The sequence below is a fragment of the Variovorax sp. 160MFSha2.1 genome (genome assembly GCF_048305075.1).
In the GTDB taxonomy this organism is placed as follows: domain Bacteria; phylum Pseudomonadota; class Gammaproteobacteria; order Burkholderiales; family Burkholderiaceae_C; genus Variovorax; species Variovorax guangxiensis.
In genome coordinates, this window is sequence record NZ_CP157624.1 from 5,310,690 (window position 1) to 5,362,345 (window position 51,656).

Genomic DNA, 51,656 nt, shown 5'->3' on the forward strand with positions numbered 1-51,656 from the left:
GCTGGCGGCATACGCCGCGTCGTCGCGTGCGATCTGCTCCTGCTGGCTGGCGATGGCATCGGCCTGCTTAGCCTGTTGCTGCTGGCCGTAGACGCTGACTGCGGTGCCCGCGGCGGCCAGGCCCACCAAGAGTGCTGTTTCGATGCCCATCTCAGACCTCCAGGGAAAAAAGAGTGCCTGCCGGCTCGAAGCCCAGCATGCGGTAGAACTTGCCGGTGCTCTCTTCGTGAATGCCGGTCGTGATGCCGAGCCGCACCTTCTTGGCGCCCTGCCTCGCGCACCAGATGCGGAAGCTGTTCACCAGCTTCACCGAGGTGTATGCGTTGCGCGCGTCCTCGCGCACGAAGAACGAAAACTCGTAGCCATGGCGCTCGTCGCTGAACCACCACTCGGCCACGCCACCGGCAATTCCGCCGACGATGGCGCCGTCCTTGCGCACGACGAAGACCACACCAGCGCCGGCGGCGAGGCTCCGCATCAAGGACTCGACCTTCGCGACGTTGTACGGGATGCCCGCATAGCTCGACGTGTCGTGCAGGATCTGGCCCAGTGCAGCAATCTCGGCCGCATCGTCGGGGGTTGCCACTTCGACTTTCATGGGCACCTCAGTTGTTGATGGTGACGCGCCGGATTACATCCAGCAGGTGGAACGGCAGCGGGTAGGGCTGGGTGATGATCTGGCTGGTTTTGAAGATCTCGTCCGAGAGCGTGGTCGCGCGCACGTCTCCAGAAAACAGGGGTGGCGGCAAGTCGAGCAGGTCGGGACCGAAGCGGCGGAACTCGATCGGCTGACCGTTGATGACGGCAGCACTCGTGTCGAGCACCCGCAGGATCACCTCGTTGACATGCACCTGCGAGCCCTGTGCGGTCGTCCCATTGCCTCCGGATTCAGGCTGCAGCATTTCGATCAGTGGCGTGAAGCCCAGCCCGATCTGCACGGACTTGGCCGGGCGCGTCAGCGTGACCGCACCGCCGTCGACCTCGTACTCTCCCAGGTAGGCGCCATCGGCCCATGCCTGAACCGTCTCACCTTCCAGGTGGTCGAGGCCGGTCCACGTGGCCTGTCCGGTTGGATGCGTGCCGCTGATACCGCAATCCACGAGCATGTCGGGATCGAACACCTCGACGTAGCGCTTCGTGACGCCTCCGACCGTGCGCCGCACGATGGCATAGGCGTCCTCGCTGGTGGCGGTCGGCACCGTCGCGATGGATTCATAGGCGCCGTTCGTGATCCACCGCGACCAGCCGGTCACCTCCTGGTCGATGTCGTAGGCGCACACGGCGATCTGCCCGTCGGAGCGGACCGCGTAGAGCTGGGAGTCGGGCTCCTTCTGGTGCGCCGTCTGGATCACCCCATCGCCGGTGATGTGCGCTGCGAACACCGTGCGGTCAGGCGACGAGAAGCCGTCGATCTCGTAGCGGTAGCCGATGGCGGACACCTTCTTGCCGGCCGCCTGCACGAACACCATCTCGTTGCCGATCTTGACCGGGCGCACCGAGCTGGCGCCCACCGTGGACTCGTCGGTCTTCTGGATGTTCGTCGCGGTGATGGGCTTCTCCTGGCCGCCCTTGAGGCTCATCTCATCGGCCTCGGTCAGGACAAGCATCTGGCGCGCCGGAACCAGGTGGCGGATCGGGCTGTTGCGCGGGCCGTCGAGTTCGAAGCGGAAGGCGTCGTCGTCGTTGGTGCCGAACTGGAAGTTCAGGTACTCCTGGATCCGGCTGGCCCAGATGTTCTGCGGGTAGCCCGGCGACCCCCCGTAGATCAGCCGCTGCTTGTTGATGGTCACGGCGCGCGGGTAGCCCTTGCGCTCGTTCCAGGCAGGGCTCTCGATGGACCATGCGTTCGCGCCCACCGGGACGATGGAGGTCAGCGGGCGCAGCACCTTGGCGTTCACGATGGAATTGCTGGCCACATCGGTAATTTCGACCATGCCGCCATTGAGGATCACCACGCTGCCGTGGTCCTGAGCGTGAAAGACCAGGCCGTCGGGCGACTGGATGAGCCGCCGCGCCGTGCCCCCGAACGCGCCACCGGTTCCGACCGTCTGGTAGGTGTAGGTGTTGGCATCGGCGACGGTGATGACGTGCGTGCCGTTCAGCGCCTCACCGCCGGTCGTGAAATGGGAGATCGTGTCGCCGGTCGAGTAGCCGTGCCCCGTGACCGTGGCAATCACGCCGTTGATGCCGTTGGCGAGAATGGCGTCGATGGTCTTGGCCGCTTCGTAGTACGCGAAGATCGAAGAGAGGGAAATCGTCTGGCCGACTGCACCCAGCGCTGACGGCGCGATGGAGGCCTGCGGGCTGCCGTCAAGGTTCCACTGCCCGGAGGCGAGCACCGTCGAGGGGAATGGCGTGCGGATGGTCACTGCCACGTGCGTCGGGTCCGTGTAGCCCGTGATCACCGCATCCCCACCGCCGAAGATGATGTGCCGGCCAACGTCGGAGTTCAGGAACGTGTTTGCGCTGGCCACCACCGTCGCGGCGCCCGGCGTGGCCTGGCTGAGCGTGAGGTTCGTTTCCAGGTAGAGGCCCTGTTCCTCGGTCGGCGCGGTGATGAACGGGACGTTCGCCATGCCCCACTGCGCATCGGCGTAGCGCTGCAGCCGCTGCGGATACACGGCCTCGTGCACGAGAAATGCCGTGTCGGCCTTCTGCACGTAGTTGACGCTGGGGAGCTGGGCCTCCGTGTAGGGCGAAACGACCTCGTAGGGTGAACCGGATGCCAGGACGTAGGCGCGCTCCTTGATGAACCGCACGTAGCCCTCGCCCAGCTCGAGCACATAGGCCTGGCCGCGGTTGTAGACGAACTCGATCAGCCGGGCCACTTTCGTCTGGTCCTTGGTGGGCCGGATGAAGCGCGAACCGGGCCGGCGCTTGGCACCGCCCTGCACCGTCAGCACGCAGTTCTCGATGCGCTTCGCCCCGTTGTTGTACTTGGCGATGTCGACGCGGCCGAGGGCGATGGACGGCGACAGCTCGCCGCCGGTGAAGTTGGTCTGGATGAGATCTGCGCGGGCCATTACATGCGCCCCGTGATCAGCGTGTAGTCATCGCTCAGCGGTTCGCTCGGGTTCTCTTGCGAGTCGATGGCGCGCGCGGCCTTGGCCATCGCCATGTACTCGTCCTTGAGCTCGTCGCGCAGCGTGGTGGATTGGGTGACCGGATAGGCCAGCTTCCACAGCATGCGCGCCGTCATGAGCTCCACGAGCTTCGAGTCCCAGGTCGACTCCTGATCGTTCCGGAACACATAGACGATCGGGAGGGCCGTGCCACTGGCCAGGATGCGCCGACCCTCGACCTTGAAGCGGCTGCATGTCGGCATGCCCACCTTCCAGTCGCCGATGCTGATCATGCGCAGGTAGTCGCTCGGCAGTGCGAACTGAGCGGAGAAACCGAATGCAGGAGTCGTCGACATGGGCGCCAGGACTTCCCGCTTGATGGCGCAGTTCCAGTCGTTCTCGCGCAGGATCGAATCGCGCTCGGGGCCGTAGAGGTTGGAGCACAGGCGCGCCAGGTCTCCGGGCTCGTTGAAGGAAGCGATGGGGGCCTTGCCCAGCTGCAGCAGCGCGTTGGAACAGATCGAGATCGAGGTGGACATCGGCTTCTCCAGAAACGAAAAAAGGGGAAGGCGTGGCCTCCCCCTCGGTTGCAGGGGCGGACCCCTTGGTTACGGCGCGACGAATGGGACTTCGACGCGGATCGCCTGGTTGGCAGCACCAGCGGCGCCGCCGAACGTCAGGTACAGCTCGCAGTCCTGCGGCAGCAGATAGGTCTGGCCGGTGATGGTCTTGGTGCCAGTGTTGACCTGCGAAGTCGAGGCAGCGCTGATTGCTGCAGCGTTGACCACGGCCGTCGCGTCGATGGCCACCTTGGTCTTCGGATCGCGCAGGCCCACCGACAGCGTGCTCGACGCAGTGCCGGCGGCGCACGACACGGTGACGGGCAGCAGCAGACGCGAACCCTGCGGCAGCACGATGGACGTGCCGGCCGTGTCGTTCTGCGCGGGCGCCGCGTAAGCCGCGGGCGTCTCGATGACGGCGACGCGCATGCGGTTGAAGGAAGCCGCGGGCGCCTTGGTGCCAGCGGTCTGTGCCACCTGCGTGCGGGTGACGGTGAGAAGTTCAGCCATTTCGTTTTCTCCTGGGAGTTGGTCCGGGGTTCGCGCCAGCGATTACTGGAACGAGACTTGGACGACCTTCTTCTCGTCCTGGCGGCCTGCGCCGTAGCTGCCGGCCATCGACACCTGCAGCGAGTTCTTCTTGTCGGGGCGCTTGTCCACGCTGCCTTCCTCGAAGCCCATGCCGAAGTGGATGGCGCTCTTGGCATAGGCGGCCGTGGTGTGCACGCCGCCGACCACCGTGGTGCGCTCGTACGGGATCCAGGTGAAGCCGAGCCACTTGTTGGCGATGTTCCCTTCCTGGATCATCTTGCCGGCCATGAAGTCCGCGCTCGTGAGCGTGGTGTCGCTCAGGATCTGGGTCATGGCGAGCGAGTCCCACAGGAAGAAAAGCTCCTCGTCGTCAGTCTCGTTGGCGCGGAAGATCGCGCGGGCCTGGATGATCTTGGCCTTGGTCAGGCCCGTACCACCGGCGGCGATGATCTGGCCGGCGGGCAGCGTGTAGGGGCCGGTCGTGCCGTCGACGCTGTTGATCGTGCCCAGGGCAGCCGCGAAGATGATGTCGTCGATCTTGCGGTTGCGCGCGGCGACAAGCTGCTGCATGTACTGGCCGCCCGTCACCGGGTTGACCTTCATCTTCGGGATGTCCGCCTTGTCCAGCGGCAGCGCCTTGAAGAAGTCGCGCATCGGCACGGTGCGCGCGGTGTGGTCGATGTCGGACCAGATGGTGTCACCGTGGCGGGTGACGTTCTCGTCCATCTCGACGGCGCCGAGGTTGTTGATCGTGAAGCTCGCGCCCTCGATGGTGCCGCGGTCGAAGACGGTGGCGCGGAGGCGGGAATCCTTCTGTTGGGCCAGCAGGCGCAGCGAGGAATCGAACTGCGTTACGAACTGGCGGGTCACGGTGTCGGTCATTGAGAACTCCTGAAGTTTTGAACTGGTGTTCGCCGTTCAGGTGATCCGTTGCCGGGCCTGCGTCGCTGGCTGCTGCGGGCTTCTCGGTGATCCCGCATGCCAAGCAGGGCCGTGGCCTGCAATGTCAGATTTCGACGTGCCGGAATCCCGGCAAAAGAAAAGCCCGCTCAGCTTTCGCTGGCGGGCTGAAGGTCGATCGCTCGACCGCGGAGACAACTGCGTTCAGATCGGTTCGTTCTTGCCCTTCGTCTCGCGTGCGAGCAGCGCGCTGTAGCGCTCGGTCACGGACTTGTGCTTCGGGTCTTTCGGATCGCTGTAGGCCGCGAAGTTCTCGGTCAGGAAGTCGGCAGCGGTCTGCGCGCCGCCACCAGTGCCGCCGTTGGCTGCGGCCGGCGTCGCGTCCTCGCCCATCTCCTTCGACAGTGCAGCGAACATGCGGATCGCGACCGGGTTGTTGCCGATGGCCTTGTCCACCTCGTCGAAGGTGAATCCGGCCGCGGCGCCGACCTTCACAGCAGCCGAGAACGACGCCTTGATGTTGGCGTCGTAGTCGTTGCCCCAGGTCTTCTTCAGGTCGGCCACGGCCGTCTCGACCGTCTCGGCCTGGCCCGCGCTCACCAGGTTTGGTGCCAGCGTGGCCCACTCGTTCAGCACGTTCTCGTACTGGCTCTGGCTCAGACCCCAGCCGTGGGCCTTTTCCTTGAACGCCTTGGCCATCGCGTCATCGAGCTGCAGCGCCTTGAAGGTGTCGTTGTCCGGCAGCTTGTACTCGTCGGCCGTCTTGGGGCGGATGTCGCCGCTGCCCAGGCGCTTCTCCAGCGCGCTGCGGTGCTCGTCGACCTTGCGCAGCGACGCAGCGAGGTCGAGTTCACCATCGACTCCGTTGACGCGGAACTTCTCGGGAATGGACTGCGGGGTCCACTCATTGCCGCCGCTCAGCGCCGAGCCTGCTGGATTGCCTTCGCCGCCTGCTGCCGCGCCTGCGCCCGCCGCTGCGCCCGGTTGACCGCCGGCGGCTCCACCACCACTGCCGGCGGCACCGGCTGCGGCACCCGCTCCACCATCGCCACCGCCAGCCGCGCCAGCTTCTCCTTCCATGTAGACATGTCGTGCTCCGAAGTTCATGGTTCGTTCTCCTGGGTGTCGGGCACGGAATTGGCCCGGTTGATCATGCGGATGATGTGCTGCACGACTTCGTGCTCGCCCATGCGGTGGTAGGTCTTGATCACGGCGTCGATGCCGCCCTCGACGACTGCCGGCTTGCTGTAGCGGCGCACGAGGTCTTCAAGGATCTGCGCGCCGCGCTTGTCGACTTCGAATATCTGGCGGTACAGCTCGGGAAGCTGCTCGGGCGAAACGTCGCGGCTCATACGGCTACGGCGGCGTCGATGGCTGTCTCGCCGGCCTTCATCTGCAGCGCCTGAGCCTGCTGGTCCTGCTGGGCCTGCTGCCGGTTCCGGTTGTCCATCTCGCGCTTCTCGGCCAGCTCTTCAGGGCCGCGCAGCAGCTTGGCCGGCACACCTAGGGCCTTGCCCTTTTCGTAGTTGGCGTCGTCGAGTTTGATGTTGTCGAGGACGGTCATGTCCTGCGTCGAGCCAGCGAGCGCGAGGAGTCCGGCCACGAAGGTGTCGATGGCCGTGACCTCCTCCATGAGCTGACTGCGCGCGAGCGGGCTGATGTACTTCACGGTGTAGTCGCCTTCGAGCAGGCCTTCGGGCACCGGGCCCAACTTGGCAACGAGTGCGCCAGCGCGGTAGGCCAGGTTGAAGCAGCGTTCCACCGTGACCTGCAGGAACTCGGACTGGAAGCGACCGACCAGCGGCGCCATGAGCTGGCGGATCTGGTTCATGTCGCGGGAGATCTCGGTCGCGCTGCGCACTGGGCCGCCCTGGGGCGTGAGCATGTCGGCCAGCAGCGCCCGGCGGATGCCCTGCTGCAGGTCTTGGCACTTGGAGAACGACACGTTGAAGTTCGCGCCCGTCTCCAGCGGCGCCATGCTCTCCAGCGATGCCATCGCTACGATCTTGCGCGGGCCGATGCGGATCGTCTTCGGGTTCAGCACGCCATCATCCACGGCCTTCCACATGCCGCCCACGGCAATGTCGAGGCTCATCAGCTCGAGCTTCTTGATCTGGTTGAGCGTCTTCACGTCGGGCAGGACGTTGGAGCCGAGGCCCGTGGCATACGGCGTGCCAGGGATCAGGCGCCAGCGGGGCACGGCGCACGGGAACTCGTGGTAGCCCGACTCGCGCACGATGTGCTTCTTGCGCTTCTCCATGTGGCAGGAGCGGAACGGCAGGTTCTTCGACAGCGCGGCACCATACTCGCCTTTGCGCCGCGGCTCGATGGCCCACAGCATCGGGACCTTGTCGGTCAGCTTGCCGTCGTTGAACAGCTTGGCCGTCTCGTCGCTCACCTTGTCGAGGCCGTATTCGGCGACAGCCTGCTCGACCGTCATGTCGAAGCACCGGTAGATCGTGTCCACGCGGCCGGCTGGCTTGCTGCTCGCCACGAAGCACTGCGACAGCGGCCACTGCTCGAAGTTGAAACCGCCGATGGGCCGGCCCTGCTCGTCCTTGCCCTCGTCGATGTAGAGCACGAACCAGCCCGCCGGCACGATGTCGCTGTAGCACTCGCCGGCCACCGCGCCGAAGCCCGCAGAGTTGATGTGTTCGAAGAGGAACTGGGCCGCGCCGTCCATCCAGGTGGTCGTCTGCTCATCGTCCTGCCCGGCGTCGAGCCCGAACCAGCGCGAGTTGTCGGGTGTCATCCAGCTGGCGATGTTGGACTTCAGCACCTCGCCGGCGTCGATGGCGGTCGAGTCGTAGAGCACCGCGCGCTGGTTGGCGGCCGTGGTGCCAGCCGATTCGGTGGGCGAGGAGTACCAGCCGACAGCACGCTCGGGCGCAAGGTACTCGAAGACCTCCTGCCAGATCGTCTCGTGGGGGAGTCGCTGCGCCGCCAACTGGGTGTAGCGGCGGTCCAGTTGGTCGGCTGCTTCGGTCATCTATTCCCCGAGGGTGGTTTTTCCGTAGCTGAGCGCCGATGTGGTGCCGGCGCCCGTGGAGAGTGCAGAGGCGCGGCGCGCGGTCTTGCGCACGGCAGCCTCGGCATTGGCCTTGCTCGCTGCCTCGGCTGCAGCACGATCTGCCGCGACCTGCGGGTCTTCGCGCGGCTGAACCGGCGCGGGAGCTTTGCCGCCACCTCCGCACATGGCTTACGACACCTTGCGGTCGGTGGGGTGGACCGGCGGCACGTACCAGCCGTCCTCGGTCAGCACGGGGATGGTCGGCTTCGATTCGAGGACCGAGGCCATGGTGGGCAGCACGACCTTCTCGGGCACGGCGACGGCAACCTGGTTGCGCGCGATCGTGCGCATCATGGCCTTGAGCTCGGCGATCTCGGCGGCTTGGGCCTTCACGGTTTCCGAAAGGTCGGTGCCGGCCGCTGCGGTGTTTGTCTCACCCGCGCCCGGAGTGACGGGGGAGGCTTCAGCCTCGGGTGCGTCGGGGGTGGGATTGGTGCCCGGAGTGACGGGGGAGGCTTCAGCCTCGGGTGCGTCGGGGGTGGGATTGGTGCCCGGAGTGACGGGGAGGCTTCAGCCTCGGGTGCGGGGGTGGGATTGGTGCCCGGAGTGACGGGGGAGGCTTCAGCCTCGGGTGCGTCGGGGGTGGGATTGGTGCCCGGAGTGACGGGGGAGGCTTCAGCCTCGGGTGCGTCGGGGGTGGGATTGGTGCCCGGAGTGACGGGGGAGGCTTCAGCCTCGGGTGCGTCGGGGGTGGGATTGGTGCCCGGAGTGACGGGGAGGCTTCAGCCTCGGGTGCGTCGGGGGTGGGATTGGTGCCCGGAGTGACGGGGGAGGCTTCAGCCTCGGGTGCGTCGGGGGTGGGATTGGTGCCCGGAGTGACGGGGGAGGCAGTGCGGCCCATGGTGCGTCTCCTGAAGGGGTTGGTAGGGACGCCGCAATGTCCCCCACCACCCAGCCGGAATCCCGGCTACCGAAAAGCTGCAGCCGAAAGTACCTGATCGACCTTGAGCGGCAGATCTTCGCGCGGCAGGCCCGTCACCACGCGCCACAGCGCAATGAGCCGCTCGCCGTCGCTGTGGCCGGGCTGGGCGTCGCGGTTCTTCCAGCCTTCGACGGTGGTGCGCGCGCAGCCGATTGCCGCGCCCATCGCCGCGTGGGTGTAGCCGCGCTGCTCCAGCGAGACGATGACGTGCCACCAGGACACGCCGGGCAGCTTGTCAATGGCCTGCTGGTGCTCGGCGTAGTGGGCAAGGTCGGTCATGGTTTACTCGATCTTCGTGTTGCCTTGCGCGAGGGATAGGAAGTCGTTTGACGGCACATGTCCCAGCCCCTTCATGAGCCGGTGCATTTCTGCGAGCATGCATTCCACGGCCTGCAATTGCGTCACTGTTGGTGCCGTCAGGGTAAGGCCGACGATTGCCAGCCCTTCACGAACTTGCGCCTCCGACATTGAGAAGCCCAGCGCCGTCTGAGCCTTCACAATGACCTCCACGATGGTGTAAGGCTGCTTGTCGAGGCCCGCGGTCTTCAGCCACTCGCATAGGCGATAGAACTCGAGGTGCGACATTTGCCTCTCGACGGTTTCGATCTGTTTGGGTGCTGGCACTTCGGTCTCCACTTTTTCGGGTCTGATGAGGGGCAAAACGTTGGACATCGCCTCGGCCACAGCTGTTGTGAGCTGCTGGTTGTCGCGGGCGAATCGCTTGAACTCGGCTTCCTGATTCTTCTCGCCGCGCCAATCGCTGGGCGTGGAAGCCACAGCGAATGCGCGTGTCTTGCCATTCGGCGCACGCACTGTGAGCTTCAGGTGCCCCTGACCGGTCATGCTGGTTTGCAGAAGCTCAAGGCCGCATCGCTCGACCAACGTGTCGAGGTCGCGTTTGCGTTTCTGGATGCTCACGGCCTCACCTCCACGATGCGCAGCACGCGGCTGCCGATGGTCACGGTCATGCCGCGGCGAAAGGCGAAGAAGTCGGCATGGGTGTTGGGCAGAACCATGGGAATCATGGTCCAGTTGCCTCGGCCTTTGGGGCGGCAGAGCAATGTCAAGGCTGCGCTCCTTCCATGCGGACACAGTGCATGCGCAAGGCGCCACTGGTGCCGCTGTCGGCTGCCGCCTTGCACTGCCGCTCGACGGTGAACTCGCGCACCACGACAGGCGAGCCGCCGTTCGTGTTCAGCATGACCAGGAGCCAGACGACCGCGCTCACTGCAGCGCCCCCTTCGGCACGATCGCCACGAACTTCCCCAGCCTGCAGACGTTCTGGGCGCTGGTGGTGATGGCGGCGCGCAGCTGCTCCGGCCGCGCTTGGCACTGGCCGTAGCCGTGCTGGGCGAGCGGGCCTTCGAGGTTCCAGGACTGGCACGAGCCGCAAAGTTGCGAAATTTCGAAATTTGGCAATTTCAGGCCCCCAACAGCTCGCCCTGCACCACCGGCTGCGCGATCTGCTCGATGGTCAGCACCACGCGCGCGCCGTGCTCGTCGGGCTCCATGCGGTCGCAGTGCAGGCTGCGCACGGGCCAGCCGTCATCCACGATGGCGATGCCTTTCAGGCTATCGAGCAGCACCTTGTTCGCGTTGTCCAGGTCGATGCAGCGCACGCTGTCGTCCCAGGTCGCGCCCAGCTTCTTCACGCGCTTGGCCCAGTCGAGCGGGCGGGCCGGGTACAGCGCGACATTGATGCGCACGCGGCCGGCGAGCGGCGCACGGATGCCAGCGGCCTTGCAGATCCAGCCGACCTTCTCCTTGTAGTCCTTGGCTTCCTTCGACACGTAGGTGCTGGCGAAGCTGCCGCGGACGGTTGTGCGCCAGTAGACGTTTGCGCTCGGGGGCATGGGGAGGGTGAGTTCGATCATGCGCGTGCCCCCAGCCCAGTGAACGGCGTTACCGGCTCTTTCCAGGCCTCGCCGCGCCGCACGAACGAGATCAGCGTCGGATGCACGCCATAGCGCGCGCCGAGCTCCTTGATCGTCTCGTTGCTCGCCCGGATCTCGCGCGCCGCTTCAAGGCTCAGCTTCGCCTTCTTGCGTGCCTCACGCGTCGACGTGATCGAGCGCCGCAAAGCCAGATCGGTGGTTTCGTAGGTCCGTTTCAGCACCGCGCTCTTCGTCGTTGCCTTCAGGTGCTCGGGGTTGATGCACAGCGAGTTGCCGCACGTGTAGGTGACCATGAATCGGTCTTGGATTGGGCCCTTGGCGTCGATGTAGACCAGCCGGCGCAGGCTTGCATCGCCGAGACGAGGGACACCGCCAGCGCTGCGGCGGCCGGTCCAGATGAGGCAGTCGCCGTCTTCGCGGCAGCGATGGTGCAGGCGTTGTACGAGTTCGCTCATGCTGCCTCCGCAAACGCGCGCGCGGGCGCGAGATGGGCAGGCAGCGCCGCAATCGCCTGCGCCCGATGCGTACGAGCCGAGAGCAGCGACCAGTTGCGCGCAATCTGCGGGTGCCAGCGCTCGATCTCGTAGGGATGGAAGCCCTCGCGAATTGCGACTAACCGCTCGGAGGGCGACAGTGGCGTTTCTTCGGGCTCGGGTCGACGAATATGAACGGGGTTCATGGCGTGATCTCCTCGGCAAGGAAAGCCGGCTCACGAAGCGCATCGCGCGCCATGGCCAGGGCTGTGGGGGTGGAGCAGTAACGCCCGCTCTCGTGGCGTTCGATGAGGTCGCGGGCCCACTGCCGCGGGTCGCGCTGCTGCGGCTTCAGGGCGGGCCGGATGGCGGCGATCAGGCGATCGCGGGTGGCGCGGGATGCCGGCAGCGGGGCTTCGAGGCGCAGCTGGTCAGGCTGGATGTCCGGGCCGCTGCGAGCGATGCGGCGGAACTCGATGACCGTCGGCGGGCGCTCCGGCAGGTGCTTCAGCGCGTGCTCGATGAGCGCGGGGTGCGCGTCGAACCCGTCGAGCTCGTGGGCCCAATCGGCCTTCACGACGGACAGGTCCAAGCCCTCCCAGCGCATCGAAAAATCGCGGCCATAGCGCAGCTGCAGCTTGGCGAAAACGTACTCAACCCAGTCGGCGGGCAGTGACATCGGTGGCCTCCGTTTCGACGGTGGTGGGGGTGCGGTTGGAAGCGGTCGGCGCCTTCGCGGCGATGCTCGGGAAGTCGCGCTGCATGCGCTCGCGCTGGGTGCGCTGGTAGGCGGTCTCGCCGGTGGGCTGGGCTCGCATGGGCGCTGCGGCGGGCAGCGTGCCCACGTTGGCGGCGTCTCGACGTCGGCTCGCCGCTGTGCGCAAGGCGTACACGAAGCCCTTTCCGGCCCGCGCTGTGTCGGAGGCGGCACAGGCCAGCTCGTCGACCGTCATGCCGGCGGCCAGCAGCGCGATGAGCTCCGGGTGCCCGGGGTTGGCGTCCTGCAGCCCGGCCTGCCGCATGGCCTTGCAGGCCTCGCCGGCCGTGGTGCCTGGGGTTGCAGCCGGAGGGTCGGGGTCGCGCCCGCCCGCGTCGGTCTCTCTATTAATCCCTTCTCTTCTCTTCTCTTCTCTTGCGATCGGGGGGCGATGCTTTTCGGCATCGGGGGGCGATCCCCCCGCGTTATCGGGGGGCGATTCGGGGGGCGATCCCGCCACGATCTTCGCCACGGCCTTTTTCTTGAACACCTTGGATTGCGGCGCGAGCTTTCGCAGGCAGTCCAGGGCGAAGAGGATCTGGCCCAGCGTGCTGGCCGTGTCGACCTCGATGCCCCAGCGCGAGGCGTTGCCGATCGAGCCGGAAAAGCTGTTCACCAGCTTCTCGACCCAGGCCTCCAGCGCCTTCTCGGCGACCACGGGGTGGTAGAGGCGACCATCGGTGCACAGGACCCAGCCGCGCAGCGCCTGAGGCTTCACGCGCTTCCAGTTCGCTACCTGGGCGAGATGGCCCAGCATGCGATCGTTTTCGGGGAGACTGGCCGCGGGCACCTGGTGCCAGCTCTGCAGCCAAAGCGCCATGGCAGCGGCGCGCTCGTCGCCCTTTCCCAGCACCCAGGTCTCGGAGGTCAGCAGGCGCTGGACGTCGACCGGGAGATAGGGAAAGTCGCGCAGGTCGCACTCGGCAGGGACGAGGGGATCGGTCATGCGACTCCTTCCGGCACCAGCAAGCCCTGCAGCGGCGGCTGGGCCTCATCGAACATGCGGCCGGCGGTGATGGCTTCCTCGATTCGCCGGCACGCGACGTCGAAGTACTGCAGGCTCTGCTCGCAGCCGATGAAGCGGCGGCCGAGCTGCAGCGCTGCCACGCCGGTGGTTCCCGAGCCCATGAAGGGATCCAGCACCAGCCCGCCGGGCTCGCAGATCTCGACCATCGCGGCCATGAGCGGTACCGGCTTCTGAGTTACGTGTTCGCGTTCGCCCGGTACATGGAACTCGTAGAAGCCCGGCAGGCAGCCGACGCCGCGATCGACAGGCATCGGCCCCGCTGAACCCCAGACGACGTACTCGGCGGCTGACGTGAAGCGCCCCATCTGGGGCCGCGGCGACTTCTTCACCCACGGCACGATGCCGCGCCACACCCAGCCGCCCGCCTGCAAGTAGTCGGTGGAGATGGGGAGTTGGCGCCAGTCCGTGAAGAACATGGCGGGCGCGCCTGGTTTCGAAGCCCGCAGCGCGGCGGCAGACCACAGCGTTGACCAGAAGTGAAACGAACGCTGGTCGCGGTTGTCGCCGCCGAAGTCCGAGGTCTTCTCGCGGTTGCCGGATCCAGTGCTCAGGTACTTGGTCTTGGTGTCCACGGCGCGATCGCCTCGGAATGCACCACCGCTCGAGTACGGCGGATCGGTGATGACCGCGTCCGCGGTGCCCGGCTCGAGAGACTGCAGTACTTCAAGCGCCTCGCCGTGGTACAGCGTCGCGTTGCCGATCGTCTCGGACCTCATACTGCACCACCCAGCGCCTCAAGCTTGCGCATCGCCTGCGCCAGCTGGTTGCGGATCTCCTGCACCTCGTGCGCGTTCTTGGGCCGCGCGTCGGGCGCCAGGAACTTCTCGATCAGGTACATGATGGGCGTGTTGTCGCCCGTCTTCTCGATGTAGCGCTCAAGGCTGTCGACGCTGAACTTGCGCGAGGGGTCGTCGCTGATCTGCACGGACAGGTTGCCGGGTGCGAGGTCCAGGTCGATGGCGACGCGGCCGAGGCCACGCTGGTAGATGCCTGAGCCGACGCACTCGCGCAGGGAGCGGTAGCGTTCCAGCAGCCCGGGCACGAAGTCGAGCGTCAGCTGCTCCTTCGCGCCGTTCTGAGAACTGGTGATAACGGGGGAGACCATGTTGTTTCAGTGCTTCTCAGCTCTTATCAATGGGGGCAAAAAAAATAGGCGGCATGCACCACCTGAACAGCGCCCTACTCCCCGTCACCGCAGTCCTGGAACGCCCCGCTCACGTACATGAGCAGGACGACGAGGACGAACCAGGCGGTGAGGAGGTGGGCGGCCATGGGTCAGGCCGCCTTCGCCTCGGGCTCGGGGACTGGAGGCGCATCGGGATGGCCCACCAACTCGGGCCAATGCCGGGGCCAGTCCGGGCGCAGGTCCCAGCGGCAAACGGTGCGCTCGGACTCTCGTTCGATCGCAACCGCCAGATCCGTGGCGCAGGGCTTGAGCCCGTACATCACGTTCTGCAGGTGGCCAAGGGAGGTATCGCAACGCTCGGCGAACGCGATGCGCTCGGGCTTGGTCATCGCCGAAAGGTAGGGTTTGAGGTCCATGGCGGCGATTACATCATTCGGTGTTGCATCAGTCAACATCGTTCGGTGTAAATCAAGCGGTGAAATTCGGCCATGCCAGCCAAACCTGATCCGCTTTCCGCCCAGCGGCGCGAGGCCTTCCGGGAGTACTGCCGCCGAAAAGGCTGGCAGAACGAGAACGGCACGTGGGCGACCACGGCCATCGGCAGCGCCATCAAGAAGCCGACAAACAAGGTGAGCGACCTGCTCAACGGCAAGGGCTCGTTCGGGGCCGCCATCGCCCGCGACATCGAAGCCGCTGTGGGCGATCTTTCCCCCGGCGAACTCGACGGCCTGACCCAGAACTCCCAGTTCGTGGAGGTCTACCGAGCGGATGTCTCGTTTTCGAACGGCACCGGCAAGGTCGTCTACCACGAGGACGACAAGCCTCCTCTGTCCTTCCGGTCGGACTTCCTGCGCAAGCTCGGTGTCTCGCTCGGCAACGCGGTGGTGGTCGACGCCGACGGCATCAGCAACGATCCGACCATCCGGGAGGGCGCTGTGGTCTTGCTCAACCGCGGCGACACGTCACGCCTGGATGGCGGGTTCTTCGCCTTTCGCGTGGATGGCGAGCTGATGATCAAGCGGCTGGAGCGAATCGAGGGCGTCGGCGTGCTGGCTACAGCCGACAACCCGAACTTCAAGCCGAAACAGCGCATCTACCGGGACGACGAGGACTTCGAGGTCATCGGCCGCGCCGTCTGGACAGGCATCGAACTTTAGAAGCGCACAATTCTCAGGCCCCCGCACCAGCCCGCCCCGAGCGGGCCTTTTTTCGCCCTGCCCAAATATTTACATCGAATGGTGTTGACACGACAAACACCGTTTGATGTAATTCGTTCATCCCAACACGGAGATGGCAGATGAACTACGAAGAAGCATGCGAAGCGACGGTGAGCCGCGCCCGCGCCTTGGACGAGGTGAAGCGCCACGGCTGCGACACCGCTGAGTTCCTAGCTGATGTGGGCGACCGCGCGACGTACCGCGGCGCCGAGGTTCTGAACTGGCTGGGGTACTGACATGGCCGCCGTCCTCAACCCCACAGCCCCCGCCTACGCCCGCGTGTACGCGCTGGCGGCAGAGCAGAACCTGCTGAACGACTTCGAGCGCGAGGAGCGCGTGAGCGAGTACCGCCGGCGTCTGGTGCGCGCGCCCTGGTTCTACGAGCACAGCGACAGCCAGAGCGAATGGCGCGCGGGCCGTGACGAATTCACGTGGCTGATCGCGACGCAGATGGAACTGGACCCGGATGCCTCGATCTGGCGCGAGGTAGCTCCTGCGCAGATGGCATGCGGGCTGTCGATTCCGCAGCCGCGGATCGTTCGGAGGGCTGCATCGTGACCGCCCCGCGCAAGACCATCGTGACGGTGGGCGGGCAGCAGTTCACCGTGTGGGCTGGGCCTGCTGGCGTGACCGAGGTGACGAAGGACGCGCCGCGTACCCGCATGGGCTTCCGCCGCGTGTCGCTCACGAGCAAGAACGCCAAGGCGGCGATTGCCGCGGCTGAAGGAGCTGCATCGTGAGCGCCGCGCAGAGCAAGCCACGATTCGCGATGACGTACTGCTCGCAGTGCGGCAGCGAACTTGGCCCTGGAGACTCTGGTGTCAGCCATTGCTCGGACCACCGACGCGCCGCGCAGCACACGCCGGGGCCTTGGGTGGCCCACGCTGATCTGTTGGTTCGCACAGAAGACGGATGGGTAATAGCGCGCTGCTGTTCGACGCTGGGAAAGTATGAACTTGAGGAACCCAACGTTCGCCTGATCGCGGCCGCGCCTGAGTTGCTGGCAGCAGCCCAACGAGTCGAGCCATTCGTTGCGGGCTTTGACGACGACAACCTTCATGACGACATCAAGGGAATGTTGCGCGATCTGCGCGCCGCCGTCGCCAAAGCCACCGGGAGCATGTCATGACCCGCCGCCAATACATCGCCTGGCTCGCAGGCTTCTTGTTCGGTGCTGCTGGGTTTGGACTGGCGGCGGTTGCGACGCTGCTTGATGCGGGGGTGCTGTGAACACGCGCCGCTACCCCCGCACCACCGATGAGGCTTTCGGCCCGTACAACCGCTCCAGCCAGTGCGAGATCGTGCCGATGGAAGACCCCGTGCGCGACTTCACAGCGGTGGACTGGGTGATCTACATCCTGTTCGTGGTGGCTCTGATCGTCGTGGGGGTGACCTCGTGAACCAGCAGAGCAACTTCCACCCGCCCGTGAGCCTGTCGGAGTACCGCGCGCGCAAGCAGCGGCCCTACCCCGAGATCTGCGACCACCTGCCCGCGCCTGAACCGGTCGAGCAGCCCAACGGCCGCGCCGCCGGCATCGCATGCCTGGGCGTCGTCGCCCTCCTCTTCCTCATCGCGCTGGTCGTTGTGATCGTGCGCGCCTCTTTGAAAGGCTGAACACCATGCACAACGCAATCAGCACCACCGAGCACCGCGCATTCGTCCCGCAGCCCGAAGGCGAGTTCGTCGAGCTCGACGAGATCGACCAAGCCATCCGCTGGCTCAAGATGGCCCGCGCTGCGTTCGACCAGGGCTCCACCAGCACCGGCGACAGCTATGTCGACGAGGTGCTCAACACCCTGCGGCCGATCCCGCTGCGGAGGGCTTCGTGATGGGCGCCGTCGAGACCGACCTGCTGCCGTGCGAGAAGAGCGCCGTGTTTCCGGGCCTGCAATTCGGCCTGGACATCGAGGCATACCACGGTGGGCCCGGAATTTCGAAGAGCGGCCTTGATGACATTGACCGTTCGCCCGCTATCTACTTCGCGCGGCATCTCGATCCCCGCCGGCCGGCACCTGTTGTGAAGGCTGGGCAACTCGAAGGCGCGCTGACGCACTGCGCGGTGCTGGAGCCCGACATGTTCTCGCTCCGCTACGCCGTGGGGCCGGCCGTCAACCGCAACACGAAGGTCTGGAAGGAGTTCGTCGAGTCCACAGCGCTCACGGCGATCCAGCCCGACCAATACGAAGCCGCGATGCGCCAAGCAGACAGCGTGCGCGCGCTGCCGGAGGTGCGTGAAGCACTGCAGCGCGGCCATGCCGAAACGTCGGCCTACTGGATCGATCCGGCGACCGGCGAACTGTGCCGCTGCCGCCCTGACTGGGCGCACGAGCCGAACGAGACGGCGGCAATCCTGCTCGACCTGAAGACCTGCAGCGATGCGAGCCCAGGCGAGTTCCGCCGCCAGATCGCGCGCAAGCGCTACCACGTGCAGGACGCCTTCTACAGCGATGGCTACAGCCTCGCGTCCGGGCGTGATGTCCTGGCGTTCGTCTTCGTCGCTGTCGAAACCGAGTGGCCCTATGCCGCGAGCGCTGTGCTGCTCGACGACGCGAGCCGCGAGGCGGGGCGCAGCGCATACCGCCAGAACCTGAACACCTATGCGCGTTGCCGCGCGACCGGCGCGTGGCCCGGCTACAGCGACGCCATCGAGATCGTTTCCCTGCCCGCATGGGCTCTCAACCAAGAAAAGGAATAGCCACATGGCCTCCACCAGCATGACCGACATCGCCAACGGCAAGAAGCCGCAGAACCCCGTTGCCGCGTTCTCGGGCTTCCTCGACAAGCTCAAGCCGCAGCTCGCGCTCGCGTTGCCGAAGCACATGAACGCCGACCGCATGGCCCGGCTCGCGCTCACGGCCTTCAGCACCACGCCGGCGCTGCAGCAGTGCACGCCGCAAAGCATCGCCGGCTGCATCATGACGGCCGCGCAGCTCGGCCTGGAGCCCGGCATCGGTGGCCAGGGCTATCTCATCCCCTACAAGAACACCTGCACCTTCGTGCCCGGCTGGAAGGGCCTCGTCGACCTCGTGGCGCGCAGTGGCCGCGCTACCGTCTGGACCGGCGTGGTGTTCGAAGGCGACGACTTCGACTACCAGCTCGGCGATGCGCCGTTCTGCCGCCACAAGCCAGGCGACAACGAAGGCAAGTTCACGCACGTCTACGCCATCGGCCGCGTCAAGGACGCGCAGATGCCCGTCATCGAGGTGTGGACCCGCGCCAAGGTCGAGAAGCACCTTAAGCAGTTCAACAAGGTGGGCGATCGCCACTACGCGAAGGCCAGCGAGTCGAACTTCGAGATGTACGCGCGCAAGGTGGCGCTGCTGCAGGTGCTGAAGTACATGCCCTCCAGCATCGAGCTCAACAACGCCATGACCGTCTCGCATGCAGCCGATGAAGGCCGCGGCGCGGTGATCGAAGCTGACGTGGTGACGGTGCAGGAAGGCATCGACGAGGACACCGGCGAGATCAAGGGCGGGAGTACCGAAGACGCCGGCCCGACCTACGCGCAACTCGCCGACCAGATCAATAAGTCCACCGGCCGCGATACCGCTGACCTGGTGCTCGACACGGCGCGCCATCTGCCTGCTGACCAGCAGAAAGACCTCGCGGCGCTGATCGACGGCAAGTACCACGTCTAACTCTTTTCGGGCGAGCCCGGCCGGCTTCCATCTCCTCCCCTCCGCTCTGCTTCCCGGCCGGCCCGCTTCGGCGGCGCCCTTTTTCTTCCCTCAACCACTGGAGCCTGACCAATGTTCTCTCTCGAATCGTTCACCAAGCTGAAGCTCACCGAAGTCGCCGTGCTGTCGTCGAAGAACCGCGAGCCCAGCGACCTGCCCGGCGCGCAACTGTCGTTCAGTGGCCTCGTGTCGAACGAACTGCTCACCGAGTTCAACGGCTCGCTGCGTTCGTTCCTGTACACGAAGACGGAGGCCAGCTCGGATGCCGAGCAGGGCCGGCTCGACGTCGACGTGAACGAACTGCCGAACCTCTCCACGCTGGGCCAGTTGCTCGAGAAGCTGGAGCTCAAGAAGGTCGAGCTCACCGGCTACAGCCTGGTCATCGACCACGGCATGGGCGGCAAGTCGAACCTCGAACTCGAAGACTGCGTGTGCTCCGACTTCGTGGTGCACCCGAAGGAAGGCGGCTCGGTGCTGCTGACGTTCAAGGTCGAGTCGCAGAGCGTGTCCGAGAAGGTTTTCGGCAAGCTGGCCACGCTCAAGAGCCTGGAGGTTCAGATCACGCTGATGCCTCCCGAAGTCGACCAGCAGCCCCTCGAAGGCTGATGCCAGTCACGCGAGCGAGGAGCCCACCAATGACCCCCAATCCCCAAATCCCCGCAGGAGAAGACTGCATGCTGGGTGATACGAGCCAGGCGCCGAAGTCTGGCATCAAGCCGGTGAGCATCACCATCTGCATCAGCGAAGAGGCCGACACGGATTCGGTCATCGTGATCTGCAACGGCAAGGTCACGCAAGCGAGCGTCAAGCGCGAAGAGTATGTGGAGTCGCGCTGGGGCCGCTACTACAACGCCAAGCAGCGCGCGCAGCACATCGTTGCCGAGGCCGTGCGCGACTGGGTTCACGGAGTCCAAGCATGACCTCTACCGACAAGAGCGCAGCAGTGCGCGAGGCATTGATTGAGCGGCTGAAGACCGAAGCTCGCCTGCACGCGCAGGAAGCCCGAACAGCGAACTCCACCATTGCCGAGATCTACCGTATCGTGTCGAACGGCACTGGCGAGCCCGGAAACTGGAATGGCGCCGAGCCAGTGCGCAAGTGCATCGAGGGGTTGCGCGCAAAGCTCGCCTCCCTTCCCCCCGCAGATCCTGGAGCGGTGGCGCTCGAATGCTATGACGCTGGGTTGCTCAGCAACTTTGGTGGCGGCAATGTCGAATGGTGGCAGGACTACATCCGCGCCGAGCTTGCACGCGCCCATGACCACTATCAGGCACAGATCGAAGCCCTCGCCGCCCCATCCGTTCCCATCGCCTCCCTCACCACCCCCAGCAAAGTGCCGGCCGGGGCGGTGGCGGACCAAGACATCAAGGACGCGTTCTACGACTGGTGCCCCTACGACGGCAAAGATCGATCCGAGCTGGAAATCTTTTCGGCAGGTTACAGGACCGCCCTCGCCGCACCTGGGGCCGCTATCGATGCGGGCGAGCAGGAGGGGCAATATGACGTTGTTGGCATCCTCCGGGCGATGGCTCATAACTACCGCAATGGTCACCATTGGGACCATCTGGATAGAGAAGCGTGCCTGCGGGCAGTCGCCGAAATCAATGCGCTCCGCAGCACCGTTTCCATGCTTTCTGCTCTCGCATCCCGCCCCGAAGCACCAGCAGCGAGCGCCCCAGCCGCAGAGGTAGCGCAGCCGGTGATGGATGGCATGCCTGACGATCTGCGCGCCGCAGGCTGGTCCATCGCCGTGCACAACGACTACCGAATGAACGGCGAGGCCCACACCTTCTGGTTGCTCACCAAGGGCGACCGCGCCGTGAAGGGCGAAGGGCGCACCGACGCCGAGGCGCTCACCCAGATTCGCGCCGCCCTCGCCTCCTCGCCCTCCAGCGCCCCAGCCGAAAGCGGGTGGCAGTGGGTCAGCATCATTCGAGAGAGTGTCCGCCGCGCCGAAGCCTCGCACTCTGCCATGAGCTACGGCGACGAGAAGTCCGGCGCGGTCAGCGACTACACGCGCGGCTGGGGTGACTGCCTCGTCATCTTCAAGCAGGCTGCGTCCAGGCTCCCCGCCGAATCCGCATGGCAGTGGGTTCCGAAGGAGCTGACGCCGGCAATGATCGAAGCCGCCATGCAGGTGAAGCGAGAGCGCTTGAAGGAGGCGCTCCAACAGATCCGTGCCGGGAAGGATGAGACCGAGGCGCGCACCCCTGTGATCAAGGGCGAGTGGGATGCAATGCTCGCTGTCGCTCCGCAAGCAGTACAGGCGGGTGGGGAGGGTGGCAATGGCTGAGATGTACACCTATCGCAACACCTGGGAGCCGTCGCTCAGTGATGGTGACGTGGCCCATCTCAAGTCGCTAGGCCTCTTTGGCGCGCGGATCAAAGGCAACCCTTACCGCAGCCACCTGAAGCGAAATGGCGAAGCCAAAGCGCTCTGCGGCGCGGAGCCCGGTAGCAGCAAAGGCACACGGAAGATGATCGACCGCACGGGCTGGCTCGTCTACACCGTGTTCGAAAGCCCTGGCTGCACGCCATGTGATAAGTGCCTGAAAGAGGTCGAGCAAATCTCCAAGGACCAACCATGACCACCACCCCCACCAACACCCGCTCCCAAGGGGGAGCATCTGATGAACTGGCTCTGGTCCGCTCGGTCCTTCGCGGCTACCCGGCATCGTTCGCACGCAGTGATGCATTGCGCGCCATTTCGAAGATCGAATCGGCTCTCGCCGCCCCGGCATCGGCACAAGAGGCGGCAGCGTTGCTCCCGAACGAAGAGCAGATGCGCGAGGGGTTCCGGGAGTACGACTGGAATGTGTACGGGGCAAAGAACCAGACGCCCTGGCAACTATGGCGCGATGGCGCTTTCTGGGCGAATCGCTTCGTCATCGCAGCAGCTCCCTCGGCAGCAGTGCAGCAGGGGGAGTCTCCGAGCGAGAAGCAGCAGAAGCTGATGGAGCTGGCCGACCGCATCGACCACGAGGAGCTGTGGCGCTGGGCTGGCATGGATCACCACAAGATGACGCCAGAGCAGCAGGACCGCATGAATGCTGGCGTCGCGCTGCGTCGCTATGCACGGCTGTGGGCGCCCGGCCGCTGGCTCATCTTCCCGCCGGTCGGCCCGGTGAACTTCAGCGCCAGCACGCTCGACAAGGTGTATGCGATGGCGAAGAAGGACGAGGACCTCGCCGCTCTCGCGAGCGCTCAGCCGAAGACGGGGGAGGCCAAGTGATCGACAAGACCAATCCGAACGAATGGCCGACGAAGGAGATGATCTCGGCCGGCATGAAGCGCATGTTCGATGAGAAGCGCTATATGGCCCCATGGGATGACGTGATCGCGCTCGTTTTCACCGACATGCTTGCAGCGGCGCCAAAAGAGGCATGCGCACCGCTAACGGCAGCCCAGATCGAAATTCTGCAGTTTCTCGTCGGCACTGGCGAACTGGGCGGCTTCGGGTTCGGCGAGCAACCTCCAGGAGAACGCGGCCGATTTTGGTGGCGCAAGGCACTCCGCCAGGCGTTTCCGAATGTGCCTTTCATGGGTGCAGGAGAGGAATCCAATGTCTGACACCCCCACCCCAGCGCAGGCAGCAGAGAAGGCTATCCGGGAGATGCCTGTAGTGGCTCACATGCGCGCGGACGGCAGCGAGTGGAGCGGTTATGGCTCTTGCCGACCAGGCGATGTGGAATCGTTCGCAGTCGTGCGCCTCTCCGACGCCGAATCCCAGCTCGCCGATCTGCGGGCAGAGGTGGAGAGGCTGCGTCTGAACGATGCGCGGTATCGCTGGCTGCGCGATGAAGCAGATCCAGACCGCGAAGACACAGGGCTTGCAGTGAGCGAGAGCGATTTCAACGACTGGGGCAACCCATTCACCCGGTACTTCTCGGGCGATGCTCTGGACGCCGCCATCGACAAAGCCATTGGTGATAAGGAGAACAGCGCGTGAAAATTTGCACCTGTTGCCATATCGCCAAACCAGTTGACCAGTTCTACAAAAACAATGGCCGCTGCATTCCTTGTAAGCAGCAGATTGACAAGGGGCGCACTCGGCACAACCCTACGCGCCCGAACATGAACAGCACTGATGCAGCTCGGGCCAGAAAGCGCCGCTGGGCAAGCACCCATCGCGACACATCTAAGGACACTGCAAGACGTGCTGTTCGTGCTGCTATAGCTTCAGGGGCGCTCATCCGCCCTCATGCCTGCCAACATTGTCTGCAGCCCGCTTTGCGCAGTGATGGTCGGGCAGCGATCCAGGCTCACCATCACGCTGGTTACGAACATCCGCTGGATGTCGAATGGCTTTGCCCGAAATGCCACCGCGCAGCCGACGCCGCCCTAGCTGCAGATGGAAAGGACCACCATGGAAAAGCGTGAACTGCTGGAGGCGGCTGCGAGGGCTGCTGGGCTCTGGGATGCTGAGAACAACTGCATCGACATCCCATGGAATCCGCTCATCAACAACGGGGACGCATTCTGGCTGGCTGTGAAGTTGGACATCCACATCACGATCAGCGAATACAAGCGCACGGTGTGCCGACAAGGCGATCAGTTTCGATCTATTGAAGAACATGGCGACGACAAGTTCGCGGCGACCAGGCTTGCGATCACCCGCGCTGCCGCAGCCATCGATGCACAGAGGAGAGAGAGCAATGGGTGACATCAATCAACCGATGTATCTCGTGAAGGTGGAGATACCGCCGCGCCGGGTAGTGTGCGCCGCCATCCGTGCTGCCGACGGCGACCTACTGCTTGGCATCAGGCACTACAGCGCAGACATGCATCGCCAAATTGCAGCACGCCGCGATGGCGAAAAGTTCAAGTATCGACTGGACAGCGATCAGGGCTTCGTCGATCAGTTCGGCACCTTCATGAGCCGCGAGGAAGCCTATCGAGTGGCAGCACAACAGTCCCAGATCACTCGGCCATTGGCTTGCGGCAAAGGTCTGGACGGCCCAAAACTCTACAGCGAGGGACTCTACTGATGACCACCCACCCAGATGCACAGCGAGCCTTCGAGGAGATGATGCCGGAGCCTACATGCTCTGTTGACCCTAGCGGATTTCTGGAAATGATGGTGGCCGGCCACATTCCCGCGCACGCTCCGCTCTTCACCGCCGACCAACTCCGCACCGCAATGCAAGCCGTCTGGGACGCCGCTACTGAGCGGGCGGCGAAGGCGTGGCTGCCTATCGAGACGGCGCCGAAGGATGGCAGCAAGTTCCTGGCCTTTCGCCGAGGCGAAGTAGCCACGGCCTCGGTTTTCGTTCGAGACGACGGCGAGATCTGGAGCTTTGGCCGCGAGTCGGCCCACGTTGATGTCTTCCCTGACATCGTGCCCAGCCACTACATGCCGCTGCCTGAAGCACCGGCTGCCGCTATCAGGGGGACGAAATGAGCTGGGGCGCATATCAGACCCGCTGCGACTGCTGCGGAAAGTTCATCAGGGAGAACGGCCCTGGCGTCTCGTGGTCGCAGTCGTACAGCTATTCGATGGATGGGACTCCCGACCTGGACGATGCGACCTACCGCTGCTCGCCATGCACTGATCTGCACGGCATCAAGCCGACGAACTGCAACGAATCACAGAGCCCGTACCACGGCAGAACGCCTGTCGCTGCCGCTATCAGAAGCTCGGGGAGGGGGGAAGGATGAGCGAAGACGCAGTAAACAATGGAGCATTGAAGATGACGACAAAGAAAAAACAGCCCCTCGAAGCCGCAAACAATCCTGCGGCACTGCTTCGCTTCGAGACCGTTTCAGCACTTGTGGGTCTAAAGCGATCGGCAATCTATTTGCGCATGGACGCTGGAACCTTCCCGCGGCCGATCCGTTTGTCCTCGCGCTGCGTCCGGTGGCGCGCCGGGGACATCGAAGATTGGCTCAACTCACTGAAGTAGAAGCCATGCTCACAGCCACTGAAGTAGCGGCACAACTCGGAGTCTCCGCACGCCAGGTCTATGATCTGGCCGCCTCTGGCACCCTGCCTGGCTATCGGTTCGGCCGCTCCCTGCGCTTCGAACCCCAAGACATCACGGAATACAAGACATCATGCCGATCACAAGGGATAAAGCGCGCGGTCAGTTCGTCTTTGAGTTTGACCGCTGGATCGACGGATCCAGGGTCCGCGCTCGAAAGCGCCTTCCGCGCACTTGGACTCAAGCCCAAGCTGACGAGTACGACCGCAAGACCAGCGCGAAGCTCTACGCGCAAGCAAACGGCGTCGGTGGTGGACATCACCTCATCGAAGAGGCTGTCACCCACTACCTGAAGGAGCGCATCCCGAAGCTCACCACCGGCATGAATGTCGCACGCGAGCTCGCCCTGATCGCGCACTTTTACGCCGGCCGCCCGATGAGTGCGCTGCCCGACGTGTGCAAGGCGCTGCGTCTCAAGTCGATGTCCGTGCCGAAGAAGGAGGGCGACAAGCCGCGGCCCCTCTCCGACGCCACGGTACGGCTACGCATCCGATACCTCACGGCCGCGTGCCGCTGGGCGTGGAAGCATCACGGGTTCGGCGAGACCGACCCGGCCGCCAAGGTCATGGTGCCCGAAGTGAAGAACGAGCGCCAGTTCTACATCGACCGCGCCGAGATGCTGCGCATCGCTCGGGCCACTAAGAACGCCAACGCTCGCATGGCGCTGCGCATCGGGTTCTACAGCGGCATGCGCCTGGCTGAGATCCTGCGGGCCATCCCCCAGGGCGACCGCTGGCACCTCGGCAAGACGAAGAACGGAGAGCCCAGGATCGTGCCGATTCACCCGCGCGTCGCGGTGTGCGCGCGCAGACTGAAGAAGGTTGCCAAGATCACGGTGCAGAAGAATGTGAAGGCCGCATGCGTGGCCGTGGGCATGCCATGGCTGCACTTCCACGACATCAGGCACAGCACGGCCTCGGAGATGGTGAATGCGGGCGTCGACCTCTACACGGTGGGCGCGGTACTGGGGCACAAGGATCCGCGCAGCACGGCGCGATACGCGCACCTATCAACCGATCGGCAAGCCGAGGCGATCTTCAAGGTAGGTCAGATTTCCCCCACCACGAAGCTGCGGCGGGTGGCTTGACGCTACCTATTTCATAGCATCAAGCCTATATGTACTGGAGGAGAGGGAGGGATTCGAACCCTCGGTACTATCGCTAGTACGCCTGATTTCGAGTCAGGTACATTCGACCACTCTGCCACCTCTCCGGTGCTGTCGAGCCTGCGATTCTAGCAGACAAAAACGGGGCTTTTGAAGCCCTCGCCATCAAGCCTTCAAAACTTCGAGCCCGCCGAGGTACGGACGCAGCGCCGTGGGCACGTTGATCGAGCCGTCTTCGTTCTGGTGGTTCTCGAGCACGGCCACGAGCGTGCGGCCCACTGCCAGGCCCGAGCCGTTGAGGGTGTGCACGAGTTCGTTCTTGCCCTGCGCGTTCTTGAAGCGGGCCTGCAGGCGGCGCGCCTGGAAGGCTTCGCAGTTCGAGACCGAGCTGATCTCGCGGTAGGTGTCCTGCGCGGGCAGCCAGACTTCGAGGTCATAGGTCTTGGTGGAGCCGAAGCCCATGTCGCCGGTGCACAGCAGCACGACGCGATACGGCAACTCCAGGGCCTGCAGCACGGCTTCGGCGTGGCCGGTCATCTGCTCGAGCGCGTCGTAGCTCTTCTCAGGGTGCACGATCTGCACCATCTCGACCTTGTCGAACTGGTGCTGGCGGATCATGCCGCGCGTGTCGCGGCCAGCGCTGCCCGCTTCGGAGCGGAAGCACGGAGTATGGGCGGTGAGCTTGATCGGCAACTGCGACTCGGGCACCACCTCGTCGCGCACGAAATTGGTCAGCGGCACCTCGCTGGTCGGGATGAGGTACAGCGCCGAGTGGTCGGGCGCGGGCTCGCCGTCCTGGCCGCCCTTCTTCGCGGCGAACAGGTCACCCTCGAACTTGGGCAGCTGGCCGGTGCCGCTCAGGGTGGCGGCGTTGACGATGTAGGGCACGTAGCACTCGCTGTAGCCGTGCTTCTCGGTCTGGATGTCGAGCATGAACTGCGCGAGCGCGCGATGCAGGCGGGCGATCGGGCCCTTCATGACGGTGAAGCGCGAGCCAGCGAGCTTGGCGCCCGTCTCGAAGTCGAGGCCCAGCGGCGCGCCGAGGTCGACGTGGTCCTTGGGCGCGAAGCCCAGCGGCGTGGCGTTGGCGCCCGCACCGCCCTTCGGAGCCCAGCGGCGCATCTCGACGTTGCCGGTCTCGTCCTCGCCCACCGGCACGCTGGCGTGCGGCAGGTTGGGCACGGCCAGCAGCAGCGCGTGCAGCTCGGGCTGGATCTCGTCGAGGCGCTTGGATTGCGATTCCTGCTCGGCCTTCAACGCATTCACTTCGGCCATCAGCGCGTCGGTCGATTCGCCCTTGGCCTTGAGCGGGCCGATCTGCTTGTTCAGCGCGTTGCGGCGGGCCTGGATTTCCTCGGTGCGGGTCTGCAGCGTCTTGCGTTCGGCTTCGAGCGCGGTGAATGCCGAAACGTCGAGGTACGGCTGGTTCTTCTTGCGTTTTTCGAGGCCGGCCACTGCGGAGGCCAGGTCTTTGCGGAGCAGGGTGATGTCGAGCATGGGGGGATTTTAGGTGGGCGTACGAGGGCCGAAGGCGACAGGCTGACGATGCCCGCCGACAGGGTCGGCGTGGCCTGGAGGGTGAACCGCGAGAAGCCGGAAGCCCTCAGGCGACCGTGGCGGGATCGACATTCGCCCCGCAGACGATCAGGCAGACCTTCTCGCCCGCGCGCGGCTTGTAGGCACCGGTCTGCAGCGCCGCCAGCGGCAGCGCGGCGGCGGGTTCCACGGCCAGCTTCAGTTCCTTCCACAGCCACTGCTGGGCCGCGCGGATGGACTCGTCTGACAGCAGCAGCGCGTCCTGCACCTGCTGCTGCGTGATTTCCCAGGCGATGGCGCCGATGCGGCGCGCGCCCAGCGAATCGGCCGCGATGCCGCCCACCTCCACGTCGACCGGCTCGCCGGCCTCGCGGGCACGGAACAGCGTAGGCGCCCTCTCGGGCTCCAGCGCGACCACGCGGGAGCGCTTTTCGAACCAGCCGGCCAGGCCGCCGATCAGGCCGCCGCCGCCCACGCTCACGAGCACCGCATCGGGCAGGCCGCCCTGCTGCTCGATCTCGCGGCCCAGCGTGCCGGCGCCGGCCACCACTTCGGGCTGGTCGTAGGCGTGGGTGAGCAAGGCGCCCGATTCCTTCTGGCGTGTCTGGCAGGCGGCCAGCGCGTCGGGGTACAGCTCGCCGACCACCACGACCTCGGCGCCCAGCGCACGCAGCCGCGCGCGCTTGGCTTCGGGCGACACGCCCGGCAGGAACACCTGGCAGGGCACGCCCAGCGCGCGCGCCGCCGCAGCCGTGGCGATGCCCGCATTGCCGCCCGAGGCCACGATCACGCCACCTGGCGGAATCTCATTGGCCAGCAGCCGGTTCATCATGCCGCGCGCCTTGAAGCTGCCGCTGACCTGCATGTGCTCCAGCTTGAGCCAGATCTCCGCGCCCGGCGCACCGATGCCGAAGACCTCGGCTGGCAGCTTCCACAGCGGGGTCTGGCGCAGGAAGTGGCCGGCACGCTCGCCCAGCCGTTGCGATGCGCTATCGATTTCGGAGCGCCAGCCGGCGGTGTGGGTAGTGTTCAAGAGATGTGTCCAGGAGGCGGAATGTCGTCGAGCTTGAGGCCCTTGGGCAGCGGAAACTTGATGGTTTCCTCGATGCCGTCCATCTTGCGCACCGACACCGCGCCGAGGGCCCGCACGCGGTCGATCACCTCGCGCACCAGCACTTCGGGCGCCGAGGCGCCGGCCGTGATGCCGATGCGCGCCTTGCCCTCGAACCACTCGGGCTTGAGCTCGGCGGCCGAATCGACCATGTAGCTCTGGGTGCCCAGGCGCTGCGCCAGTTCGCGCAGCCGGTTGCTGTTGGAACTGGTGGGGCTGCCGACCACGATCACGAGGTCGACCTGCGGGCTCATGATCTTCACCGCGTCCTGCCGGTTCTGCGTGGCGTAGCAGATGTCCTGCTGCTTGGGCTCGCGCACCTTGGGAAAGCGCTCGCGCACGGCGGCGGCGATGTCGGCGGCGTCGTCCACGCTCAGCGTGGTCTGCGTGACCACGGCGAGCCTGTCGGTCTGCGACGGGGCGACCCTGGCGACGTCTTCCACGTCTTCAACCAGGTGGATGCCGCTGGAGAGCTGGCCCATCGTGCCCTCGACCTCGGGGTGCCCCTTGTGGCCGATCATGATGAACTCGTAGCCTTCCTTCGCGAGCTTGGCGACCTCGACGTGCACCTTGGTGACCAGTGGGCAGGTGGCGTCGAAGATCGAGAAGCCGCGGTCGCGCGCCTCCTGCTCCACCGCCTTGCTCACGCCGTGCGCGCTGAATACCAGCGTGGCGCCGGGCGGCACGTCGGAGAGCTCCTCGATGAAGATCGCGCCCTTGGCCTTGAGCTCGTTCACCACGTAGGTGTTGTGCACGATCTCGTGGCGCACGTAGATCGGCGCGCCGAACTTCGCGATGGCGCGCTCGACGATCTCGATGGCACGGTCCACGCCCGCGCAGAAGCCGCGCGGCTCGGCCAGGATGACTTCGGAGATTCCGGGGTTCATAGCACGCCGATGAGCTTCACTTCGAAGGTCACGGGCTGGCCCGCGAGCGGATGGTTGAAGTCGAAGCGCACCGCGGTGTCGTTCGATTCGATGACCGCGCCCGCGTAGCTGCCCGTGCCGTCGGGCGTTGGGAACTGCACCACGTCGCCGACGGCGTACTGCTCGTCGGGGTCGCCCATCTGTGCGAGCAGCTTCCTGGCCACCCACTGCTGCATGTCGGGATTGCGCTCGCCGAAGGCCTCGCCCGCGGGCAGCTCGAAGGTGGCGTGCGTGCCCTCTTCCAGGCCCATCAGGCGCTGCTCCATGGCGGGAGAAAGCTCGCCGGTGCCCAGCGAAAGCGTGGCGGGCTTGTCGGCGAAGGTGTTGATGATGTCGCCCGCAGGACCGGCCAGCCGGTAGTGCAGGGTGAGAAAGGAGCCGGAATTCACGACTTGGGACATGGTGCAGCGGAGGTGTGCGGAGACAGGGAGGTGTCCCGATAAACTGGCCTCATTTTAAGGACCGGGGCTTCCACCCGGCTCCGCCAAGGTTTCACCCGGGGTTTCATGTCTTTCAAGGATCTCCCTCTCGATGCCCGTCCGCGCGAAAAGCTCATCGCGCGCGGCGCGGCCGCGCTGGCCGACGCCGAACTGCTGGCCCTGCTGCTGCGCACCGGCGTGGCGGGCAAGAACGTGCTGCAGCTCGCGCAGCAGCTGCTCGAGCGCTTCGGCGGGCTCTCGGGACTGCTGCACACCGGCGCCGACGACCTCAAATCGGTCAAGGGACTGGGCGGCAGCGCCAAGCGCTCCGAGCTGATCGCGGTGCTCGAGCTGGCGCGCCGCGCCATGGGCGAGAAGCTGCGCGAGCGCGCAGTGTTCGACTCGCCCGACGCGGTCAAGCAGTATCTGCAGCTGCACATCGGCCCGCGCCCCTACGAAGTGTTCGCGGTGGTGTTCCTCGACGTGCAGCACCGCATGCTCGCGCTGGAGGAAATGTTCCGCGGCACGCTCACGCAGACCAGCGTCTACCCGCGCGAAGTGGTCACGCGCGCCATCCACCATCACGCCGCTGCAGTGGTGCTGGCGCACAACCACCCGAGCGGCAGCATCGAGCCCTCGCGCGCCGACGAATCGCTCACGCAGACGCTGCGCGCCGCGCTGGCGCTGGTGGACGTGCGGGTGCTCGACCACATCATCGTGAGCCCCGGGCAGAGTTTCTCCATGGCCGAGAAAGGACTGCTCTGATGCCCGCGCGCGCGCCCTCGATCAAGAACCTCGCCGACCTCAGGCAGGTGCAGCGCGTGCTCGCCGAAACCCGCGAGCGCGAAGCCGCCGAGGCCGCGGCCAAGGCGCAGGCCGAGCGCAAGCGCGCGGCCGAGAAAGACCTGTTCACCCGCGCCATCGGCGCCACCGAGCCGCTGCGCCGCAAGGCCGTGGTGCCGCTCGCGCCGGAGCCGCCCGCGCCCATCCCGGTGCAGCACCAGCTCGACGAGCAGCGCGTGCTGCGCGAATCGCTCTCGGACGAGTTCGACGTGACCACGCTGCTCGACGTGGACGACGCCATGAGCTTCCGCCGCCCCGGCATCGGCACCGACGTCACCGCGCGGCTGCGCAAGGGCGACTGGGCCATCCAGGCGCAGGTCGACCTGCACGGGCTGCGCAGCGACGAGGCGCGCGAGACCCTGGGCGGCTTCATCCGCAACGCCTACAAACAGGGTCTGCGCTGCGTGCGCGTGGTGCACGGCAAGGGCCTGGGCTCGCCGGGCAAGCAGCCGGTGCTCAAGACCAAGACGCAGCGCTGGCTGATCCAGAAGAACGAGGTGATCGCCTTCGTGCAGGCCAAGCCGGCCGAAGGCGGGGCCGGCGCGCTGGTGGTGCTGCTGGCGCCCGCGCGGCGCTGAGCAGCCTATTCAGCTCAGGCCAGCAGGTTCTTCAGCGGCACCGAGGCATCCGCCACCGACGCCGCATCGGGATTGCGGCCCGCTTCGAGCAGCTTGCGGCTCATCATGTGATCGACCGGCGCGTTCACCGACTCCACGCACACGAGCTGGCCGTCGACGTAGTGGAACAGCGAGAACGCATCGGGCTTCGGGCCCGCGCGGCGCACGCTGCTCAGGCCGGGCGTTCCTTCGGCGGGCATCAGGCCCACCATCTGCAGGCGCATGCCGCCCTGGTCGGACCAGAACCACGCGACCGCGTCGTGCGCGCGTGCCTCGCCGGTGAGCGTGGCAACGGCCGTGCGCGCCTGGTCGTTGGCGTTCTGCACCGATTCGAGCCGCAGCGCGCGGCCCGCGCGGCGATCGGGGAAGCGCGTGCAGTCGCCCACCGCGAGCACGTCGGCCGCGCTGGTCTGCATGTGGCCGTCGACCACGATGCCGTCCGCGCACTCGATGCCGGCTGCCTGCGCGAGCGCGGTCTCCGGCACCGCGCCGATGCCCAGCAGCAGCAGGTCGACAGGCTGCTTCACGCCATTGACCTGCAGCGAAACCAGCCGGTCGCCCTCGATCTCGAAGGCGCCGGTCTGCGCGCCGAGCACGATGTCGATGCCCGCCGCGCGATGCGTGGCCAGCACGTGCGCCGAGAGTTCGGGCGACACGGCGCGGCCCAGCAGGCGCGGCGCGCTCTCGATGACCTGCACCGTCTTGCCCAGCGCCTTGGCAGTGGCTGCCACTTCGAGCCCGATGAAGCCGCCGCCGAGCACCGTCACCTTCTCCGCCGCCGCGAGCCGCGTGCGCAGGCGATGCGCCTCGTCGGCCGCGCGCAGGCTGGCGACGTTCTCCAGGCCCGGCTTCAGGTCGGGCATCTGGCGAGCGCGCGTGCCGGTGGCCAGCACCAGCTGCTGCCACGGCAGCACCGCGCCCGAACGCAGCGTGACGGTGTGCGCCTCGCGGTCGATGGCCACGGCCGCATCGCCCAGGTGCAGCGTGATGCCGGCTTCGCGATACCAGTCGGCAGCCTTGTGCGGCTGCGTGGTTTCTTCCGCGCTCTTCAGGAAGGCCTTGGACAGCGGCGGGCGGTGATAGGGCTCGCAGGCCTCCTCGCAGACCAGGTGCACGCGCGCGCCCTGCCCGGCTTCCGCAAGCCCCGCACAGAGCTGGGCCGCGGCGTGGCCGCCGCCGATGATGACGATGGAATTCATGATGGAAGAAGCGTCTTTCGGAAATCGTTGCTCGTGTGTCTGGCCGGCGATCATTCGCCTCTATTGCGCATCCAGTCAGCGGTCTTGAAGAAGGAGTCGCGAAGGCGCGCGCGCAAGTCCTCGGGCACGCCCGTCTCGCCCATCGCCTGGTCCATGCACGCCAGCCACTGGTCGCGTTCCTTGATGCCGATGGTGTGGCCGCCGATGCTTTGCGGCAGGTGGCGCGCGCGCAGCATCGGGTGGCCGAAGCGGTCGGTGTAGTACGAAGGCCCGCCCAGCCAGCCGCAGAGGAACCAGAACAGGCGCTGGCGCGCGTTGTCGAGGCTGGTGCCGTGCACGGCGCGTAGCTGCGCGTAGGCGGGTTCGAGGTCCATCAGGTCGTAGAAGCGCTCGACCAGCGCCTCCACTTTCGGTTCGCCGCCGATCCAGTCGAAGGGCGTGCCGGCGGGCGGCTTTTCTTGTATCTGCATGGGCGGGAGTATCCCTTGAGGGGCCTGCTAGAGCTGCACGATGCCCGGAATGCCCACATTGGGGTTCACGTCGGCCTCGTAGTCCACGCCCTCCACCGCGAAGCCGAAGAGCCGCAAAAACTCGGTCTTGTAGCCCGCGAAATCGGTCAGCTCGTAGAGGTTCTCCTTGGTCACCTGCGGCCACAGCTCGAGCACGCGCGACTGCACCTGCGGCGCCAGTTCCTTGTAGTCGGCGCGCAGGCGGCCTTCGGCATCGATGTGCGGCGCGCTGCCGTAGAGGCTCTCGGCGTAGAGCCCTTGCACCTGCTCGATGCAGCCCTCGTGCACGCCCTGCTCCTTCATCACCTTGAACAGCAGCGACAGATACAGCGGCATCATCGGAATGGCCGAGCTGGCCTGCGTGACCACCGCCTTCAGCACCGACACGCGCGCGTCGCCGCCCTTGGCCGCGAGCTGCGCGCGGATGCCCAGCACCTTCTGGTCGAGGTCCTTCTTGGCTTCGCCGATGGAGCCGTTCCAGTAGATGTCGTGCGTGATCTTCTCGCCCAGGTAGGTGAAGGCCGTGGTCTTGGCGCCATCGGCCAGCACGCCGGCCTGCTGCAGCGCGTCGATCCACATCTGCCAGTCCTCGCCGCCCATCACGGCCACGGTGTTGTCGATTTCCTCCTGCGTGGCGGGCTCGAGCACCGATTCCTTCACGGTCTCGTTGTCGGTGTCGAGGCCGCGCAGGTTCACCGCCTTGCCCACGGGCTTGAGCACCGAGTTGAAGACCCGGCCGGTCTTCGGATGCGTGCGCCGCGGTGCGGCCAGGCTGTAGACGACGAGGTCGACCTGCCCCAGGTCGGCGCGGATGGTATCGATGACCTGCTGCTTCATCGCGTCGGAAAAACCGTCGCCGTTGATGCTCTTGGCATAGAGGCCCTCGGCGTGCGCGGCGCGCTCGAAGGCGGCGGTGTTGTACCAGCCGGGCGAGCCGGGCTTGGTCTCGCTGCCCGGGCGTTCGAAGAAGACGCCCAGCGTGCCGGCGCCGCAGCCGAAGGCGGCGGTGATGCGCGCGGCGAGGCCGTAGCCGGTCGATGCGCCGATCACCAGCACCTTCTTCGGGCCGCCCTCGATGGCGGGCCTGGCCTTGACGTATTCGATCTGCTGGCGGACGTTGGCTTCGCAGCCGGCGGGATGGGTGGTGACGCAGATGAAGCCGCGCACGCGGGGTTTGATGATCATGAGGATCTCGCTCGAAGAGATGCGGAGGGAGGCGAAAGAAAAGCGCCCGAAGCGCGTTTTTGCGCCGCGAATTTAACCCAGCCCGTGACCGGCGCCTTCAGCAGCCACAAAGGCAGAATGCACCGGCGCAGCCGCCGAAGCGGCGAACCAAGTTATTTTCTGGGTCTGTCCGCAAGTGGAGGTGAGGGTATGGGAAGTTATTCGGAGATGTACTTTTCAGACGTCAAGACCCCGCCGGGGCGCGGGGAGCTTTCGGAAGCATCTCCTTACCTGCTTGCCAGGCACCACGTCCCGATCCTCTGGTTGGCCTTGTTCCATACGGGAGACATCTTCGATGTCCCGGCTCCGGACGATCCTGATGACCTGTACGGTCCATGGCCCTATATGGTGGCGCAAAGAACCAGAGCCATTGCCACGCTCGCTGCGAGGCGCGCCCTGCTGTCATCACGTTTCCAAGACATGGACCCGGTCTGGCTGATTCAGTTCGGCTTGATGTTGGAGCAGGCATCGTTCGAATACGTACACCTCGACACCGCGTCGGTCGGCTCGATGATCGGCACCGGCCCCGAGTGGCGGCAATCGCTCGAAACGCTGCTGTGCATCTTCGAGGCAGACCCCAGCCTCGAGCGACAGGGATGGCACCTGTTCAACACGCATTACGTTGGAGCCTATCGAGGGGAAGCCAGCAAGAAGCCATGGACATATTGCGGAAGCAGCGGCACGAATCAACCAATGCCATGGGAACCACCCGAATCGGGCGCAGCCCGTACATAGACACGCACACATGTCGATATATGGATTGACTATTTAATGATCCGAAGTTTTATTGATATGGTCTCGCCCTGATTTCCCCAAGGAGAAGAACATGCGCATGAAACTGATTGCAGCCGCGGCCCTCGCCGCTTCGACCTTCCTGCTCGGCACCGTCGCCCATGCCGACCAGCTGGCCGACATCAAGAAGAAGGGCGAGCTGGTCGTCGGCGTGCTCGGCACGGACGAGCCCGCGACCTTCGTCGACCCCAAGACGCGCCAGATCGTCGGCTACGAGGTGGACCTGGTGAACGCCATCGCGAAGAAGATCGGCGTGAAGCCGGTGCTCAAGCAGATCGCGGTAGCCGCGCGCATTCCGGAGCTGCAGCAGGGGCACGTCGACCTGGTGGCTGCCGGCCTCACGCACAACAAGGAGCGCGAGGCGCAGATCGACTTCTCGCTCACCACCTTCGTCACCGGCCAGAAGGCCATCGTGAAGAAGGACAGCGGCATCACCGAGGTGCCGCAGCTCGCCGGCAAGAAGGTGCTGACCATCCGTGGCGGCACGCAGGAGCCCAACATCCGCAAGGCCGTGCCCAACGTGGAGGTCGTGACCTTCGACACCAGCCAGCAGGCCTTCCAGGCCCTGCAGCAGGGCAAGGGCGTGGGCTACGTCGACGACGAGGCCGCGCTGCTGCGCAGCTACGCCAAGCTTGGTCCTCAGAAGGCGCAGTACGTGGTGCTCAAGCAGAACCTGAGCACCGAGGCGCTGGCCATCGGCATCAAGAAGGGCGAGAGCGGCCTGAAGGCAGTGGTGGACGACACGCTGCGCGAACTCGAGAAGTCGGGCGACGCCGAGAAGATCTTCATCAAGTGGTACGGCCCGAACACGGCTTCGGGCTTCCAGTCGCGCGACTTCAAGCTCGAGAGCGACAAGATCGACTGAGCCTGAATTCCCGGCCTTCGCCCTCGGGGAAGGCCGGAGAGACGACAGGATGAGGCCGGACGACGGGCTCCGACTCTTTCTTTCCTCGCGGCGGTGATACTGTCGCCCCCCATGCCCCTGTTCGACTATTCCTTGCTGCTGACCGGCAAGTACCACGACATGCTTGTCGCGGGCCTGCTGCTGTCGCTGCAGCTGCTCGCGGCCTCGCTGGCGCTGGCGCTGCCCATCGCGCTGGTGGTGGCGCTGCTGCGGCTGTCGCCCTTCGCGCCGCTGCGCTGGCTCGGCTTCGCGTACGTGGAGTCGATCCGCAACATTCCGCTGCTGGCGCACATGCTCTTCTGGTATTTCGGCGCGCCCGAACTGCTGCCGGAAGACATCAAGCAATGGCTCTACGCGGGGCACATCGAAGCCTACAGCGCGATCATCGCGCTCGCGCTGTACACCGCGGCCTTCATGGCGGAGGACATCCGAAGCGGCATCCGCGCCATTCCCACAGTGCAGTTCGAGGCCGGCCGCGCGATGGGCTTCAGCTACCTCGCCACCATGCGCCGCGTGGTGCTGCCGCAGGCGCTGCGCGTGACCATTCCGCCGCTCATCTCGCAGACGCTGAGCCTGTGGAAGAACACCTCCATCGCCACCGTGATCGGCGTGGCCGAGCTGATGTACCAGGCCGGCCAGGTCGAGAGCGCGACCTTCCGCAGCTTCGAGTCCTTCGCGTTCGCGAGCGCGGCCTACCTGACTGTGTCGCTGGCCATCACCGGACTTGCCACCTGGTACCACCACCGTTACCCGGTGCGGACGATCTGAGGAAAGCGACGGCGCGATGCTTCAGATCATCAACGACTACTGGGTCTACTTTCTCATCGGTCAGTACCCGAACGGCCCGCTCGGCGGGCTGGTGCTCACGCTGCTGCTGGCCTCCTGCGGCCTGGTGCTGGCACTGCCGCTGGGCATCGTGCTGGGGCTGGCGCGGGTGAGCCCGTGGCGCTGGCTGCGCTGGCCGGTCACGGGCTTCGTGTTCGTGGTGCGCGGGCTGCCCCTGCTGATGGTGATCTTCTGGGCCTACTTCTTCCTGCCCAGCGTCACCGGCGTGAAGACCGACCAGTTCACCACCATGCTGATCGCGCTGGTGGTGTTCGACGCCGCCTACCTCGCCGAGATCGTGCGCGCCGGCATCCAGGGCCTGCCGCGCGGGCAGATGGAAACCGCCCGTGCGCTGGGCCTGAGTTATGGCAGCGCGATGCGCCTCGTGGTGCTGCCGCAGGCGCTGCGCAGCATGCTGCCCTCGCTGGTGAACCAGTTCGTCTCGACCATCAAGGAAACCTCGCTGGGCTACATCATCGGGCTGGCCGAGGTGTCGTTCATCGCGACGCAAATCAACACGCAGGTGTTCACCAAGCCCGCGCAGATCTACCTGATCCTGGGCGGGACGTACTTCATTCTCTGCTTCGGCCTCTCGCGCTTCGCCTACTGGCTCGAACGCCGGCTCGCGCGCCGCGGCATCTCCACCGCCGCCACCAAGGTGTCCGCATGATCGAACTCGAAAAAGTCAACAAGTGGTACGGCAGCTACCACGCGCTGGTCGACGTGACCGAAACCATCCACAAGGGCGAGGTGGTCGTGGTGTGCGGGCCTTCGGGCTCGGGCAAGTCGACGCTGATCCGCACCTTCAACCGGCTGGAGCCGATCCAGTCGGGCCGCATCGTGGTGGACGGGCAGGACATCCATGCGCCGGGCCTGGACGTGAACGAATTCCGCTCGCGCATCGGCTTCGTGTTCCAGCAGTTCAACCTGTTCCCGCACCTCACGGTGCTGCAGAACTGCACGATGGCGCCGATGCAGCTGCGCGGCCTCACGCGCAAGCAGGCCGACGAGCGCGCGATGGCGCTGCTGAGCCGCGTCGGCCTGTCGAACAAGGCCAACGCCTGGCCCGGCGAGCTCTCGGGTGGCCAGCAGCAGCGCGTGGCGATCGCCCGCGCGCTCGCGATGCAGCCCCCGCTGATGCTGTTCGACGAGCCCACCAGCGCGCTCGACCCCGAGATGGTCGGCGAGGTGCTGCTGGTGATGCGCGACCTCACGCGCGACGGGATGACCATGGTCTGCGTGACGCACGAGATGGGCTTCGCGCGCGAGGTGGCCGACCGCGTGCTCTTCATGGACGAAGGCAAGGTGCTGGAGCGCGCCACACCCGACGACTTCTTCAACCGGCCGCAGCATCCGCGCGCCCAGCAGTTCCTGGCCGACATCCGCTCCCCCTTCGCGAGAGACGCATGACCGACGCAGCCCTTCCTCTCATCGATGTTTCCGCGCTCGTTGCCGGCACCGCCGGGCGCGACGCCGTCGCCGCGCAGATCGGCGCCGCCTGCCGCGCCCACGGTTTCTTCTACGTGACCGGCCATGGCGTCGACCCGGCGCTGGTGAAGCGGCTCGAAGAACTCAGCCACCGCTTCTTCGAGCTGCCCGAGGAAACCAAGATGCGCTGGCGCATGGCCCTGGGCGGGCGCGCCTGGCGCGGCTACTTTCCGCTGGGCGGCGAGCTGACCTCGGGCCGGCCCGACTGGAAGGAAGGCCTCTACCTCGGCACCGAGCTGCCCGACACGCATCCGCTGGTGCAGGCGAAGACGCCGGTGCACGGGCCGAACCTGTTCCCCGAAGTGCCGGGCTTTCGCGAGACCATCCTCGAATACATGGCCGCCGTCACGCAGCTGGGCCACCGGCTGATGGAAGGCATCGCGCTGAGCCTGGGCCTCGAGGCGGGCTACTTCGCGAAGCGCTACACGGCCGACCCGCTGATCCTGTTCCGGCTCTTCAACTACCCCTCGCAGCCAGTGCCCGAGGGCCTGGACGTGCAATGGGGCGTGGGCGAGCACACCGACTACGGGCTGCTGACGATCCTGCACCAGGACCACATCGGCGGCCTGGCGGTGCACACGCCCGGCGGCTGGATCGACGCGCCGCCGGTTGCGGGCTCCTTCGTATGCAACATCGGCGACATGCTTGACCGCATGACCGGCGGGCTCTACAAGTCGACGCCGCACCGGGTGAAGCGCAACACCTCGGGGCATGACCGGCTGTCGTTTCCGCTGTTCTTCGATCCGAACTTCGAGGCGCGGGTGCAGCGCATAGAGGGCCTCGCGGGCGCCGAAGCGCGCGACGACAGCGCCGAGCGCTGGGACCGCGCCAACGTCCACGCCTTCAGCGGGCGCTACGGCGACTACCTGCTGGCAAAGGTGTCGAAGGTGTTTCCGCAGTTGCGCGACGAGGTGCTCTGAGGCGCAGGCGCGGGCAGGAGGCCGGGCTCTTCAAGGAAGACGTCCTCCCAGCGCTCGACTTCGGCATCGGGGTCGGAAATGGGCACGAGCTTGTCGCTGCGGCAGTAGAAGGTCCAGCCCTCGAACAGCACGTCGTAGTAAGTGCCGGGCAGGTAGCGCTCGCTGGGCGCCTCATAGGGCGCGGACACCACCTCCACGATCCGGCCCACGGCACGCTCCGTGAAGGGCGACGCCAGGCAGCTGTCGACCACGTGGCAGAGGGTGCCGATCTTGATCATGCCGTTACACCTTTTGCATGGCCTGTTGCGGAAACCAGCGCGGCAGGTGCGCCAGTGCGTCGTGCAGCGAATCGAGCACGTGGAAGGCCCGCTCGACGATCGATGCGGGCGGATGCTTGAGGTCGGGCACCACCACCACCCGCAGGCCCGCTGCCAGCGCCGCCCTGGCGCCGTTCTCGCTGTCCTCGAAGGCGATGCAGTCGGCGGGGTCCACGCCCAGCCGTTCGGCCGCGAGCAGGTAGAGCGCCGGATCGGGCTTGGCGCGCGCCACTTCGTCGCCGCCCGCGAAGGCCGAGAAGTGGTGCAGCACGTCGAGGCTGCCGAGGCAGGCCTGGATCTGCACGCTGGTCGATGAAGAGGCCACGGCGCAGCGCGTGCCGCGTTCGCGCAGCGCCGCCAGGAATTCAGCCGCGCCGGGCTTGATCGGGAACAGTGGCGTACCGTCGGAGCGCTCCAACTGCAGGCGCTGTCGCACGAGGCCCACCGCGTGGGTGTAGGCGGCCGGCCCGCCCAGCAGCGAAGCGAGGACGACTTCGGACTCCACCGTGGACAGCCCCACCACCTGCAGGTACTGGCTGTGTGAAAGCTCGATGCCGAGCGTGCGGGCGACGTCGATCCAGGCGGCCATGATGGGGCGCTCCGAATCGATCAGCAGCCCGTCCATGTCGAAGATTGCAGCGGCGAACATCGAGGCATCGTAATGAAAAACGAAAAGGGGCCCGTAAGGCCCCTTTTCGTTGCTGCGCGGAAAGTCTCAGTCCCGCGCCAGCGCCCGGTTCAGGCCCAGCGCCGCCAGCGTGGCGATGGCGCCCGACAGCAGGTAGACGCTGACATAGGCAAGGCCGAAGTGGGCCGAGAGGCCCAGGGCCACCAGCGGAGCGAAGGCCGCGCCGATGAGCCAGGCCACGTCTGCCGTGAGCGCCGCGCCGACGTAGCGGTACTTGGGCGCGAAGTTGGAGGTCACGGCGCCGGCCGCCTGGCCGTACGACAGGCCCAGGATCACGAAGCCCAGCAGGATGAAGATGTCCTGGCCGATACGGCCGCCGTCGAGCAGCGTGGGGGCGAAGCCGCTGAAGGCGGCGATCACCGCGGCCAGGCCGCCCAGCGTGAAGCGGCGGCCGATGCGGTCGGCCAGCAGGCCCGAGGCCACGATGCCGGCGGCGCCGAAGGCCGCGCCGATCATCTGGATCACCAGGAATTCGGTGACCGACTGGTCGGAATACAGCGTGATCCACGACAGCGGGAACACCGTGATCAGGTGGAACAGCGCGTAGCTGGCCAGCGCGGCGAAGGCGCCGATCAGGATGTTGCTGCCCTGCGAGCTGACCAGTTCGGTGACGCTGGTGGGTTCGAGCTCGCGCTCTTCGAGCAGGCGCGAGTATTCGTCGGTGGCCACCAGGCGCAGGCGGGCGAAGAGCGCCACCACGTTGATCGCGAAGGCCACGTAGAAGCTGTAGCGCCAGCCCCAGTCGAGGAAGTCTTCCGACGGCAGGCTGGAATACAGGTAGGCGAACAGAGCGCTGGCGATGAAGAAGCCGATGGGCGCGCCCAGCTGGCCCAGCATGGCGTACCAGCCGCGGCGGTTGGCCGGCGCGTTCAGCGCCAGCAGCGACGGCAGGCCGTCCCAGGAGCCGCCCAGCGCCAGGCCCTGGCCGAAGCGGAACACCGACAGCAGCACGATGGCCGTGAAGCCCAGGCTCGCATAGCCCGGCAGGAAGGCGATGCCGGCGGTGGAGGTGCCGAGCACGAAGAGCGCCAGCGTGAGCTTGGCTTCCCGCCCGAAACGTCGCTGGATCATCATCGAGATGACAGTTCCGAACGGACGCGCGATGAAGGCGAAGGAGAAGACCAGGAACGAATAGAGAACACCCTCGAGGTGCTGCTCGAACGGGAAGAAGACCGCCGGAAACACCAGCACCGAGGCGATGCCGTAGACGAAGAAGTCGAAATATTCGGAGGCGCGGCCGATGACCACACCGACCGCGATCTCGCCGGGAGCGATGTGCGAGTGGTCGTCGCCCTGCCGGGCGCCGCCGTGATCGGCCGGGTTCGGCAGCGGCTGTGCGCCTTGCGAAATGATGCTGGACGTCGTCATTGCTTGCTGTAATTCAGGTGTAACGCCGCGGCGCGACACCATAAGACCATGGGAGACCCCAGAGCGTCGCACCGAATCACATTTACCGCCATAGGACAAAACGTCCAATAGGCGAAACCCGTCTTCGGGCGTAGATTGTGGGGTCTTTTTGCGTCGCCCCTGCACCTCTTTTCCCCCGGCATGCACATCCTCAAGAACCTTCGCCGAGCACTCCTGCTGCTCTCCGCCATGCTCCTGGCGGGCTGCAACACGGTGCTGATGAACCCATCCGGCGACATCGCCCACCAGCAGGGACGACTGATCGTCGTCTCCACCGTGCTGATGCTGATCATCATCATTCCGGTGATCGCCCTGACCATCTTCTTTGCCTGGCGCTATCGCCAGTCCAATAAAGAGGCCACCTACAGCCCCGACTGGGACCACTCCACCCAGCTCGAGCTGGCCATCTGGGCAGCACCGCTGCTCATCATCATCGCCCTGGGCGCCATCACCTGGATCAGCACCCACACGCTCGACCCCTACCAGCCGCTGCGCCGCCTCGACGCCCAGCGCGCGATTCCGGCCGAAACCAAGCCGCTGACGGTGGAAGTGGTCGCCCTCGACTGGAAGTGGCTGTTCATCTACCCCGAACAGGGCATCGCCACGGTGAACGAGCTGGCCGCCCCGGTGGACCGCCCGATCAGCTTCAAGATCACGGCCTCCTCGGTCATGAACTCCTTCTTCATCCCCGCGCTGGCCGGCCAGATCTATGCCATGCCGGGCATGGAGACCAAGCTGCACGCCGTCATCAACAAGCCCGGCGAGTTCGAAGGCTTCTCCGCCAACTACAGCGGCGCCGGCTTCTCCGGCATGCGCTTCAAGTTCCACGGGCTGAGCAACGAAGGCTTCGACCAGTGGGTGCAGAAGGTCAAGTCCGGCAAGGACGGCGAACTCTCCCGCGAGCTCTACAAGAAGCTCGAAGTGCCCAGCGAGCGCGAGCCCGTGCGCCACTACCCCACCGTTGCATCCGACCTGTACGACGCGATCCTCAACCAGTGCGTGGACCGCAACAAGATGTGCATGAAGGAAATGATGGCCATCGACGCCAGCGGCGGCATGGGCAAGCCCGGCGCCTTCAACGTTGCCACCAAGCAGGCCTGGGACATCGAATCCCTCGATACGCCCAAGCGCAAGTACGTCACCGCGATGTGCACCACCGAAGAATAAGATGTTGCAGAACCTTGACCTGACGAAGCTCGTCTTCGGCCGCCTCTCCTGGGAGGCGATTCCCTTCCACGAGCCCATCCTGCTCGTGACCTTTGCCGGCGTGGTGCTGGGCGGCCTGGCCGTCCTGGGCGCACTGACCTACTTCAAGCTGTGGGGCATGCTGTGGCGCGACTGGATCACCAGCATCGACCACAAGAAGATCGGCATCATGTACATCATCCTGGGCCTGGTGATGCTGCTTCGCGGCTTCGCCGATGCGCTCATGATGCGCGCCCAGCAGGCCATCGCCTTCGGCGACAACGCGGGCTTCCTGCCGCCGCACCACTACGACCAGGTCTTCACCGCCCACGGCGTGATCATGATCTTCTTCGTGGCGATGCCGCTGGTCACGGGCCTCATGAACTTCGTGGTGCCGCTGCAGATCGGCGCGCGCGACGTGGCCTTCCCGTTCCTGAACAACTTCAGCTTCTGGATGACCACCTTCGGCGCCGGCCTGGTGATGGCGTCGCTGTTCGTCGGCGAGTTCGCCAAGACCGGCTGGCTGGCCTATCCGCCGCTGTCGGGCATCCTGTTCAGCCCCGACGTGGGGGTCGACTACTACATATGGTCGTTGCAGATAGCGGGGGTGGGCACGTTGCTGTCCGGCGTGAACCTGCTGGCCACCATCGTTAAGATGCGCGCGCCCGGCATGACCATGATGAAGATGCCCGTCTTCACCTGGACCGCCCTGTGCACCAACGTGCTGATCGTCGCCGCCTTCCCGGTGCTGACCGCCGTACTGGCCCTGCTGTCGCTCGACCGCTACGCAGGCACCAACTTCTTCACGAACGACCTCGGCGGCAACGCCATGATGTACGTGAACCTGATCTGGATCTGGGGCCACCCCGAGGTGTACATCCTGATCCTGCCGGCCTTCGGCATCTTCTCGGAAGTGGTCTCCACCTTCTCGGGCAAGCGCCTCTTCGGCTACGCCTCGATGGTGTACGCCACGGTCGTGATCACCATCCTGTCGTACCTCGTCTGGCTGCACCACTTCTTCACCATGGGCTCCGGCGCCAGCGTGAACTCGTTCTTCGGCATCACGACGATGATCATCTCGATCCCGACGGGCGCGAAGATCTTCAACTGGCTGTTCACCATGTACCGCGGCCGCATCCGCTTCGAGCTGCCCATGATGTGGACCATCGGCTTCATGATCACCTTCGTGATCGGCGGCATGACCGGCGTGCTGCTGGCCGTTCCCCCGGCCGACTTCGTGCTGCACAACAGCCTGTTCCTGATCGCCCACTTCCACAACGTGATCATCGGCGGCGTGCTGTTCGGCATGCTGGCGGGCATCACCTACTGGTTCCCGAAGGCCTTCGGCTACAAGCTCGACCCGTTCTGGGGCAAGTGCTCGTTCTGGTTCTGGATCGTCGGCTTCTGGTTCGCCTTCATGCCGCTGTACATCCTGGGCCTGATGGGCGTCACCCGCCGCATGAGCCACTTCCAGGACATGTCGCTGCAGATCTGGTTCCAGGTCGCCGCCTTCGGCGCGGTGCTGATCGCGCTGGGCATCGCCTCGTTCCTGATCCAGCTGGTGGTGAGCTTCATCCGCCGCGACCAGTTGCGCGACACCACGGGCGACCCGTGGAACGGCCGCACGCTGGAATGGGCGACCTCGTCGCCGCCGCCGGCCTACAACTTCGCGTTCACGCCGCGCGTGCACGACAACGACGCCTGGTCCGACATGAAGGCCCGCGGCTACCAGCGTCCGCTGGAAGGCTTCAGCCCGATCCACATGCCCAAGAACACGGCCGCCGGCTTCATCATCGCGGCGCTGAGCGCGGTGTGCGGCTTCGCGCTGATCTGGCAGATGTGGCTGCTGGCCGGCATCGGCTTCGTCGCCATGCTCGCCGCCGTGATCATCCACACCTTCAACTACAAGCGCGACTACTACATCCCCGCGGAAGAAGTCGTCCGTACCGAAGAAGCGCGCACGCGCCTGCTGGCTGCCAATGTCTAACAGTACCGCCCTCCACTCCAGCCACACGAACACCGTGGGCAACGCCGCGAGCGTGCCCACCTTCGAGGTGTTCAACGTCCGCAACGAAGACCACCACCCCGAGAACGGCACGCTGCTGGGCTTCTGGCTCTACCTGATGAGCGACTGCCTCATCTTCGCCTGCCTGTTCGCGGTGTACGGCGTGCTGGGCCGCAGCTACGCGGCCGGCCCTTCGGGCGCCGACCTGTTCGACCTGCCGCTGGTGGCGATCAACACCTCGCTGCTGCTGCTGTCGTCCATCACCTACGGCTTCGCCATGCTGCAGATGCAGCAGCGCCGCATGGGTGGCGTGCTGGTCTGGCTGGCCATCACCGGCCTGCTGGGCGCGGGCTTCATCGGCCTGGAGCTCTACGAGTTCGCGCACCTGATCCACGAAGGCGCGGGCCCGCAGCGCAGCGCCTTCCTGTCCTCGTTCTTCGCGCTGGTGGGCACCCACGGCCTGCACGTGACCTTCGGCATCGTCTGGCTCATCGTGCTGATGATCCAGCTGCCCAAGCACGGCTTCACCGCCGCCAACCGCCGCCGCCTGATGTGCCTGTCGATGTTCTGGCACTTCCTGGACGTGGTCTGGATCGGCGTCTTCACCTTCGTGTATCTGATGGGATCGCTGCAATGAGCGCGCACACCGAAACCGCCGGCCACGGCGCACATGGCCACAACGACCATGGTCATGACCACGGGCACGGCCACGACGACGGCCCGGTGAGCCACAGCACCTTCAAGGGCTACATGACCGGCTTCGTGCTGGCCGTGATCCTCACCGCCATCCCGTTCTGGCTCGTGATGGGCAAGGTATTCGACAAGCCCAACACCACCGCTCTCGTCATCCTGGCCTTCGCCGTGGTGCAGATCGTGGTGCACATGATCTACTTCCTGCACATGGACGCCAAGTCCGAAGGCGGCTGGAACATGCTGGCGCTGATCTTCACGCTCGTGCTCGTGGTCATCACGCTGGCCGGTTCGCTGTGGGTCATGTACCACATGAACACCAACATGATGCCGCACTCGGTGCACGACATGAAGAACATGCCCTGATGGCGGAACAGGCCGTCCGCCAGCGCTCCACCGCCGCACGGGTGGCACTGGCGGTCTGCGCCGTCCTCGCCTTCGCCGGCTTCGTCGCGCTCGGCACATGGCAGGTCGAGCGCAGGGCCTGGAAGCTGGATCTCATCGCACGCGTCGACCAGCGCGTGCACGCCCCGGCCACCGCGGCCCCCGGGCGGACCGAATGGCCCACGGTCAACGCGGCCAACGACGAATACCGGCATGTCCGCCTTGCCGGCACCTTTCTCCACGACAAAGAGACGCTGGTGCAGGCCAGCACCAGGCTGGGCGCCGGCTTCTGGGTGCTGACCCCGCTGCGCAACAGCGCCGACGGCACCGTGGTGCTGGTCAACCGCGGCTTCGTGCCGCCCGAAGCGCAGAAACGCGAGGCGCGCGCCGCCACCGAGCCCCAGGGCGAAACCACCGTGGCCGGCCTGCTGCGCCTGACCGAACCCAAGGGCGGCTTCCTGCGCAAGAACGATCCGGCCGGCGAGCGCTGGTTCTCGCGCGACGTGCAGGCCATCGCAGCCGCCCGCGGCCTGAACGTGAACGACGTCGCGCCCTACTTCGTCGATGCCGAGGCCACGCAAGCCCCCGCGAGCGCCACCGACACCCCCGCCTGGCCCGCCGCCGGCCTAACGGTCATTTCCTTTCCCAACAGCCACCTCGTCTACGCCCTGACCTGGTATGGCCTCGCCCTCATGGTGCTGATCGCGGCCTGGTTCGTGCGGCGCAGCGAAAATGCGGCCCATGCCGACGCCCGCCCCGCCGACCAAGATGCCCGCCGCGACGGCTGAATCCGCCGCTGTAGCGGGCGAGCTGCATCCGCCCCGCGCCGGCGTCGCGAGCCTCGACAACGCCATCGGCCACCAGAACATGCAGCAGCTGATCCAGCTGCGCTGGTTCGCGGTGGTCGGGCAGGTCGCCACCATCCTGGTGGTGCACTACGGTTTCGAGATCCGGCTGCCGCTGGACCACATGCTGCAGGTGCTGGCCTGCCTCGCGCTCTTCAACATGGTGAGCCTGCTGCGCTCGCGCAGCCACCGGCGCGTGACCAATGGCGAACTGTTCGTCGCGCTGCTGGTCGACGTGGCCACCCTCACCGCGCAGCTCTACCTGAGCGGCGGCGCGACCAACCCCTTCGTGTTCCTCTTCCTGCTGCAGGTGACGCTGGGCGCGGTGCTGCTGAAGGCCTGGTCGACCTGGACCATGGTGGTCATCACCAGCATCTGCTTCGCCGGACTTGCGCTGTTCTCGCGCCCGCTGGCACTGCCGCTGGACCACGACCGGGGCCTGTGGAGCCCCTATATCCAGGGCATGCTGGTGTGCTTCGCGCTGAACGCGGCGCTGCTCGTCATCTTCATCACCCGCATCAGCCGCAACCTGCGCGCGCGCGACGCCCGGCTGGCCGACCTGCGACAGCGCGCCTCCGAAGAAGAGCACATCGTGCGCATGGGCCTGCTGGCTTCGGGCGCGGCGCATGAGCTGGGCACGCCGCTGGCCACGCTGGCCGTCATCCTCGGCGACTGGCGCCGGCTGCCGCACTTCAGCTCCGACCCCGAGCTGCTGACCGAGGTGGCCGAGATGGAACTGCAGATCCAGCGCTGCAAGAGCATCGTCAGCGGCATCCTGCTGTCGGCCGGCGAGGCGCGCGGCGAGTCTTCGGAGGAAACCACCGTCAGCACCTTCCTCGACGACCTCGTCGAGGAATGGCGCACCACCCGCCCGGTGGAAGACTTCGAGTACGACAACCACTTCGGCCGCGACCTGCCCATGGTTTCCGACTCGGCCCTCAAGCAGATGATCTGCAACGTGCTCGACAATGCGCTGGAGGCGTCGCCGCACTGGCTGCGCCTCGAGGCGGCGCACGACGCCGACGCGCTGACGATCACCGTCACCGACGCAGGGCCCGGCTTCCTGCCGGCCATCCTCAAGGAGTTCGGCAAGCCCTACCAGTCGAGCAAGGGCCGCGCTGGCGGCGGGCTGGGGCTGTTCCTGGTGGTGAACGTGGCGCGCACCGTGGGCGGCCGCGTCGCGGCGGCCAACCGGCCCGAGGGCGGCGCCGTCGTGAAGATCACGCTGCCGCTCGCGGCCATCGTGCTCGAGGAAGAAGAGACGGAAGTGGACGACGACGCGGACGACGAGGAAGCCCTCGCGGCCGCTGGCAGGACCATCGGAATGGAAGGCAATGAGCGAAACCGGAGCTGAAGCGCAGCGCCAGCTGCTGATCGTCGAGGACGACGGCGCCTTCGCGCGCGCGCTCGGCCGCTCCTTCGAGCGCCGCGGCTACGCCGTGACGCACGCGAGCAACCTCGCCGAGGTCGAGTCCCTGCTGGCCGGCTCCTCGCCCGGCTACGCGGTGGTCGACCTCAAGCTCAACGGCGAGGCCTCGGGCCTGGCCTGCGTGCAGATGCTGCACCGGCACAACCCCAAGATGCTGATCGTGGTGCTCACGGGCTTCGCCAGCATCGCGACCGCGGTGGAAGCCATCAAGCTCGGCGCCTGCCACTACCTGGCCAAGCCCTCGAACACCGATGACATCGAGGCCGCCTTCGGCCGCGCCACCGGCACCACCGAGGTGGAGCTGACCAACCGTTCCACATCCATCAAGACGCTCGAATGGGAGCGCATCCACGAGACGCTGGCCGAGACCGGCTTCAACATCTCGGAGACCGCGCGCAGGCTCGGCATGCACCGGCGCACGCTGGCACGCAAGCTGGGCAAGCAGCAGGTCAAGTAGACCGATCTTCAAACCACACGCACTTGCGCACGGACAGACGATGACCTTTTCGCCACCCTCTCCCCCGCCCACGCAACGCAGCAAGACCGCCGTCCTCGCCGCGCGCGACCAGACGGCCATGGAAGAACTCTTCAACGCCCTGAGCCACGGCCTGGGCCTTGCGCTGGCGATCGCCTCGCTGCCGATCCTGGTCTACAGCGCCGCACAGAAGGGCCAGGCCGCGGCCGTGGTCGGCGCCAGCCTGTTCGCGGGCACGGCCATCGTGCTGTACCTGATCTCCACGCTCTACCATGCGCTGCCCATCGGCCGGGCGAAGGCCTGGTTCAACCGGCTGGACCACGCGGCCATCTACCTCTTCATCGCGGGCAGCTACATGCCCTTTCTGTTCGGCGTACTGCGCGGCCCGCTGGGCTGGACGCTGTTCGGCGCCATCTGCGCGGCGGCGGCGCTGGGCGTGGGCGCCAAGCTGTTCAACCGGCTGAAGCATCCGCTGTGGTCCACCGGCCTGTACGTGGCGATGGGCTGGATGGCGCTGATGGCGGCCGTGCCGCTGTACGAGCGCATGTCGGCGGCGGGCCTGGGCTGGCTGGTGGCCGGCGGGCTGTTCTACACGGCCGGCGCGGTGGTTTTCCTGTTCGACAACAAGGTGCGCTTCGCGCACTCGGTGTGGCACCTGTTCGTGCTGGCCGGCAGCACCTGCCATTTCTTCGCCGTGCTCTGGCATTCACATGGGTAACTCCCCCAGGCTTCGCGCACTTCGTGTCGCTTCGCCAACCCCCTCGCCGGGGGCAGCACCGGCGGCCCGGCAAAGCCGGTTCCGCGGTGCTCCGCGAAAAGTCGTCGATCAATAGTGCGGGGGTAACTCGTCACGTGGGTTGCGCGCGGCGCCGTCCTGGCCTGAGCTCTGCATCTGCTCCTTCAACTGCGTGACCTGCAGGATCAGCCGATCGATCTGCTGCTGTTGGCGGTAGATCGTCATGTTCAGCTGGTCGAGCAGGTCCTCGGCGTAGCTCGACTTGATCTCGAGTTCGGTCACGCGCTCGGCAATGAGATGGTCGTAGGGCGGGTTTTCCATGCCGCTATTGGACAGGAATACCGCCCCGCTCTTTGTGACGCCCCGCTTAGCGACGCACCTTCGCCTCGAGCAGGTCCGCCATGCCGATTCGCTTGGCGAATTCGATGCGCACCCGCTCCGACACCTCGAACACCTCCTGAGCACCGTCGCCCACGAAGTCGATCAGCGAGCGCATCGGCCGCGTGCCGGCGGGCAGGCCCACGATGCGCACGATCTCGTCGGCCACGGCCTGCGGGTCGGCGTTGTCGGGCGTCAGCGCCGAGAGGCGCGCGCCGATCTGGTCCATGAGGCCGTCGTAGCGGGCGTAGGCGGCGGCGGTGGTGGCATCGGCCGGCTTGCCGGCGCTCGGGAAGTGGTCGGTGCCCTTGGTGAAGGCGCCCGGCACGACGATGGAAGTCTCGATGCCGAAGCGCGCGATCTCATACGCCAGCGTGACGGCCAGCGAATCCATCGCCGCCTTGGCCGCGCCATAGGGCCCCATGAACGGCGGAAAGCCGCCCTTGGTGGTGGTGCTGCTGATCCACAGCATCAGCCCCGACTCCTGCGCCCGCAGATACGGCAGCACCGCGCGGTTCACACGCTGCGCGCCGAGCACATTGGTGTCGAACACCTTGACGATCTCATCCGGCGTGAAGGCCTCCGTGGGGCCGACCACCAGGTGGCCGGCGTTCTGCATCACCACGTCGAGATGACCCTGCTCCCGCACGATGGTCGCGGCGGCCGCATCGGCCGACTCCTGCGAGAGCACGTCGAGCTCGAGCGGGTGCAGCTGGATGTTCTTCGCCGCGGCCAGGGCACGCAGCTCGGCGGCGCGGCCGTTGTTGCGCCCTGCGATGTCGCGCATCGATGCGTAGACGACGTGGCCCGCTTCGGCGAGCGACAGGGCCGTGAGCTTTCCGATGCCGCTGCCGGCGCCGGTGACGAGGACGATCTGCTTCTTCATGGCGTGTCTCCTCCTTCAGGCGACGCCGCCGTTGGCCCGCAGGATCTGGCCGTTGACCCAGCCCGCATCGGGCCCGGCGAGGAAGGACACCACCGATGCGATGTCCTCGGGCTGGCCCAGGCGCTGCAGCGGCGGCATCTTCGCGAAGGCCTGGACCTGCTCCTCGGTCTTGCCGTCGAGGAAGAGCGAGGTGGCGATGGGGCCTGGCGCCACGGCGTTCACGGTGATGCCGCGGCCGCGCAGTTCCTTGGCGAAGACGTGCGTGAAAGCCTCGACCGCCGCCTTGGTGGCGTTGTAGATCGCGTAGCCGGGCATGTTCAGCGCGAGCGTGGTGCTCGAGAAGTTGACGATGCGGCCCCCCTCGTTCAGGCGCGTGGCGGCCTCGCGCAGCGTGTTGAAGGTGCCGCGCACGTTGATGTCGAAGGTCTGGTCGTACTGCGCGTCGCTGTGCTCGGCCAGCGGCAGGGTCTTGAGCACGCCGGCGTTGTTGACCAGCACGTCGACCTTGCCGAGTTGCGCCTCGACGGCGTCGAACATGGCGTGCACTTCCTCGGCGCTGGCCACGTCGGCCTTGACGGCGAAGGCACGGCCGCCGGCGGCCTTCAGCTCGGCGA

General features: G+C 66.0%; 74 protein-coding genes, 1 tRNA gene and 1 pseudogene (2 of these 76 cut by a window edge). 39 read left to right on the forward strand and 37 right to left on the reverse strand.

What is annotated here, in order from left to right; genetic code table 11:
* From ABL838_RS24110 to ABL838_RS24220, 23 genes are all read right to left on the reverse strand, one after another.
* A protein-coding gene (locus tag ABL838_RS24110; RefSeq protein WP_418122249.1) for a hypothetical protein crosses the window boundary here: on the reverse strand, positions 1–150 show its beginning. Its footprint begins 339 nt before the window's first position; only the first 150 of its 489 coding nucleotides appear in the window; it begins with the start codon at positions 148–150; the stop codon falls past the left edge of the window.
* Position 151: 1 nt separating this feature from the next.
* The gene (locus ABL838_RS24115; RefSeq protein WP_418122250.1) at positions 152–598 is read right to left on the reverse strand and encodes an N-acetyltransferase family protein; all 447 of its coding nucleotides are present in this window, start codon (positions 596–598) and stop codon (positions 152–154) included.
* Between the two features lie 7 nt (positions 599–605).
* Positions 606–3,023 (reverse strand): hypothetical protein, encoded by a 2,418-nt coding sequence (locus ABL838_RS24120; protein WP_418122251.1) that lies wholly within the window; start codon positions 3,021–3,023, stop codon positions 606–608.
* Positions 3,023–3,601, reverse strand: a complete 579-nt coding sequence (locus tag ABL838_RS24125; RefSeq protein ID WP_418122252.1) for a hypothetical protein — start codon at positions 3,599–3,601, stop codon at positions 3,023–3,025. Before ABL838_RS24125 ends, ABL838_RS24120 begins: the two co-directional genes overlap by 1 nt.
* 69 nt (positions 3,602–3,670) lie before the next feature.
* On the reverse strand, positions 3,671–4,132 hold the full coding sequence (locus tag ABL838_RS24130) for a hypothetical protein (RefSeq protein WP_418122253.1): 462 nt from the start codon (positions 4,130–4,132) through the stop codon (positions 3,671–3,673).
* Between the two features lie 42 nt (positions 4,133–4,174).
* The gene (locus tag ABL838_RS24135; protein WP_418122254.1) at positions 4,175–5,035 is read right to left on the reverse strand and encodes a phage capsid protein; all 861 of its coding nucleotides are present in this window, start codon (positions 5,033–5,035) and stop codon (positions 4,175–4,177) included.
* Positions 5,036–5,257: 222 nt separating this feature from the next.
* The gene (locus tag ABL838_RS24140) at positions 5,258–6,160 is read right to left on the reverse strand and encodes a hypothetical protein (protein WP_418122256.1); all 903 of its coding nucleotides are present in this window, start codon (positions 6,158–6,160) and stop codon (positions 5,258–5,260) included.
* Positions 6,157–6,405, reverse strand: a complete 249-nt coding sequence (locus tag ABL838_RS24145) for a hypothetical protein (protein WP_019652255.1) — start codon at positions 6,403–6,405, stop codon at positions 6,157–6,159. Before ABL838_RS24145 ends, ABL838_RS24140 begins: the two co-directional genes overlap by 4 nt.
* Positions 6,402–8,042, reverse strand: a complete 1,641-nt coding sequence (locus tag ABL838_RS24150) for a portal protein (protein ID WP_418122258.1) — start codon at positions 8,040–8,042, stop codon at positions 6,402–6,404. The genes ABL838_RS24145 and ABL838_RS24150 overlap by 4 nt, the downstream gene beginning before the upstream one ends.
* Positions 8,043–8,249, reverse strand: coding sequence for a hypothetical protein (locus ABL838_RS24155; RefSeq protein ID WP_418122259.1), 207 nt, complete (start codon positions 8,247–8,249; stop codon positions 8,043–8,045).
* A 3-nt stretch (positions 8,250–8,252) separates the two neighbouring features.
* The gene (locus ABL838_RS24160; RefSeq protein ID WP_418122261.1) at positions 8,253–8,456 is read right to left on the reverse strand and encodes a hypothetical protein; all 204 of its coding nucleotides are present in this window, start codon (positions 8,454–8,456) and stop codon (positions 8,253–8,255) included.
* Positions 8,457–9,030: 574 nt separating this feature from the next.
* Positions 9,031–9,324 (reverse strand): hypothetical protein, encoded by a 294-nt coding sequence (locus ABL838_RS24165; protein ID WP_418122262.1) that lies wholly within the window; start codon positions 9,322–9,324, stop codon positions 9,031–9,033.
* A gap of 3 nt (positions 9,325–9,327) precedes the next feature.
* Positions 9,328–9,963 carry a hypothetical protein gene (locus tag ABL838_RS24170; RefSeq protein ID WP_418122263.1) on the reverse strand — a complete coding sequence of 212 codons (636 nt, stop codon included), beginning with the start codon at positions 9,961–9,963 and terminating at the stop codon, positions 9,328–9,330.
* A gap of 145 nt (positions 9,964–10,108) precedes the next feature.
* Positions 10,109–10,246 carry a hypothetical protein gene (locus ABL838_RS24175; RefSeq protein ID WP_418122265.1) on the reverse strand — a complete coding sequence of 46 codons (138 nt, stop codon included), beginning with the start codon at positions 10,244–10,246 and terminating at the stop codon, positions 10,109–10,111.
* A 23-nt stretch (positions 10,247–10,269) separates the two neighbouring features.
* Positions 10,270–10,464, reverse strand: coding sequence for a hypothetical protein (locus ABL838_RS24180; RefSeq protein WP_418122267.1), 195 nt, complete (start codon positions 10,462–10,464; stop codon positions 10,270–10,272).
* 2 nt (positions 10,465–10,466) lie between these two features.
* Positions 10,467–10,898 (reverse strand): RusA family crossover junction endodeoxyribonuclease, encoded by a 432-nt coding sequence (locus tag ABL838_RS24185; RefSeq protein WP_418122268.1) that lies wholly within the window; start codon positions 10,896–10,898, stop codon positions 10,467–10,469.
* A gap of 17 nt (positions 10,899–10,915) precedes the next feature.
* A complete protein-coding gene (locus ABL838_RS24190; protein WP_418122271.1) occupies positions 10,916–11,395 on the reverse strand; it encodes a hypothetical protein in 480 nt (159 codons plus the stop codon).
* Positions 11,392–11,619, reverse strand: a complete 228-nt coding sequence (locus tag ABL838_RS24195) for a hypothetical protein (RefSeq protein WP_418122272.1) — start codon at positions 11,617–11,619, stop codon at positions 11,392–11,394. The genes ABL838_RS24190 and ABL838_RS24195 overlap by 4 nt, the downstream gene beginning before the upstream one ends.
* Positions 11,616–12,092: a hypothetical protein gene (locus ABL838_RS24200; RefSeq protein ID WP_418122273.1), complete on the reverse strand. Its 477-nt coding sequence runs from the start codon at positions 12,090–12,092 to the stop codon at positions 11,616–11,618. Before ABL838_RS24200 ends, ABL838_RS24195 begins: the two co-directional genes overlap by 4 nt.
* On the reverse strand, positions 12,067–13,116 hold the full coding sequence (locus ABL838_RS24205; protein WP_418122274.1) for a hypothetical protein: 1,050 nt from the start codon (positions 13,114–13,116) through the stop codon (positions 12,067–12,069). The genes ABL838_RS24200 and ABL838_RS24205 overlap by 26 nt, the downstream gene beginning before the upstream one ends.
* The gene (locus ABL838_RS24210) at positions 13,113–13,913 is read right to left on the reverse strand and encodes a DNA-methyltransferase (RefSeq protein ID WP_418122276.1); all 801 of its coding nucleotides are present in this window, start codon (positions 13,911–13,913) and stop codon (positions 13,113–13,115) included. The genes ABL838_RS24205 and ABL838_RS24210 overlap by 4 nt, the downstream gene beginning before the upstream one ends.
* Positions 13,910–14,302, reverse strand: a complete 393-nt coding sequence (locus ABL838_RS24215) for a hypothetical protein (RefSeq protein WP_418122277.1) — start codon at positions 14,300–14,302, stop codon at positions 13,910–13,912. The genes ABL838_RS24210 and ABL838_RS24215 overlap by 4 nt, the downstream gene beginning before the upstream one ends.
* A 170-nt stretch (positions 14,303–14,472) precedes the next feature.
* Positions 14,473–14,739, reverse strand: a complete 267-nt coding sequence (locus ABL838_RS24220) for a hypothetical protein (protein ID WP_418122278.1) — start codon at positions 14,737–14,739, stop codon at positions 14,473–14,475.
* Positions 14,740–14,811: 72 nt separating this feature from the next.
* On the opposite strand from ABL838_RS24220, the gene ABL838_RS24225 reads away from it, so the two are divergent.
* From ABL838_RS24225 to ABL838_RS24335, 23 genes and pseudogenes are all read left to right on the forward strand, one after another.
* Entirely contained in the window at positions 14,812–15,480 is a 669-nt protein-coding gene (locus ABL838_RS24225; protein WP_418122279.1) for a S24 family peptidase, read from the forward strand.
* Positions 15,481–15,620: 140 nt separating this feature from the next.
* Entirely contained in the window at positions 15,621–15,776 is a 156-nt protein-coding gene (locus tag ABL838_RS24230; RefSeq protein WP_418122281.1) for a hypothetical protein, read from the forward strand.
* 1 nt (position 15,777) lies between these two features.
* Positions 15,778–16,098, forward strand: coding sequence for a hypothetical protein (locus ABL838_RS24235; RefSeq protein ID WP_418122282.1), 321 nt, complete (start codon positions 15,778–15,780; stop codon positions 16,096–16,098).
* On the forward strand, positions 16,095–16,280 hold the full coding sequence (locus tag ABL838_RS24240; protein WP_418122284.1) for a hypothetical protein: 186 nt from the start codon (positions 16,095–16,097) through the stop codon (positions 16,278–16,280). Before ABL838_RS24235 ends, ABL838_RS24240 begins: the two co-directional genes overlap by 4 nt.
* Positions 16,277–16,669, forward strand: a complete 393-nt coding sequence (locus ABL838_RS24245) for a hypothetical protein (RefSeq protein WP_418122285.1) — start codon at positions 16,277–16,279, stop codon at positions 16,667–16,669. The genes ABL838_RS24240 and ABL838_RS24245 overlap by 4 nt, the downstream gene beginning before the upstream one ends.
* Positions 16,670–16,766: 97 nt before the next feature.
* Positions 16,767–16,940, forward strand: coding sequence for a hypothetical protein (locus ABL838_RS24250; protein WP_019652231.1), 174 nt, complete (start codon positions 16,767–16,769; stop codon positions 16,938–16,940).
* Positions 16,937–17,155 (forward strand): hypothetical protein, encoded by a 219-nt coding sequence (locus tag ABL838_RS24255; protein WP_418122286.1) that lies wholly within the window; start codon positions 16,937–16,939, stop codon positions 17,153–17,155. The genes ABL838_RS24250 and ABL838_RS24255 overlap by 4 nt, the downstream gene beginning before the upstream one ends.
* Before the next feature lie 5 nt (positions 17,156–17,160).
* Positions 17,161–17,370: a hypothetical protein gene (locus tag ABL838_RS24260; protein WP_418122288.1), complete on the forward strand. Its 210-nt coding sequence runs from the start codon at positions 17,161–17,163 to the stop codon at positions 17,368–17,370.
* On the forward strand, positions 17,370–18,236 hold the full coding sequence (locus tag ABL838_RS24265) for a PD-(D/E)XK nuclease-like domain-containing protein (RefSeq protein ID WP_418122290.1): 867 nt from the start codon (positions 17,370–17,372) through the stop codon (positions 18,234–18,236). The genes ABL838_RS24260 and ABL838_RS24265 overlap by 1 nt, the downstream gene beginning before the upstream one ends.
* Before the next feature lie 4 nt (positions 18,237–18,240).
* Positions 18,241–19,179, forward strand: a complete 939-nt coding sequence (locus ABL838_RS24270) for a recombinase RecT (RefSeq protein ID WP_418122291.1) — start codon at positions 18,241–18,243, stop codon at positions 19,177–19,179.
* A gap of 111 nt (positions 19,180–19,290) precedes the next feature.
* Positions 19,291–19,824, forward strand: coding sequence for a hypothetical protein (locus ABL838_RS24275; protein ID WP_418122292.1), 534 nt, complete (start codon positions 19,291–19,293; stop codon positions 19,822–19,824).
* 29 nt (positions 19,825–19,853) lie between these two features.
* Positions 19,854–20,138 (forward strand): hypothetical protein, encoded by a 285-nt coding sequence (locus ABL838_RS24280; protein ID WP_418122293.1) that lies wholly within the window; start codon positions 19,854–19,856, stop codon positions 20,136–20,138.
* Positions 20,135–21,511, forward strand: coding sequence for a hypothetical protein (locus ABL838_RS24285; RefSeq protein WP_418122296.1), 1,377 nt, complete (start codon positions 20,135–20,137; stop codon positions 21,509–21,511). The genes ABL838_RS24280 and ABL838_RS24285 overlap by 4 nt, the downstream gene beginning before the upstream one ends.
* A complete protein-coding gene (locus tag ABL838_RS24290; RefSeq protein WP_418122297.1) occupies positions 21,504–21,806 on the forward strand; it encodes a hypothetical protein in 303 nt (100 codons plus the stop codon). Before ABL838_RS24285 ends, ABL838_RS24290 begins: the two co-directional genes overlap by 8 nt.
* A complete protein-coding gene (locus tag ABL838_RS24295; RefSeq protein ID WP_418122299.1) occupies positions 21,803–22,450 on the forward strand; it encodes a hypothetical protein in 648 nt (215 codons plus the stop codon). Before ABL838_RS24290 ends, ABL838_RS24295 begins: the two co-directional genes overlap by 4 nt.
* A complete protein-coding gene (locus ABL838_RS24300; protein ID WP_418122301.1) occupies positions 22,447–22,788 on the forward strand; it encodes a hypothetical protein in 342 nt (113 codons plus the stop codon). Before ABL838_RS24295 ends, ABL838_RS24300 begins: the two co-directional genes overlap by 4 nt.
* On the forward strand, positions 22,781–23,167 hold the full coding sequence (locus tag ABL838_RS24305; protein WP_418122302.1) for a hypothetical protein: 387 nt from the start codon (positions 22,781–22,783) through the stop codon (positions 23,165–23,167). Before ABL838_RS24300 ends, ABL838_RS24305 begins: the two co-directional genes overlap by 8 nt.
* Positions 23,168–23,584: 417 nt before the next feature.
* Entirely contained in the window at positions 23,585–23,881 is a 297-nt protein-coding gene (locus ABL838_RS24310) for a hypothetical protein (protein ID WP_418122303.1), read from the forward strand.
* Positions 23,874–24,206 (forward strand): hypothetical protein, encoded by a 333-nt coding sequence (locus tag ABL838_RS24315; protein WP_418122304.1) that lies wholly within the window; start codon positions 23,874–23,876, stop codon positions 24,204–24,206. Before ABL838_RS24310 ends, ABL838_RS24315 begins: the two co-directional genes overlap by 8 nt.
* Complete coding sequence (locus tag ABL838_RS24320) at positions 24,206–24,619, forward strand: hypothetical protein (protein WP_418122305.1); 414 nt, start codon at positions 24,206–24,208, stop codon at positions 24,617–24,619. The genes ABL838_RS24315 and ABL838_RS24320 overlap by 1 nt, the downstream gene beginning before the upstream one ends.
* A gap of 253 nt (positions 24,620–24,872) precedes the next feature.
* Positions 24,873–25,121, forward strand: a complete 249-nt coding sequence (locus tag ABL838_RS24325; protein ID WP_418122306.1) for a helix-turn-helix transcriptional regulator — start codon at positions 24,873–24,875, stop codon at positions 25,119–25,121.
* A gap of 5 nt (positions 25,122–25,126) precedes the next feature.
* Positions 25,127–25,258 (forward strand): annotated as a pseudogene (locus tag ABL838_RS24330) (helix-turn-helix domain-containing protein); the annotation flags it as partial.
* A 14-nt stretch (positions 25,259–25,272) separates the two neighbouring features.
* Entirely contained in the window at positions 25,273–26,286 is a 1,014-nt protein-coding gene (locus ABL838_RS24335; RefSeq protein ID WP_418122307.1) for a tyrosine-type recombinase/integrase, read from the forward strand.
* 35 nt (positions 26,287–26,321) lie between these two features.
* Here the strand turns inward: ABL838_RS24335 and ABL838_RS24340 are convergent.
* The 5 genes from ABL838_RS24340 to ABL838_RS24360 form a co-directional block, all read right to left on the reverse strand.
* A tRNA-Ser gene (locus ABL838_RS24340) sits at positions 26,322–26,411 on the reverse strand.
* A gap of 58 nt (positions 26,412–26,469) precedes the next feature.
* Positions 26,470–27,801, reverse strand: coding sequence for a serine--tRNA ligase (gene serS / locus ABL838_RS24345; RefSeq protein WP_369661071.1), 1,332 nt, complete (start codon positions 27,799–27,801; stop codon positions 26,470–26,472).
* A 106-nt stretch (positions 27,802–27,907) separates the two neighbouring features.
* Positions 27,908–28,873: a threonine/serine dehydratase gene (locus ABL838_RS24350; protein WP_418122308.1), complete on the reverse strand. Its 966-nt coding sequence runs from the start codon at positions 28,871–28,873 to the stop codon at positions 27,908–27,910.
* Entirely contained in the window at positions 28,870–29,838 is a 969-nt protein-coding gene (gene ispH, locus ABL838_RS24355) for a 4-hydroxy-3-methylbut-2-enyl diphosphate reductase (protein ID WP_418117597.1), read from the reverse strand. Before ispH ends, ABL838_RS24350 begins: the two co-directional genes overlap by 4 nt.
* A complete protein-coding gene (locus ABL838_RS24360) occupies positions 29,835–30,278 on the reverse strand; it encodes an FKBP-type peptidyl-prolyl cis-trans isomerase (protein WP_019656687.1) in 444 nt (147 codons plus the stop codon). The genes ispH and ABL838_RS24360 overlap by 4 nt, the downstream gene beginning before the upstream one ends.
* 105 nt (positions 30,279–30,383) lie before the next feature.
* On the opposite strand from ABL838_RS24360, the gene radC reads away from it, so the two are divergent.
* Positions 30,384–31,061: a RadC family protein gene (gene radC / locus ABL838_RS24365; RefSeq protein WP_126023269.1), complete on the forward strand. Its 678-nt coding sequence runs from the start codon at positions 30,384–30,386 to the stop codon at positions 31,059–31,061.
* The gene (locus ABL838_RS24370) at positions 31,061–31,717 is read left to right on the forward strand and encodes a Smr/MutS family protein (RefSeq protein WP_418122309.1); all 657 of its coding nucleotides are present in this window, start codon (positions 31,061–31,063) and stop codon (positions 31,715–31,717) included. Before radC ends, ABL838_RS24370 begins: the two co-directional genes overlap by 1 nt.
* A 14-nt stretch (positions 31,718–31,731) precedes the next feature.
* Here the strand turns inward: ABL838_RS24370 and ABL838_RS24375 are convergent, their stop codons facing one another.
* From ABL838_RS24375 to fabV, 3 genes are read right to left on the reverse strand one after another with little or no spacing between them, the layout of a single operon-like run.
* Positions 31,732–32,955: an NAD(P)/FAD-dependent oxidoreductase gene (locus tag ABL838_RS24375; protein ID WP_418122310.1), complete on the reverse strand. Its 1,224-nt coding sequence runs from the start codon at positions 32,953–32,955 to the stop codon at positions 31,732–31,734.
* A gap of 50 nt (positions 32,956–33,005) precedes the next feature.
* Positions 33,006–33,425, reverse strand: a complete 420-nt coding sequence (locus tag ABL838_RS24380) for a group II truncated hemoglobin (RefSeq protein WP_369661067.1) — start codon at positions 33,423–33,425, stop codon at positions 33,006–33,008.
* Between the two features lie 27 nt (positions 33,426–33,452).
* Positions 33,453–34,649 (reverse strand): enoyl-ACP reductase FabV, encoded by a 1,197-nt coding sequence (gene fabV / locus ABL838_RS24385; RefSeq protein WP_418122311.1) that lies wholly within the window; start codon positions 34,647–34,649, stop codon positions 33,453–33,455.
* A 189-nt stretch (positions 34,650–34,838) separates the two neighbouring features.
* Between fabV and ABL838_RS24390 the strand changes: the two genes are divergently transcribed.
* From ABL838_RS24390 to ABL838_RS24415, 6 genes are all read left to right on the forward strand, one after another.
* Positions 34,839–35,423, forward strand: a complete 585-nt coding sequence (locus ABL838_RS24390; protein ID WP_354412532.1) for a hypothetical protein — start codon at positions 34,839–34,841, stop codon at positions 35,421–35,423.
* A gap of 91 nt (positions 35,424–35,514) precedes the next feature.
* Positions 35,515–36,345: an ABC transporter substrate-binding protein gene (locus ABL838_RS24395; RefSeq protein ID WP_418122312.1), complete on the forward strand. Its 831-nt coding sequence runs from the start codon at positions 35,515–35,517 to the stop codon at positions 36,343–36,345.
* Positions 36,346–36,456: 111 nt separating this feature from the next.
* Positions 36,457–37,152, forward strand: a complete 696-nt coding sequence (locus ABL838_RS24400) for an amino acid ABC transporter permease (RefSeq protein WP_184640997.1) — start codon at positions 36,457–36,459, stop codon at positions 37,150–37,152.
* A gap of 16 nt (positions 37,153–37,168) precedes the next feature.
* Complete coding sequence (locus ABL838_RS24405; RefSeq protein WP_126023262.1) at positions 37,169–37,879, forward strand: amino acid ABC transporter permease; 711 nt, start codon at positions 37,169–37,171, stop codon at positions 37,877–37,879.
* Positions 37,876–38,619: an amino acid ABC transporter ATP-binding protein gene (locus ABL838_RS24410; protein WP_126023261.1), complete on the forward strand. Its 744-nt coding sequence runs from the start codon at positions 37,876–37,878 to the stop codon at positions 38,617–38,619. The genes ABL838_RS24405 and ABL838_RS24410 overlap by 4 nt, the downstream gene beginning before the upstream one ends.
* The gene (locus tag ABL838_RS24415) at positions 38,616–39,617 is read left to right on the forward strand and encodes an isopenicillin N synthase family dioxygenase (RefSeq protein WP_418122313.1); all 1,002 of its coding nucleotides are present in this window, start codon (positions 38,616–38,618) and stop codon (positions 39,615–39,617) included. Before ABL838_RS24410 ends, ABL838_RS24415 begins: the two co-directional genes overlap by 4 nt.
* On the opposite strand, the gene ABL838_RS24420 is transcribed toward ABL838_RS24415, so the two are convergent.
* The 3 genes from ABL838_RS24420 to ABL838_RS24430 form a co-directional block, all read right to left on the reverse strand.
* Positions 39,560–39,895 carry a hypothetical protein gene (locus tag ABL838_RS24420; RefSeq protein WP_418117603.1) on the reverse strand — a complete coding sequence of 112 codons (336 nt, stop codon included), beginning with the start codon at positions 39,893–39,895 and terminating at the stop codon, positions 39,560–39,562. The two genes, ABL838_RS24415 and ABL838_RS24420, sit on opposite strands and share 58 nt — an antisense overlap.
* 4 nt (positions 39,896–39,899) lie before the next feature.
* A complete protein-coding gene (locus ABL838_RS24425; protein WP_418122314.1) occupies positions 39,900–40,583 on the reverse strand; it encodes an HAD family hydrolase in 684 nt (227 codons plus the stop codon).
* A 66-nt stretch (positions 40,584–40,649) separates the two neighbouring features.
* On the reverse strand, positions 40,650–41,990 hold the full coding sequence (locus tag ABL838_RS24430; RefSeq protein WP_418117606.1) for an MFS transporter: 1,341 nt from the start codon (positions 41,988–41,990) through the stop codon (positions 40,650–40,652).
* A gap of 180 nt (positions 41,991–42,170) precedes the next feature.
* Between ABL838_RS24430 and cyoA the strand changes: the two genes are divergently transcribed.
* Genes cyoA through trhA form a run of 8 tightly spaced genes read left to right on the forward strand, consistent with a single transcriptional unit; the run spans position 42,171 to position 49,760 of the window.
* A complete protein-coding gene (gene cyoA / locus ABL838_RS24435) occupies positions 42,171–43,196 on the forward strand; it encodes a ubiquinol oxidase subunit II (protein ID WP_126024788.1) in 1,026 nt (341 codons plus the stop codon).
* A gap of 1 nt (position 43,197) precedes the next feature.
* Positions 43,198–45,201, forward strand: coding sequence for a cytochrome o ubiquinol oxidase subunit I (gene cyoB / locus ABL838_RS24440; RefSeq protein WP_184640991.1), 2,004 nt, complete (start codon positions 43,198–43,200; stop codon positions 45,199–45,201).
* Positions 45,194–45,856 carry a cytochrome o ubiquinol oxidase subunit III gene (cyoC, locus tag ABL838_RS24445; protein WP_184640990.1) on the forward strand — a complete coding sequence of 221 codons (663 nt, stop codon included), beginning with the start codon at positions 45,194–45,196 and terminating at the stop codon, positions 45,854–45,856. Before cyoB ends, cyoC begins: the two co-directional genes overlap by 8 nt.
* Complete coding sequence (cyoD, locus tag ABL838_RS24450; RefSeq protein WP_418122315.1) at positions 45,853–46,275, forward strand: cytochrome o ubiquinol oxidase subunit IV; 423 nt, start codon at positions 45,853–45,855, stop codon at positions 46,273–46,275. The genes cyoC and cyoD overlap by 4 nt, the downstream gene beginning before the upstream one ends.
* Positions 46,275–47,081 carry an SURF1 family protein gene (locus tag ABL838_RS24455; protein ID WP_418122316.1) on the forward strand — a complete coding sequence of 269 codons (807 nt, stop codon included), beginning with the start codon at positions 46,275–46,277 and terminating at the stop codon, positions 47,079–47,081. The genes cyoD and ABL838_RS24455 overlap by 1 nt, the downstream gene beginning before the upstream one ends.
* Positions 47,035–48,492, forward strand: a complete 1,458-nt coding sequence (locus tag ABL838_RS24460; protein ID WP_260319397.1) for an ATP-binding protein — start codon at positions 47,035–47,037, stop codon at positions 48,490–48,492. The genes ABL838_RS24455 and ABL838_RS24460 overlap by 47 nt, the downstream gene beginning before the upstream one ends.
* Positions 48,473–49,024: a response regulator transcription factor gene (locus ABL838_RS24465; RefSeq protein ID WP_184640987.1), complete on the forward strand. Its 552-nt coding sequence runs from the start codon at positions 48,473–48,475 to the stop codon at positions 49,022–49,024. The genes ABL838_RS24460 and ABL838_RS24465 overlap by 20 nt, the downstream gene beginning before the upstream one ends.
* Before the next feature lie 40 nt (positions 49,025–49,064).
* Complete coding sequence (trhA, locus tag ABL838_RS24470; RefSeq protein ID WP_418122317.1) at positions 49,065–49,760, forward strand: PAQR family membrane homeostasis protein TrhA; 696 nt, start codon at positions 49,065–49,067, stop codon at positions 49,758–49,760.
* 108 nt (positions 49,761–49,868) lie between these two features.
* Here trhA and ABL838_RS24475 read toward each other — a convergent pair whose 3' ends face one another.
* The 3 genes in view from ABL838_RS24475 to ABL838_RS24485 are tightly spaced (at most 46 nt apart) and all read right to left on the reverse strand, a layout consistent with a single transcriptional unit that may run on beyond the window.
* Positions 49,869–50,099 carry a SlyX family protein gene (locus ABL838_RS24475; RefSeq protein WP_418122318.1) on the reverse strand — a complete coding sequence of 77 codons (231 nt, stop codon included), beginning with the start codon at positions 50,097–50,099 and terminating at the stop codon, positions 49,869–49,871.
* A 46-nt stretch (positions 50,100–50,145) separates the two neighbouring features.
* On the reverse strand, positions 50,146–51,042 hold the full coding sequence (locus ABL838_RS24480; RefSeq protein ID WP_418122319.1) for an SDR family NAD(P)-dependent oxidoreductase: 897 nt from the start codon (positions 51,040–51,042) through the stop codon (positions 50,146–50,148).
* A gap of 15 nt (positions 51,043–51,057) precedes the next feature.
* Positions 51,058–51,656, reverse strand: partial view of an SDR family oxidoreductase gene (locus ABL838_RS24485; protein WP_418122320.1) — the 3' portion only. 145 nt of this gene lie beyond the right edge of the window; only the last 599 of its 744 coding nucleotides appear in the window; its start codon lies off the right edge, out of view; the stop codon is at positions 51,058–51,060.

Bases quoted from the DNA above. Each gene is read 5' to 3' on its own strand.
- ABL838_RS24115 (WP_418122250.1), bottom strand. From the start codon at position 598: ATGAAAGTCGAAGTGGCAACCCCCGACGATGCGGCCGAGATTGCTGCA.
- ABL838_RS24205 (WP_418122274.1), bottom strand. From the start codon at position 13,116: ATGACCGATCCCCTCGTCCCTGCCGAGTGCGACCTGCGCGACTTTCCC.
- ABL838_RS24295 (WP_418122299.1), top strand. From the start codon at position 21,803: ATGACCACCACCCCCACCAACACCCGCTCCCAAGGGGGAGCATCTGAT.
- ABL838_RS24430 (WP_418117606.1), bottom strand. From the start codon at position 41,990: ATGACGACGTCCAGCATCATTTCGCAAGGCGCACAGCCGCTGCCGAAC.
- ABL838_RS24400 (WP_184640997.1), top strand. From the start codon at position 36,457: ATGCCCCTGTTCGACTATTCCTTGCTGCTGACCGGCAAGTACCACGAC.
- ABL838_RS24310 (WP_418122303.1), top strand. From the start codon at position 23,585: ATGGAAAAGCGTGAACTGCTGGAGGCGGCTGCGAGGGCTGCTGGGCTC.
- serS (WP_369661071.1), bottom strand. From the start codon at position 27,801: ATGCTCGACATCACCCTGCTCCGCAAAGACCTGGCCTCCGCAGTGGCC.
- ABL838_RS24455 (WP_418122316.1), top strand. From the start codon at position 46,275: ATGGCGGAACAGGCCGTCCGCCAGCGCTCCACCGCCGCACGGGTGGCA.
- ABL838_RS24315 (WP_418122304.1), top strand. From the start codon at position 23,874: ATGGGTGACATCAATCAACCGATGTATCTCGTGAAGGTGGAGATACCG.
- ABL838_RS24150 (WP_418122258.1), bottom strand. From the start codon at position 8,042: ATGACCGAAGCAGCCGACCAACTGGACCGCCGCTACACCCAGTTGGCG.
- ABL838_RS24395 (WP_418122312.1), top strand. From the start codon at position 35,515: ATGCGCATGAAACTGATTGCAGCCGCGGCCCTCGCCGCTTCGACCTTC.
- ABL838_RS24475 (WP_418122318.1), bottom strand. From the start codon at position 50,099: ATGGAAAACCCGCCCTACGACCATCTCATTGCCGAGCGCGTGACCGAA.
- ABL838_RS24370 (WP_418122309.1), top strand. From the start codon at position 31,061: ATGCCCGCGCGCGCGCCCTCGATCAAGAACCTCGCCGACCTCAGGCAG.
- ABL838_RS24120 (WP_418122251.1), bottom strand. From the start codon at position 3,023: ATGGCCCGCGCAGATCTCATCCAGACCAACTTCACCGGCGGCGAGCTG.
- ABL838_RS24230 (WP_418122281.1), top strand. From the start codon at position 15,621: ATGAACTACGAAGAAGCATGCGAAGCGACGGTGAGCCGCGCCCGCGCC.
- ABL838_RS24290 (WP_418122297.1), top strand. From the start codon at position 21,504: ATGGCTGAGATGTACACCTATCGCAACACCTGGGAGCCGTCGCTCAGT.
- ABL838_RS24220 (WP_418122278.1), bottom strand. From the start codon at position 14,739: ATGGACCTCAAACCCTACCTTTCGGCGATGACCAAGCCCGAGCGCATC.
- ABL838_RS24425 (WP_418122314.1), bottom strand. From the start codon at position 40,583: ATGTTCGCCGCTGCAATCTTCGACATGGACGGGCTGCTGATCGATTCG.
- cyoB (WP_184640991.1), top strand. From the start codon at position 43,198: ATGTTGCAGAACCTTGACCTGACGAAGCTCGTCTTCGGCCGCCTCTCC.
- cyoC (WP_184640990.1), top strand. From the start codon at position 45,194: ATGTCTAACAGTACCGCCCTCCACTCCAGCCACACGAACACCGTGGGC.
- ABL838_RS24375 (WP_418122310.1), bottom strand. From the start codon at position 32,955: ATGAATTCCATCGTCATCATCGGCGGCGGCCACGCCGCGGCCCAGCTC.
- ABL838_RS24380 (WP_369661067.1), bottom strand. From the start codon at position 33,425: ATGCAGATACAAGAAAAGCCGCCCGCCGGCACGCCCTTCGACTGGATC.
- ABL838_RS24140 (WP_418122256.1), bottom strand. From the start codon at position 6,160: ATGAACTTCGGAGCACGACATGTCTACATGGAAGGAGAAGCTGGCGCG.
- ABL838_RS24480 (WP_418122319.1), bottom strand. From the start codon at position 51,042: ATGAAGAAGCAGATCGTCCTCGTCACCGGCGCCGGCAGCGGCATCGGA.
- ABL838_RS24265 (WP_418122290.1), top strand. From the start codon at position 17,370: ATGGGCGCCGTCGAGACCGACCTGCTGCCGTGCGAGAAGAGCGCCGTG.
- trhA (WP_418122317.1), top strand. From the start codon at position 49,065: ATGACCTTTTCGCCACCCTCTCCCCCGCCCACGCAACGCAGCAAGACC.
- cyoA (WP_126024788.1), top strand. From the start codon at position 42,171: ATGCACATCCTCAAGAACCTTCGCCGAGCACTCCTGCTGCTCTCCGCC.
- ABL838_RS24465 (WP_184640987.1), top strand. From the start codon at position 48,473: ATGAGCGAAACCGGAGCTGAAGCGCAGCGCCAGCTGCTGATCGTCGAG.
- ABL838_RS24225 (WP_418122279.1), top strand. From the start codon at position 14,812: ATGCCAGCCAAACCTGATCCGCTTTCCGCCCAGCGGCGCGAGGCCTTC.
- cyoD (WP_418122315.1), top strand. From the start codon at position 45,853: ATGAGCGCGCACACCGAAACCGCCGGCCACGGCGCACATGGCCACAAC.
- ABL838_RS24410 (WP_126023261.1), top strand. From the start codon at position 37,876: ATGATCGAACTCGAAAAAGTCAACAAGTGGTACGGCAGCTACCACGCG.
- fabV (WP_418122311.1), bottom strand. From the start codon at position 34,649: ATGATCATCAAACCCCGCGTGCGCGGCTTCATCTGCGTCACCACCCAT.
- ABL838_RS24460 (WP_260319397.1), top strand. From the start codon at position 47,035: ATGCCGACGCCCGCCCCGCCGACCAAGATGCCCGCCGCGACGGCTGAA.
- ABL838_RS24155 (WP_418122259.1), bottom strand. From the start codon at position 8,249: ATGTGCGGAGGTGGCGGCAAAGCTCCCGCGCCGGTTCAGCCGCGCGAA.
- ABL838_RS24165 (WP_418122262.1), bottom strand. From the start codon at position 9,324: ATGACCGACCTTGCCCACTACGCCGAGCACCAGCAGGCCATTGACAAG.
- ABL838_RS24260 (WP_418122288.1), top strand. From the start codon at position 17,161: ATGCACAACGCAATCAGCACCACCGAGCACCGCGCATTCGTCCCGCAG.
- ABL838_RS24320 (WP_418122305.1), top strand. From the start codon at position 24,206: ATGACCACCCACCCAGATGCACAGCGAGCCTTCGAGGAGATGATGCCG.
- ABL838_RS24420 (WP_418117603.1), bottom strand. From the start codon at position 39,895: ATGATCAAGATCGGCACCCTCTGCCACGTGGTCGACAGCTGCCTGGCG.
- ABL838_RS24135 (WP_418122254.1), bottom strand. From the start codon at position 5,035: ATGACCGACACCGTGACCCGCCAGTTCGTAACGCAGTTCGATTCCTCG.
- ABL838_RS24285 (WP_418122296.1), top strand. From the start codon at position 20,135: ATGACCTCTACCGACAAGAGCGCAGCAGTGCGCGAGGCATTGATTGAG.
- ABL838_RS24185 (WP_418122268.1), bottom strand. From the start codon at position 10,898: ATGCCCCCGAGCGCAAACGTCTACTGGCGCACAACCGTCCGCGGCAGC.
- ABL838_RS24200 (WP_418122273.1), bottom strand. From the start codon at position 12,092: ATGTCACTGCCCGCCGACTGGGTTGAGTACGTTTTCGCCAAGCTGCAG.
- ABL838_RS24210 (WP_418122276.1), bottom strand. From the start codon at position 13,913: ATGAGGTCCGAGACGATCGGCAACGCGACGCTGTACCACGGCGAGGCG.
- ABL838_RS24280 (WP_418122293.1), top strand. From the start codon at position 19,854: ATGACCCCCAATCCCCAAATCCCCGCAGGAGAAGACTGCATGCTGGGT.
- ABL838_RS24405 (WP_126023262.1), top strand. From the start codon at position 37,169: ATGCTTCAGATCATCAACGACTACTGGGTCTACTTTCTCATCGGTCAG.
- ABL838_RS24235 (WP_418122282.1), top strand. From the start codon at position 15,778: ATGGCCGCCGTCCTCAACCCCACAGCCCCCGCCTACGCCCGCGTGTAC.
- ABL838_RS24190 (WP_418122271.1), bottom strand. From the start codon at position 11,395: ATGAGCGAACTCGTACAACGCCTGCACCATCGCTGCCGCGAAGACGGC.
- ABL838_RS24415 (WP_418122313.1), top strand. From the start codon at position 38,616: ATGACCGACGCAGCCCTTCCTCTCATCGATGTTTCCGCGCTCGTTGCC.
- ABL838_RS24130 (WP_418122253.1), bottom strand. From the start codon at position 4,132: ATGGCTGAACTTCTCACCGTCACCCGCACGCAGGTGGCACAGACCGCT.
- ispH (WP_418117597.1), bottom strand. From the start codon at position 29,838: ATGAACCCCGGAATCTCCGAAGTCATCCTGGCCGAGCCGCGCGGCTTC.
- ABL838_RS24215 (WP_418122277.1), bottom strand. From the start codon at position 14,302: ATGGTCTCCCCCGTTATCACCAGTTCTCAGAACGGCGCGAAGGAGCAG.
- ABL838_RS24275 (WP_418122292.1), top strand. From the start codon at position 19,291: ATGTTCTCTCTCGAATCGTTCACCAAGCTGAAGCTCACCGAAGTCGCC.
- ABL838_RS24270 (WP_418122291.1), top strand. From the start codon at position 18,241: ATGGCCTCCACCAGCATGACCGACATCGCCAACGGCAAGAAGCCGCAG.
- ABL838_RS24360 (WP_019656687.1), bottom strand. From the start codon at position 30,278: ATGTCCCAAGTCGTGAATTCCGGCTCCTTTCTCACCCTGCACTACCGG.
- ABL838_RS24195 (WP_418122272.1), bottom strand. From the start codon at position 11,619: ATGAACCCCGTTCATATTCGTCGACCCGAGCCCGAAGAAACGCCACTG.
- ABL838_RS24335 (WP_418122307.1), top strand. From the start codon at position 25,273: ATGCCGATCACAAGGGATAAAGCGCGCGGTCAGTTCGTCTTTGAGTTT.
- ABL838_RS24305 (WP_418122302.1), top strand. From the start codon at position 22,781: ATGTCTGACACCCCCACCCCAGCGCAGGCAGCAGAGAAGGCTATCCGG.
- ABL838_RS24390 (WP_354412532.1), top strand. From the start codon at position 34,839: ATGGGAAGTTATTCGGAGATGTACTTTTCAGACGTCAAGACCCCGCCG.
- radC (WP_126023269.1), top strand. From the start codon at position 30,384: ATGTCTTTCAAGGATCTCCCTCTCGATGCCCGTCCGCGCGAAAAGCTC.
- ABL838_RS24325 (WP_418122306.1), top strand. From the start codon at position 24,873: ATGAGCGAAGACGCAGTAAACAATGGAGCATTGAAGATGACGACAAAG.
- ABL838_RS24175 (WP_418122265.1), bottom strand. From the start codon at position 10,246: ATGCTGAACACGAACGGCGGCTCGCCTGTCGTGGTGCGCGAGTTCACC.
- ABL838_RS24125 (WP_418122252.1), bottom strand. From the start codon at position 3,601: ATGTCCACCTCGATCTCGATCTGTTCCAACGCGCTGCTGCAGCTGGGC.
- ABL838_RS24145 (WP_019652255.1), bottom strand. From the start codon at position 6,405: ATGAGCCGCGACGTTTCGCCCGAGCAGCTTCCCGAGCTGTACCGCCAG.